Origin of the sequence: Paenibacillus sp. cl6col (genome assembly GCF_900102125.1) — a bacterium.
Classification (GTDB): Bacteria; Bacillota; Bacilli; order Paenibacillales; family Paenibacillaceae; genus Paenibacillus_B; species Paenibacillus_B suaedae.
Map to the genome: position 1 here is coordinate 1 of NZ_FNAZ01000007.1, position 57,671 is coordinate 57,671.

The window sequence follows — 57,671 nt, forward strand, 5'->3', positions numbered from 1 at the left end:
TCCATAAGTGGCAGATTGCTCCGCCTTTCTCATCTCCCTCATGCGAGGAAAATGCCTATCTGGTATTAGCTCACGTTTCCGTGGGTTATCCCAGTCTTATGGGCAGGTTACCTACGTGTTACTCACCCGTCCGCCGCTAACCATCAGGAGTGCAAGCACTCCATCAAGTCCGCTCGACTTGCATGTATTAGGCACGCCGCCAGCGTTCGTCCTGAGCCAGGATCAAACTCTCCGTTAAAGTTAAGTTTGAACTGCTCATATCTTTTGACGAGGTATTGCTACCTCATTCACAAACGTTGCTCGTTGTTCAGTTTTCAAAGAACAATCTCAGTCAGCAACCAATCTCTCAGTTACTTTCTTTTTCTCACCGCTTTGTCAGCGGCGACTTTTATAATATACCATGTTCACTCTTTAGAGTCAAGCACTTTTTTTAAATTCTTTTTTCGAGCTTTCGAATGATTGCTTATTCAGCTTTCGTTCGATGTGCTTCTCTCGAAGAGGCGAGTATTAATGTATCATATATTTCAAACCCAAGTCAACACTTTATTTAAAAAAAGTTAAAACGCTGCATGAGCTGTCATGCAGCGACTCAACTTTCTGTGATTGTGCAGCCGTCAACCAGCCCATTCATAGGCCCGAGTATACCCTAGCTTGCCATATGGACTAGCATGCTCAATCAAACGTTCCTTTACACAACCGCGATGTGTAAGCTTATTTAGTAGAGCTGGCATATAACCGGCCATCCACTTGAATTCTTGGTGCTGCATAATGTCCGATATCGGAACTGGCCCCTTCGCTTGCTTCAGCCAATTCAGCAATGGTGCGCAGCATTCTACACTCTTCGATGAGAGAGAGAACTCGCAAGCAAGCAACGCAAGTTCAATTCGCTGCGGCATCGTCTCAGAGCTTGCAGTGAATTCTTCGTACATCTTATAGACACCCAGATTTAACTTCTTCACTTGCTGCCATAACGCTTGTCTAGGCATCTCTCCTTGCTCCATTATGGCAAGCGACGCCCAATAATAGAATGCGAAATCCACACATCGATAAGCGTCTAGCATGTATTCCAGCTTCCGTAAATGCTTCGCTTGATTATATGCCTCCAAAAACAGCGCATATGTCTTCATGTATTGCATCTGGTTCGGAGTCTTCTCTTCTTGAATCAATCTTTCCTGCCAACTTGCAAGCAATCCATCGCGATCTACGCGAATATTGCCACGCCCGTAAAACGGAAGCAGTGACCTCGCCTCATCCGAAACGATCCATTCCTCCCACCTATCTGGGTGGATGCAAATCCAGCGTGCAACAGAGCTGTCATCGGCCGATACTTCCATCGACTCAAAAGGATGGGATGGACAAGCTTCATCAACAACCAGCACATAGCGATCCCAATCAATATATTGGTGCATATCAGCATCCAATTGACTGCGTTCCAATATATAAAGACCGCTGACTGTAGTCGCACCAATTAATTGATCTATGGAGTTATCCAATACATGTTTCATTCTCGACCCCACGCTTTTTTGGCTTTCTTTTACATCAAATGATAGTTTATAATTCTACATAGAAACTCTCTTTCCTTCTTCCTTCGAAAACATTTTCAATCTTGAAATGGAGAGGCTGCGATGAAACAACGTCTTTTTAGAACAAGTAAAATCAATGAGTTTCGATTGTGGGGACTTGTACTTACATTAGCCGGAATGGGAATGATGGTGCTCGGCACATCCGGCATTCTCATGTGGGGCATACAAGGACGCCCCTTCGCTGGAGTATTCATGGTACTGGGAATGATACTCCTCTTGGGAAGTGTCGCGATTTACTTCTGGGCTGGCATGTTGTCCACTAGTGCTGTAATTCTTGAATGTCCAGAGTGTGGTCGCCAGACCAAAATACTCGGCAGAACGGATCGCTGCATGTTCTGTAGAACGATTCTTACCCTTGATCCGGACAAGGCAACCGCAGAAAACATCGCCCCAGAAAGCAACTTAGATCAAGACAGTAAGAAGGAAGTTACCGTATCAAAGTGAGGGAAGAATGACTTACAAAGAGATTTCTCACGCATTGACTCGTTGATTCCCACAACACCATGACCTGACATCTATGTTTTCACGAGCCTCACTCGCAAGAGTGAACCGAATATAACAGACTTAACGAAGAAACCGCCTATCTGATTAGATAGACGGTTTTCTTATTTCTAACTTATAAAAAGTATCATTGCGTGATTAAGAGTTTCGATATCGAAGAACGTTCCATATGCCTTCATTGGCGAAGCTTCGGGCCCATACAGCGACTCCGCCGAGCTTTAGACGTTCTGCCATTTGAATGCGAGATTGAATCGATTGTTTATCCTCGATCCATATTTTCTGAGTTGCGCCTTCCTCCTCATATTCGACATAGTGCTGACCTGCACTCTCCGAATAAACAGGCTTCAACTTACGATCCTGAATCAAATCTTGAACTTTCTGCATACCAACAGCTTTAGAGGATACTTTCACTTCTCCGCCTTCAGTTGTCTCTGTCCATATCCGTGTGTATAGCGGCATTCCAAGCACGAGCTTATGCGGAGGCACATTATCCTCTTCCATAATTCGCTTCATAGCATTCTCTGTCCATGGCAAGGATGCAACAGAACCAGCAGTTGGACTCGTCGCCCAATGTTCATCGTAAGCCATAACCATCATAAAGTCGACGGAACGCGCCAGCTGTTCCCGATCCAAAAATTGCGACCATCTACCGCTCCCAGACTTCGCCGTCACATCAATCGATGCAACAAGACCCTTCGCATGTAGACGAGGAGCAAGCTCTCGTACAAACTGCGTTAAATTATCACGATCTTCAACATTTACGTTCTCATAGTCAATATTAATGCCGTCAACGTTGTATTTCTCTGCGAGCTTAACCAATTGTGCTATCGTTCGGTTACGTTTGTCGAAGGTTGCAAGCGAGGCTGTAGTTCGGTCTGGATCAAAGCTGTTGCTGTACAGCGCCCATACCTGCTTCCCATTCTGATGCGCCCATTGTACAAGACGCGGATCTGCCTTCTCATCTACATTTCCCTCGTTGTCAGCCAAGCTGAACCACGTTGGGCTAATAACATTCGTCCCTGGCATCGCGGGCAGCTTGGTCGGATCCGGATTACGGGAGTACACAGCTTCCCAAGCCAAGCTTACTGGTCGCTTCTCCTTTACAAACGCAGGAACAGGCGCTGGCGAGATTGAAGGAACTGCTACACTTCCCTTACGCTGAATCTCGTCTTTAGCAATATAACCGACATTGCCGCCTTCCGCCTCAATCCGGAGCCAGTCTCCCTCTTCACCCCAGACCGTGACTTGCGTTCCACTTACAAGCTTCTCTAAGGAGGGAGCTTGATTACTAGCATTTTCACGCAAGGCTATTTGGGCATCATCCTTTTGCTGAATGACGATCCCCTGTTGAAGAGTCTGCCCCGGTGTGCTTAGTTGAACCGCACCATTCGAAGTGTACTGCTTCGCACGCAAGCCGTATACTTCCTTCAACGCAGTCATTGGAACATAAATGTCGCCGCCAATTTGTTCAGCAGCAGCTGACCACTGTTTAGCTCGACCATTCAAGCTTCCCGTTGAGTGTCCAAGCGCAACTGAAGCAACATCCTTAGAACTTGTCATAATGACGGTTTCGGAACTATTCTCATACACAATAGAAAACTTATCAGACAATGCCTGAACAGGTATGAGCAAATTCTCACCTTTGCCTTTCGTCCCATATCCCGTCCAGGAACCATCCCAGATCAAGGGCTGTTCTACCTGAGAGATCTGGGAGTCAGCCTTATTCTGACCAGGTAACCAATCCCTGATACCATCCCATCCTTTCCACACGCTCGCTGCCAGGATGGCGAGTCCAATCAGAATAAAGAGACATCCTCCTCCCTTCCCTTTTTTACGGTTCTTTCCGCCGGTTCGATAATGCGGAGCACCTCTCCCCACTCCATTGCTTCTCATATAGTCAACTCCTACTTCTTCAGACTGCATCATTGGATTCGATAAAATAAAAAAGCGCGCAAGCATGAACTGCCGCGCGCATTTACATTTCTGCATTGTATTGATCGACCATCACCTATTGCTCCTTAGTCGATTCCACACAGGATTGACATACACCATACACTTCCATCCGATGTCCGCGTACGATAAAACCAGTAGCCTCTGCAGCCGATTTCTCCACCGATTCCATTAATTCAGGAATAGCGAAATCAACAATTTTGCCGCATCGCTCGCAAATGGCATGATAGTGATCTGTTACATTGGCATCAAATCGACTTGAACTGTCCCCATATGTCAACTCATGAACGAGCCCCGCTTCAATAAACAACTTCAAGTTGTTATATACGGTAGCAACGCTCATGCTCGGAAAATCCGGCTCGAGTGCTCGATATATTTCATCTGCTGTCGGATGATTCATCGCATCCATCAAGTAAGCCAATATCGCATGTCTCTGTGGCGTGATGCGTACTCCGGACATTTTCAGATGTCCCAATGCATGTTGAACCCGCGTTTTCATCTTGTCCACCGCCTTCTACGCTCACATTAGTTCTATACGGGTTATCCCAACAAATCGTAGATTGTAACGATTCTCAGAAAATAATCTCTATATGTCCATTGTACGTGGAAGTTTTTTGTTTTGTCAATCCTTAATACGTCGCGCTGTTACCGTTTTCGTATGCTAATGTCACCATTCGTGTCCAAATTGACTTGATACGTAGCATTTCCTATTGTACCCTCTACTTTATTCTTTACGACATGAAAGGGAAAATCCGAATCTATATCGATGTCTCCAAAACGATTCATCGCTTGCAATGTAACATCAGCCCCCTCGGGTATGCCAATGGCGGTATCGCCCGCCATATTCTGCAATTTCCAGTTGCCGCCGATGTTCTCTGACTCAACAAGCATGTCTCCACTCAAGGTCTCTGCTTGGACTGCACCAGCCGATTCATGAATGTCGATATCTCCTGATTTCGTATCCGCCATCGACTTCCCACTGATGTCGTACATCGTAATATCCCCACGCATGGTAGATACTTTGGCATCACCACGAATATTTTGCACAAAAAGATTACCATTCAGTGTCTCCCCCTGTACTGGGGCTTCAATATTAAGCAGCTTAATATCACCATTGTTGCTCTTCGCCACTGCTTCGGCTTTCATATCATGGATCGCGATATCCCCATTATTCGTCATCACATCCGTCTTCCACATAACATGAGCCGGAATGGTGATGATCATATCAATGCGGATTGGCCGATTCCCTACTGCAAATTTCGAGCCGTTCGCGGTAATCGTCAATGTATGTTCGGAAGGCTTATTATCGATGGATGCTCCTGATTGGTTAGCCAGCGATTGCGCCTGCTCTCTATCCACTCCGCTTACAATTGCACTTAGCTCAACATCCATATTCTCTACATTCCCAGTCTGAATCCGAATCTCCCCATTGTTATTGCGAACAACGAGCTTCGATATATCCCCTGATATCGAATGTTCCAGCTTCGGCAACCGGACATTTATCCCATTATCACCTGCCATCTCCTTCATCATGGAGAAGTCGAACTGAATGCCTCGCACCCAATCCCGGAACAGGGAAGGCTGAGAAATCATGAAGACGGAGACTGCAATAAAAACAGAAACGAACATGCCTAAAAAATCCAAGCACAGACGACGATTATCCCCCCGCTTGCTGTGGTACACGCCAGTCCAAATATATTCGATCCCCCATATAATAAATAACAAGGGCCACCATGTTAATAACAATCGCAATGTATGATATCCAAACAACTGATCGCTGAGCAGCATGATTCCAACAGCGACAAGCAGCAGCGAAGCAGTAATTCTCCCTACCTTAACCACTGAAGACCATCTCCTTCGGTTGTCCGTCAGCGTCTCTTATTCGATTCCTTCACAAGCAGAAAGATACCGCCACCAATAAGAAGAGCCGCTCCCGCGTAGGATCCCGCATACGTAAAGAACCAACGAAGCCACGCTGGATCTACGGTTAATAGCAGCATAACTATTCCCCCGAACAGAAGAAAAAGCCCTAAGAGCGGCCCTTGTCTGGTCGGCTCTATGCCACCAAACATCGCTTGATGATTGACACGTTCCGTACATTGCAAGGCATCAAACAAGTTAAAAAAGTAAATCACCGGCAGCATTAATCCTAACAATACGACAAGCGGTACATTCACTTTCGCATCTATTGCTGTAAAATACACGATAGCTACGATATCCAAGGCCAGCATCATCATAATAAGCAGCCCGCGCTGCATTAACCCTAAGTAGAAATGACCTGCTCCAGGGAAAATGAAGGACAAAAACAAAGAAAGAAACTTGCTCTTCTTCTGCGGCATTGCTCCATACATCGGAGGCGGTGGTATAGGTGCTCCTGGGCCTGGGCCATATCCTTGATGATCCTCATGAGCATGAGACATGCGTTCTCTCCGCGCTAATTGTTCCAGACGCTTGCGCAAAAACTGCTCATCCTGCTCCTTATTAGCAGACTGCTCACGGAATCCTTGATTGTGAGGTTCATGTAATTGATCGTCTTTTCTTTCAGCCAAGTCCTTCCCTCCTTACATAGCTCCTAATCCGGCATGTTCCTGCCACGCTCGCTTAAACAGCATCTTAGCGCGATATAATCTAGTTTCAACCGTTCTAACTGGCATTTTGAGCATCTGCGCAATTTCTGCGTATGTTCGCTGGCGCATGTGGTACAACTCCATGACCATACGATATTTCTCTGGCAATGCCCGAAGTGCTTGGTGAACCTCTTCACATTTTTCCTTCTTCATCACGCGTTCTTCCGGCATATCAGCAACATCATGAAGCTGAAAGGATGCAATATGGTGCGGATCAAGCCATTCTACCCGGCCTTCCTTCCGTTTTTTGCGCAATATATCAATCATCTGGTTCTTCGTTAGCCGATACAGCCATGTCGTAAATTTCGAGTCGCCCCGAAATGAATGAATATGGCGATACGCCTTCACGAATACCTCTTGGGCGATGTCTTCCGCCAAATAACGATCTTGTACCGTCTGACAAATACACGTTATCACAAATGGACGGTGTCTTTCCACTAAAATACGCATTGCTTCCTCGTTACCTTGCTGCACTTGACTGACGATAAGTTCATCCGAAAATTGAGTTGTCTTACGATACACCATAGTCTCTTCCCTTCTCTACCCAGCAAAATTCATTGTGCGAATTCGCTCTACCGTACGTATTAAGCTTATATTCATTGTACGTTGGATACAGAAATGAAAGAAACCTTCCTGAGTCTAGGAAGGTTTCACCGACTTTAGTCTAGGATCGCTTTGGACTCTTACTCTAAGGTAACAGTGCGAACCCCTTGCACTCGCTCGAGTTGCTCTACAAATACGAACATGTCGAACTGTTTGGGGACGCCAAGAACGAGCTGCAATTCTGCTCGCTTCTCCACCATCGGATCGCCAGGTTGATTCAATAAGCGTTGGAACATCATCTTCTTGACGGTAACATCATGGGTTTCCATGAAGACATGGAGCTCATGAAGAAATTCAGAAGTAGAATCCGCATCTAATGTTAAAACGCGAGTGCGCTTGCCACCGAAGTAACGCTGTTCTACCTTGTTGAATCCGAACAAAATCACGATAACTAGGATTGTCGTCACCACAGCTGCATATTGGAATCCAGCACCTACTGCCAGTCCAATCGCCGCAACTACCCATAAAGAGGCCGCTGTCGTAAGTCCTGCGATTGATTTGCCCGTAAAAATAATTGTACCTGCGCCAAGAAAACCAATGCCTGTAATTACTGCTGTAGCGAGACGAGCAGGATCCACACGAACATTCCCTTCGTATACGAAGCTGGAGAAGCCATAAATGGACAACAGCATGATAAGTGCCGAACCAACGCAAACTAATATATGTGTTCGCAGCCCCGCTGGATGATTCGCTTGTTCTCGCTCCAATCCAATCAAGCCGCCAAGCAGCATCGCAAGCAGCAATCTAAGCGTTAATGAAAAATCATCAATTACCCACGGACTATTTGCAGGTATCTCCGCGAGCAATTCCATATCCGACTACCTCCTTCTTTCCAGGTGACGTAGCGATATGCCCGGCGCAATCTCCTCGTCGCGCACATATCGGAAGCCTTCGCGTTCATACAGTGTCAGCGCAGGAAGATTGCGAGCTCCCGTTGCAATACGGTGCGTATGAACATCTGGCATATGCAGTACATGACCTAACAAACTTGCACCGATCCCTCTCCGAAAATAATCCGGCCGAACCATCAATCTGCAAATCTCCATAATTACAGGCCCTGTCATTTCGATGGATACCGCTCCAGCCAACTGATTCTCATCCCACCAGCCATAGAATGTTTCCGTGGTATTATGCAGGTCTTCTACCGTTTCCATCAGAGGGGGGATCTTGTCAAAGCCAATCATGTCCGCCTCAATCCGGTATGCGGCCTGTTGCAGGTTCCAGAGTTGATCCAATGTTGCAACATCATTCATATCCAACTGACGTATCATGTCTTTCACTACCCTTTCGGAATAACAGAGTATACGACTACATGAAAATAACTTGAATCTACACGAAAAGCGGAGATTCACTCCGCTTCCATGCCTGGCTCCAACGTTCAGATATGTTACCCATCCGTCCTACGGAGCCCTAATCGATTCTTCATTTTTTATCTATAGCTTACATTTACAGCTCGCTCAAGCACTGAACAAGCAATTCGTTCACAAGACCCGGGTTGGCCTTACCCTTCGTCTCCTTCATTACTTGTCCCACGAGGAATCCAATCGCCTTCTGTTTGCCGGCACGGTAATCTTCAACCGATTGTGGGTTGTTTGCGATTACTTGCTCGACGACAGATTTAATGGCGCCTTCATCACTAATTTGGACAAGTCCCTTCTCTTCAACAATAGCCTGAGGAGCTTTGCCCGTCTCCAGCATCTCTTTGAAGACCGTCTTGGCGATTTTGGAACTGATCGTGCCTTTCTCAATCAAGCCGATCATTTCGCCCAAGCCTTGGCCAGTAACTTTTGAAGCATCCGCTTCAAGGCCATTCGCGTTCAAGTATCCGAGTAAGTCACCCATAATCCAGTTGGCCACTGCCTTGGCATCCTTCGTATATTGAAGACTCTCCTCGAACAGGTCAGCCAGCTTCTTCGATGCCGTAATGACTTCTGCATCGTAGCTCGTCAAGCCATATTCGCTCGTGTAGCGAGCTTTACGTGCATCCGGCAATTCCGGAATCGATGCCCGCACACTCTCTCTCCACTCGTCATCAATAACGAGTGTAACGAGATCTGGATCCGGGAAGTAGCGATAGTCATGCGCCTCTTCCTTGCTGCGCATCGTGAGCGTACGCCCTTGCGCTTCATCCCAGCGGCGAGTTTCCTGAACAACCTTACCGCCTTCATCCAGGATGTCAGCTTGGCGCTCCTCTTCATATTCAAGACCACGTTGAACGCCGCGGAAGGAGTTCATATTTTTCAATTCTGCCCTCGTACCCAGTTCTTTCTGGCCAATCGGGCGTATGCTGATGTTCGCATCACAGCGAAGGGAGCCTTCCTCCATCTTCACATCGGATACGTCGCAATATTGCATAATTGCCTTCAGCTTTTCCAAATAAGCCTTCGCTTCTTCTGGTGAATGAAGCTCGGGTTCAGATACAATCTCTACGAGCGGTGTGCCGACACGGTTGAAATCGACGAGAGAAGCATAACCGCCATCTACGTGGGTCAGCTTGCCTGCATCTTCTTCCAAGTGTAGTCGGTTAATGCCGATCCGCTTCGTTTCTCCGTTCACTTCAATATCAATCCAGCCGTTCTGCCCGATTGGCTGATCGTTCTGAGAGATTTGATATGCTTTCGGAGAGTCTGGGTAGAAATAGTTTTTCCGGTCAAACTTGCTTACCGGAGCAATTTCACAGTTCAACGCCATAGCAGCCTTCATTGCATATTCTACCGCTTGGTGGTTTAATACCGGCAGTACGCCGGGATGCCCTAAGCAAATCGGGCAAGTATGCGTATTAGGCGGTGCTCCGAATTCGGTAGAGCAACCGCAAAAGATTTTCGAGTTGGTGTGCAGCTCAACGTGCACTTCCAAGCCAATGACCGTTTCATATTTCGTACTTGGCATGTCGTAAGCCTCCTCAATTACAACTGCGGACGCAGCTTATGGAACTCCGTGCGTTGTTCGAACGCATGGGCTGCACGAAGCACAGTCGCTTCGTCGAACGCCTTGCCAATCAATTGCAAGCCAACCGGCAATCCATCCGCCAACCCGCATGGTACGCTAATTGCTGGAACGCCAGCCAAGCTAACCGGAATCGTCAATATATCATTCAAGTACATCGCTAATGGATCATTAATTTGCTCGCCGATACGGAACGCCGTTGTCGGTGCTGTCGGCCCGAGCAAAATATCGAACTTGTTAAATGCTTCGTCAAAGTCACGCTTAATCAAGGTGCGGACTTTCTGCGCCTTCAAGTAATAGGCATCATAGTAGCCTGAGCTTAGTGCATACGTACCCAGCATAATGCGGCGCTTCACTTCTTGTCCAAAGCCTTCACTGCGAGAACGATGATACAGATCCAGCAGATTGTCAGGGTTGTCCGCACGCACTCCGTAGCGAACTCCATCGAAGCGCGCTAAGTTGGAGGAAGCTTCCGAGGAAGCAAGCAGGTAGTAGGTCGCTACTGCATATTCGGTATGCGGCATCGATACTTCTTCCCATGTCGCACCCATATCCTCGAATACTTTCAAGGCAGCGAGCACAGCTTCCTTCACCTTCGGATCGACACCTTGTCCAATATATTCAGAAGGCACGCCAATGCGCAGACCAGCCACATCGCCTGTCAGCTGTGCTGCATAATCCGGAATTTCTACCTTCGCCGAAGTGGAATCCATCTTATCGTGGCCTGCAATCGCTTGGAGCACGAGGGCTGCATCTTCCACATTTCTCGTAATTGGACCGATTTGATCCAATGAAGATGCGAATGCAACCAAGCCGAAGCGAGAAACGAGACCGTATGTCGGCTTCAAGCCAACGACTCCACAATAGGAAGCTGGCTGACGGATTGATCCGCCTGTATCAGAGCCTAGCGCGAATGCAACTTGTCCAGCTGCTACGGAAGCCGCGGAACCACCGCTAGATCCGCCCGGAACACGTTCCAAATCCCACGGGTTGCGAGTCGTGCGATAAGCAGAGTTCTCATTGGATCCGCCCATTGCGAATTCGTCCATGTTCAGCTTACCAATTGTAATGGCACCCGCTTCCTTCAACTTGCGGGATACCGTACCGTCATATACAGGTACGAAATTATCAAGGAATTTACTTGCACATGTTGTGCGCATTCCTTCCGTTACGATGTTGTCCTTAACCCCTGCAGGGATACCAGCCAATAAGCCGATCTGTTCTCCTGCCGAGATGCGCTTGTCGATTGCGGCTGCCTCGTTACGGGCACCCTCTTCATTCATAGTAAGAAATGCTTGCACTTGCTCATCCGTGCTGGCAATGCGTCGGAATGACGCGTCCACCAATTCAGAGACGGAGAGCTTGCGCTCTTGTATTGCTTGTCTTGCTTCCGTTAATGACATCTCAAGTGGTGTCAATGCGGGCATCCTCCCTTATTCGCTTTATTCCAGAACGGCCGGTACTTTGAACTGACCATCTTCTTCTTCCGGTGCGTTAGCCATTACCTTCTCTATCGGCAGTGAAGGACGCGCTTCATCCTCACGCATCACGTTCCGTATAGGTAGAACATGAGTCGTTGGCGTGACGTCATCGGTATTCAATTCATTTAATTTTTCTGCATATTTTAGAATCGCGTTCAGCTGTTCCGTGTAACGCTCTTTCTCTTCATTGCTCAAGTCGAGTCTTGCCAACTTAGCAACGTGCTCGACGTCTTGTACGTGAATGCTCATCGGCAGCCTGTTCCTCCTTGCGCCATCAAGGCCAAATTCATCCCCTTATTATAGCTTAGAAGCGGAATCAACTCAACGCGTCATTCTGATAAAGTAATGGATGCAAAAAAACACCGAAGCACCGGAATGACCGGTGATCGGCGTCTTCTTTAAATCCAAGCTCTTAAATTCACTTGGCGAATGAACTCTTCTTGTGACATTGCTCCGTCCTGTTCGCTCTCTTCGCTATCAGGCTCTGCGTCTGCGTTCATAATTCGACGGAATAATGATTCATTATGGGTCGCCAGTGCATAATCGATAAGTGCTTCCCGTTCGATGCGGTCCGCTTCCTGCTGCAGCAACCGTTCCTCTTGATCGACATCGGATGCTGGCACAAAAAAGTTGCGGTTTGCTCTCGGAACTCGGATGACATAGTCGAATGCGTTGTCTGCATTGCGGTCATAGGCAATAATATAGCCGTATTCCCCGATAGGCAAATGTTGTTCGAAACGGTCGGCAACAATGACTACTTTCTCTCCCAAAGGCAGCATTGTCCATGCCTCCCATCCGTTAGATGTATTCTATATGGTACTAGAATTTATGGTTCCTGTAAATGTATACGTGCGAGTATCGCAATTGGTCACAAAAAGCAGCCTCTCTATCCTGCATACGATAAAAGCTGTACATCCGACTCTAGCTATTGTCTATGTTCACAAAGAAATGATTCGCAATCCTTCCTCCGCAGTCGTTAGCTTCTCATATCCATCAGCAGTAATCAGGTATGTATTCTCTATACCTACGACACCGCGTCCCGGGAAAGTGAATTTAGGTTCGATAGCAATTACCATCCCCTCCTGAAGCGGCTGCTTGAACCCGCGGGCCAATACAGGCCATTCATCAATTTCCATACCAATTCCATGTCCAAGAAACTTGACTTGATCCTCACCATACCCCATAAAATGCTCTTGCAATCCATACGATTTCGCCATATCAACCGCGTCTTCGTACAATGTCTCGCATACCGTTCCCGGCTTCAAGTGTTCCTCAGTTGCACGCAATATCGCTTCCGAAGCATCATAAGCACGCTGGAGTTCATCGTCCAGTTCCCCAATGACAAGGGTTCGGGTCTGATCAATTACATATCCATCGATGCAGCAGCCGAAATCGATCAGAATAGGTTCATTCACTTCAATCGCCTTACGGCTAGATCCTTGTGGACTTGCAGGTGTCAGTCCAAGCCCTCCAGCGGGACCGTCGAAATAAGTCGGTTCTGCGCCTGCACTTCCTGATGCAACCATGCCAGTTATTAGTTCTTGATTGAAGCCGCGCATTCGGATCATTCCAACATGACCCTGCAGTCGGAATTCTCGTTCAATGTACGCAATGAGTTCTAGTTCTGTCATTCCCGGCTGGATGTAATCTGCAGCATCAGCAAGCACCTTATGTGCAGCAGCTGCGGCAACCCGAATGCGATCCAGTTCATCAGAGGACTTAATCATTCTCAGTTCACGGAATAGGATCGATCCGTCTGTCCAATTCGCATCTGGAATGACCGTCTTCAATCTCTCATACTGCTGAACAGGTAGAACATCGAACTCTGTAGCAATGACGACAGCTTCCTTAACTTGGAACAGCTCCGCATAGTATGAGCGGATCGTCTCACCAAGCTGACGGAACGAACCGAGCGGAGCAACGCGAATGATCGACTCCTGCTGCGCACGCAGATAGCTGCGTTTCACCAAATAAACAGGTTCGCCGCATCTCGGTACGAGCACATAGCCGGTCTGCATGGAGCCGGTTAAGTAATATATATCCACGTTGTGTGTAACTAAGTACAAATCGATACCAGCAAGCTCCATCTTCTGCTGCAGGCGAGCGATTCGATTGCGATGCTCTTCGATAATTGCTGCATCTATTCGCTGTTCGGAATGCATCAATTGACTCCTCCTCGTATTAGGAATTTGTATCTGCCGTTTTATTTGCACTTGTATCTGTTATGTAAAAAAAGGACTGCGATACATAGTAGTAGGCAGTCCCATCGTTGCTGTATGCTTCCCTGATCATATCACGAGCGAGGATTGGCTAGCAAAATGGATCTATGGGTTTGTCTGTTCATGGCTAGGAGAATGTTAAGAGGCAACAGTTTTCATTCATACAAATGCGCTCATCTCTATTTTAAAAAGTGCGGTATCTGTACTTTATCAATGAGGATGAGTCCATCATAATTGTTCTTCGGAACAAGGAGATGTTCTGCACGTCCTTCTTCGTACGATTTGGTCGGCCGCGACATCCATTCGTTTCCGACTACAGGAGGCGAATACCGAATGTCCATAAACGTGTATGGTTTACCCGAAGAAGACAAAATATCTTCAATCGAACCCGGCAACAATGGTAGAACTTTATGAATCCCATTATTGAACCAATCAAATATTTCGCCGCTCGCCATGTATAAGCCAATTACATAGCTTTGTGCTTGTAGTTCCTTGGGCATCAGTTCCCCTACATATTTCAACTGACCCACTTCACCCTCATATAATTCATGTGTGGCTTTCCCGATATGAGTATTATGAGCCCATACTATCAATTTCTCATTCGGATAAACCTCTGTGGCAAGCCATACAAGATTGTCTGCCATTTGTTTATCCCGCCATTGAAGGAATGCTGTATCTATTCCAATGGAGCCGCTTAATACCTTCTGTAAGTAATCAATATACTGCTCATAGTATTCATTCAAAGCCTTCAAACGAACCTCAATGGCTCGTTTGATTAGCTGATAGATTTGAGGTTCGTTTGGATAATCTTTTTGCATGAAGTCTTTATATTTAGGCAGTTCCTCATTCAAACGCTGGTATAAAGCGATAAGTTCAGGCTTTGCTTTTTGAAAAGATGCTAAATCTCGCTTACCGATCATCCATTCTTTAATATCTTGTTCAGCCTTGATCAATTTCTCCCTCAACGCTTGACCTTGTATCCAAGTTGCATTAGGCTCCAATATAACATCCATTTTCATATCAAATCCGGTAAGACGGAGCGGCGTACTGCTTCCCTGGGTGCTCTTTATGTATTCAAATAATTGTAGGACTTCCTCCGTTATATAGACACCATTAAGCGCTTGGCTTAGTGTATCCTGCGGTGTCCGGCTATTCATTCGCCCTTGGGCCATAGCTGCATCACTAAGAGCACTTTCAAAAGCAACCCTACTATATCCCAGTTCTTGATGAAGATACTGAATAAGTCTTGTTTTTGCTAGGCTGAACTCTGCAGTTGAGTGAGTACTTTCTCCAAGATACACGATCCGCTTATCCCGCAATAAAGTCTTGAGTTTATCCAGATCATCAAAATTCTGCTTTGGAATGCTGCCGTTCACAAGCTTCTCGGGCTGTATGGACGTAATCTCTTGAGCATGTTGCTTGATCCAGGCTTTCCATACTGCAATCTGATCCGTATTAGATTGGACTTCTCCCCTTATCGATACAGTTCCTTCGGCTCCATAAGCAGTCCCCGACTGAATGAAGGAAGAAGCCAAAGTCCCCAGCGCAAGCGTCATAGTCAGTAGCGTAAGCATGACTTTTTTGCGCGATGAAGTTGGCCTAATCTGACAAACTTTTTTCATCAAATATCCAGCTCCTTTTTCTTGTACACTCCATATCCACTTCTTTTGCCTGCTCTGAATGACGTTGTATTTTTGACGTTTTTTGTAGCGTCATGTTCCTTCACAATTCCTTTACCTTCTGATAAAAAGTAATTACATCACCTCTGTACATAGCGGTTGCGGTAGTCGAAACCTGCCAGCTAATAAAAAAAGCGCCGGGCCTCCTTGATTGGGAATCAGGAGTGCCCAGCGCTTATGTACTGCAAAATCGTATTAGACAAATGGGTTGTGCTTCTTCTCATATCCAATTGTTGTAGTCGGACCATGTCCAGGGTATACCGTCACTTCGTCGCTTAGTGTGAACAGCTTCTTATGAATAGAGTTCACCAGTGTCTTCATGCTGCCGTCTCTCAAGTCTGTTCTCCCCACACTTTCCCGGAAAAGAACGTCACCTGCGAACAAGTGCTTATCATACAGGAAGCTCACACTGCCCGGCGAATGACCAGGTGTATGCATGACGTAGAAGGAATGACCGATCAGCTCTAGTGTATCCCCATCTTGCAGCAAATGTTCCGCTGGCTTCATGGACATTGCCGGAGACATTTGCGGCCACATGGTCGAGCCATTAAGTTCCGGTGTTGTCAGCCACTCTGCCTCAAGCTCATGAATGTACACCGGGCACGGATGTGCCTTACGCACAAGATCCACACCGCCAATGTGATCGAAATGCGCATGTGTCAACAATATTGCCTTAACGTTTAGTCCATCGAGCGCTTGCAGCAACCGATCTGGATTCATGCCTGGATCAATGACAACCGCTTCTTTCGTATCTTCATTTGTCAATAGATAGGCGTTTGTTTGGACAGGACCTAAATTGAAACTTTGAATCGTAAACAATGTCTTGTCAGCTCCTTGCTATATTAAAAGCCCGACAGCAGGTCTCTCAATTCAGACGTAATTCGAGCATGATAGCCCGTTCCCTCGCCGTATTGTTCGAGAATACGCTGTCTGACTACTTTCAAATTATTTTGGTATTCCGGAGCTTCACGATCCGGGTTCTCTTCCTTGAATCGGACCATATGTGCCTGCACGTCACTCGGACGAGGTCCCCATTGACCGAGAACATAGCCGCCCGTATCAGCGAAGATGACGATAGGAACGGAGCGTCCGCCCATCGTCAGGAATTGATCCATAACCTCAGGGAACTGTTCCATAATTAAGACTTCTGTGTCAATGCTTGCTGCTTCCATAGCGCGGAACACAACAGGCACATTACGTACCGCATCTCCACACCAATCTGCCGCCAAGATTAAGCAGCGGATATCGTCCCGATATTGAAGCGATTCGAAAAACTCCTTCTCTTCTTCGCTGAACCAAGCAAATTGATCATACCAGGAAATGAAGGCTTCCTTGTTCTTCTGCATGGAGTCGATAAATGCTTGTGGTGAAATTCCTCGGCCTATCACATTCGCTACATGTTTGCTCATTTCGGGTTCCCCTCTCTTCGCTTGGATTTCATATATTTGATAACAAAATATAGGGTAAGGCCAGCAAGTGCAACCAAAATAAATGGCTGAACATAAGGTGCCGCCTTCTCATTAATATGTTCCCACTGATCTCCAAGCGCGTACCCCAAATAAACAAATAGGATGGTCCATGGGATTACAGCCAGCGTTGTCAGAAGCGTAAATTTCCCTACCGGCATCTTGGATATTCCTGCTGGTATGGAAATCGCGTGACGGACAACCGGAACGAATCGTGCAGAAAAGATTACGCCTGTTCCATACTTCTGGAACCACTCTTCCGACTTCTCAATATGGTGCTTGCGTATCAGGATGTACTTCCCGAACTTCTCCAAGAAGGGCCGCCCGCCATATCTGCCGATTGCATATACGATGAGTTGCGCAAAGACACCACCAATTGTGCCGAAAATAATCGCAGCGATAAAACTGACTTTGCCAATCGATACTAAATATCCGCCGTAGGCTAACACGATTTCACTCGGAATGACTTCAATCATGAGCCCCAGCATTATTCCCCATTCCCCAAGCTGCTGCACCCAATGAAGCAGCATATTGATCATATCATGTATCCATGCCATAGCTTGTCTCTCTCCCTTTTTAATTCCCAGCTTATTCTAACATATGGATCGCCATGACTCCAATCATGACTTTGGCTTGTTCGATCTTGATGCCTCCTTGCCCCTTGGGATAACACAAGTCATGCGCTACCCTGGCCATGCATACACTTGGACTAAGCACAAGCTTGTACCTTATATCTTCTCTAGTAATGGCTGCCTGCAAATGAAATGTTATGAACAAGCACTAATAAGTGATACTCAATTGGGCAAAGGAGGTTTCACAATTTGACACGTTTTTGGATTGTCTCTCGCAAACAATTGCGAATTGGTGCAATCGTCTTCTCCGCCATATTAGTAGCTGCAGCGTTCTGGCGCTATGAAACCGTGCGGTCGGAACGGGCAGTTGAGGCAGCACCTCAATCGACTCGAATTCTCCACATGGTTACAGGAGAGATTAAGTCCAAGTTGGACAATGGGAAAGAAATCGAAGTGTATCAATTTATTCCGGGTACCGTTCACGCCAAGGCCGGTGAGCGTGTTGAGCTTCGTATTCGCGGAATCAACGGAAAAAAGCATGATTTCGAAATCGAGAGCATGAATGTAAAAGGCAGCATCGAGAAAGACAAAGAAACCGTCATCACCTTTACTGCCAAAGAAGGCATTCATCGCATCGTCTGCTTAACCCATCCGGATATGCAGCATGAAGGCCCTATGGTAGGGTATATCGTAATCGATTCGAAATAGCGCGTGGCCACAAGGAACCTGGGTAGGATGCCTGCATATGATGAACATATATGCAGGAAAGGAGTCGTCATCCATTGAAAGCCCCGAAGGAGCCTCATACAAGGCCTCTCCCCACAGCCAGAAGAATTCGCCGTGCTTGCAACAATGAGTTGTATCGAACCATTAAGCGGATGAACGTCTGGATTCCCGAAGATCTCGTCAAACAAGGAGAAGAACTATACTATCGCAAAGTGATTGAGAACTTGATCTGGATTCACGAGAACGGTGCCAACCGCAAGAAGCTGTCCGATTGGTGGGACGAGACCGTCTGCGAAGAGCTTGCCGCACTGTGGAATATAGATCAAGCGAAATTATCCTCCAGCTTCCGGCAAGCATTCGGAGGCTAACTGCTATAATCGCTCATGCAGGCTGTCGGGTTACCATCCGTTCAGCCTATTTCTAATGTCCAGCAACCTACGGAGCACTCATAGACGCACCAATCGGATTCGAGTTATGATGTTAGAAAATGGACGCTAAGGAGGACATCATCTTGAAAAATATCGTATGTGCACTAGCTTTGCCGCCAGAATTTCTAGAGGTCATTCGCCTCGCTGCTCCCGAATACAATGTCATTGCTGGACGAGCTAAGGAGCTCGATCGAGACGTATTCCGACAAGCTGAAGTTATTTTCGGTTGGTCGCCTGCTATCATCGAGGAATGCCTCCATGATGAATCCCCGCTTCGCTGGATACAGCTGTGGACGGCTGGTGCCGATTATATTCCGATGGATACACTCCGCAAGCACGATGTAATGTTGACTACGGCGGGGGGTGTGCATCCCGTCCCGATGATGGAGACGGTATTCGCGATGCTGCTCGGCTTCACTCGCAATCTGCCACAAGCGATTCGCAACCAAGATCGACACGTATGGGACAGTAAAGGGAATTATACGGAACTGCTGGGCAAGACCATGGGGATTATCGGCATCGGGCAAATCGGGGCTGAGGTTGCACGAATTGCCAAGGCGTTCGGGATGCGTGTTCTAGGCGTACGCCGCTCCGTTCAACCGACTGATTATGTCGACGGCTTGTACACGTTCGAGCAGCTGAATGAAGTTCTATCTGAATGCGACGTAGTCGTCAACATACTGCCAAAGACATCTCAGACGATAAACTTATATGATGAAAATAGGTTCGCTACCATGAAGCAAGGGGCACTGTTTATCAACGTTGGACGCGGTGCATCGGTGAAGACGGATGCTCTTATCGGCGCCTTGAACAGCGGTCACCTCGCAGGCGCTGGCCTCGATGTGTTCGACATTGAGCCATTGCCTGAGGATCATCCGTTATGGTCCATGGACAATGTCATCATGACTCCTCATATTGGAGGCAATACCGATCAATTGAAGGAACGAGCTACGAAGCTGTTTATCGAGAATCTCAAGGCCTTTATCGCACAGGGACGTCCTGCTCACAGCATTGTCGATTACGACAAGGAATACTGAGAATGCTGATTATGGTGGCCGGGCTTGCGTTTGAACCTCGTGATTATTCTGTCAGCTTTCAGGCTGAGACAATCAACTTGCTTGCGAAAGAATACGCGCTGCTCGAATTTCTTTACCGAAATCGCGGCAAGGTCTTTAGCCGGGAGCAGCTGCTGGATCAGGTATGGCCAATGGAATATCCGGGCGAACGAACGGTAGATGATCATGTGTATCGGCTCCGAAAAAGAATGAAACCATGGAGCGGAAAAGTTCAACTGATCACCGTGCGGGGGCTTGGCTACAGCCTCACAATAAAAGAAACGCTGGGACTTGCGGTTCCGTCGCTGACGGACAGTGGATTGCAGAAGCAAATCGGGCAGTTGTTGGACACCTATCTCATGTTAGGGCAAAGCCAATCGATGTTAGCCCTTGTCAATCAGCAAGAGCTTCTTGGCGTGAATATCAGTCCCTCCCATCAAATGTTTCTGAGGTTTGTGCGGGCAGATCTGGACTGGTTTCTGGAAAGCGATGCGGAGAACCCAGATAAATTATATTGGCTGCTGATATTTTACTACTCTTTTTACATGGAACCGGCAAAAAGTCTGAATTACTTTGAACGGACGATTGAATCGGGGATTTTACCGTTTGAGATGCATCGCGAGCTGAAAGTGTTAAATATTCTTGGTCTTTATGCAGATAACGGTCGTGTTGAAGAGGATCTGCAGCGTGTGCAAGAAGCTTATCAGATCATCGAAAAGGAGCAAGGTAAGCTGGATACCTTCAAGGTTCATATTTCCATGTCGGAAATGCATATTCATTTGGTCGCAGGCAGTATCCAGGAGGCAGAGCGGTGCTCCAGGCAGATCGAAGACATGCTGGCTGAAGCTCCTTATTTGCGGGAAATCAGCGCCTACCATGGTTTAAGAGGGAAATTGCTGCTGCTTCAAGGCCGCCCCCGGGAAGCAGCTGCCGCATTCGAATATGGCCTTGAGGCCGGCAAAACGGCGCATAATGTACCGCTGCTCGCTCGGTTGATCATTGGTACGCTCCATTTTTTGAAAACATCATATCACGATTCCAAACTGCTGCAGACCTTCCAGACTCGGTATGATGAGTTTGAACAGGGGTATAAGCTGGAGGCATATAAACTGCCCATAGAACAGATGATTGAGCGGATTATAGGTTCTGTCTGATAATCCCCTGATATTTCTTCGTTAAAGTGAGAGAAATTCTATTCTGATTTTGCGGAGGAAATATTCATGTCTACCACATCTGTATCAAACAGGCACCAGACATCTATTTGGAAAAACCCAGTTTTTACTAAAATGTACTCGGCTTATGCCGTCTCATCTTTCGGCGAATGGTTCGACGTCTTTGCGATTGAGATTCTGGTGGCATACCGCTGGCATGCGGATCCGTTTATGATCGCCTTGATTCCGGTGATGATCGCTCTCCCCGGCATTCTGTTCGGATCTTTCGCCGGTGTAATCGCCGACCGCTGGAAGAAGGTCAATCTCATGCTGTTGGCCGATGCAGCCGAGACGCTGCTCACCATATTGCTGCTGTTTGTTCCCGGCATGTACTGGATGCTGCCTTTGCTTGCGTTTCGCGCCACAATGGGAGTATTCCGCGTTCCAGCGCATCAAGCGTTAACGCGCCAGGTGGTTCAGGAGAATCAACTGCTCAAAGCAACCTCGTATAACGGGCTCGTCAATCAATTTTCCAAAATCGCGGGGCCCCTGCTTGGCGCAGTGGCATTAACGGTAATCTCCCCACAATTATGTATTTTGGTGAATGCCATCACGCGCTTTTTCTCCTGCATCTTGCTATATACAATGCGGCATATCGATGAAAATGCAAAAGCAGAGAATCAGGAGAATTCTGATGACTCGGAAAACGGCGCGGAGACTAAGATGAGCTTCGCCCAATTATGGAAGCAAGGGTGGGCATTGCTGCTGCAGCGCCGGATTCTTTTTAGTAGTTTTATCGTGAATATGATCATTATGCTGATTATTTTGATGATCGATTTCCAGTTTCCGACGTTGTATCGGGAAATTGCCCCTCATAACGAGTCTTTGCTTGGCTGGATGGTGGCTGCCACAGGAGTCGGAGCGTTTATCACCATCCTGTTGCTGAACCGTCTTGGCAAAGTGAGGTATGGACTTGGGATCGGGGGAGGAGCCGCGTTGATTGGAGCTGCTTTTGGAAGCATGGGACTCTTAAGGGCGGATTCACATGAAATATGGAGCATCGTCTTGGGACTTGTGATCGGTATTGGAAACGGGCTGTCTATCGTGACTTATAACTATGTCCTACAGAAAGAAACTCCTGAGGGTATGACAGGCCGGATCTTTGGCATTCAAAATATGTCCGCCAGCACGATGATGGTAGGTGCGCCTTTAATCGGAGGCTTACTGATTCGTGGAATGGGTGTGAGCAAGGTGTTTTTTTTGCTGGGAACAGTTGTCTTCATCATTGGCGTCTTATGCCTGAGTTTTCAGCACGTATTATGGCCGACCAGGTTCCAATCAACGCAGCCGCAAGAAATGCAGGAGGTTTCCGGGTAGCGGTTTATGCAGATCAAAAGACTCCAGTAAGGAGCCTGAAAATAAGCCAACTTTCCGTCTTATGGATGTCATTTTCATATTGTTTATCGTGCTGGCAACATTGACGTACTCGCTCCAGCGAAGGTACGTACCGCTGATTTCAACCGGATGCTGCGGGACGATGCTATTTATTAATCTGATCGTACCGCCTTGGAGTGGCGAATATTAATTCAGCGGAAAGTTCAAATCGGCCTCGGTTCGCATTATCTGCGACGAGGCCGGTTTTTTCTTGAGTTGTTCGAGATTCCGCCCCTATCGGCGTGCCGGCAGGCACAGCATGTTCAAAGTTCACCTTCAACTTCATGAGAAAAGCCCGGTATCCTGGTGTCGTCAAATGAAGGCGACCAGCGCTCCGAATTCTGGTTAACGTCCATGAACTACTGTCCCCTCGTGATCATCGAAACGATCGAGCTGTAAGCCCGCTTCGCTTCCTCCGTCATTGCGAAACGCTTGCCGTTCGCAGGATTGCGCATGAGAAGGACATGATGTGCCTCCGCTTCATATCGCCGGAACATCTTGCCTGCTGCGTTCGCATATGCGGTCGCTTGAAGGCGATCTGCACTGTAGTGCGCCGCAAGCGACAGCTTCTCAATGGCTTCGGTCTGCAGCACGCGATCGAAGCGGTCGCTGCTAACCGCCGCCTCCCACCAAGCGGCGGCGTCATCGGCGCGGCCAAGGCGTGCACTTGCCAAGGCGAGCGCACGGTAGAGCCCCTTGCCATCGCGTTCGTAGCGCAGCCCTTCCTGCAGAAGGGCAAGCGCCTCCTGCGGAGGCAGGGTACGGCTCACGGCGATGCGAAGCGCCGTGTTCGCGGGCGCCCAGCGCAGCGCAGCCACTTGCTGCGCATGCGCGCGGGCCATGCCAACAGGGCCTGTGGCCTTGTCGGCAGCAGCGCTGGCAGCCGCGGCGAGCTGTTGTGCCACGAGGTGGCACGACGCGAGCACGATTGCGGCTGCCAGCGGAGCGGCAAGCAGCAGTGCCGCGAGACGCTTCCTGCGCTTCGTGCCCACCTGCCACAGCGCGAAGCGCATCCTTGGAGAGCCATGATTGAGGCTCTCATCGTACAAGCCCAGCGTTAGCAGCAATGCGAACAGCAGCGTCACTAGCCCATACGACATGTCGAAATCAATCAGACTGTGTGCAAGCAGCATCGCTGCGGCCAATCCGAATCCGGCATGCCGACGCCATGCTAGCAGCAATGCTGCTAATACTAACCCTATTGCAGGCATTGTAAATACCAGCCCTACATCAAGCAGCATATCCAGCACGCTGCTGTGCACTTCCTTGCCAACATACGGCTCGCTCTGTATGCGTGCAAACTGCTGCCGCCATGAATCTCCGCCTGCGCCGAACCAAGGATGTTCCTTCCACAGCGTAATTGCATCCTTATAGAACAATGTTCGCGCTCCTGCAGTAGCATAATGATCCGTAATCCGACTGCTTGCCCCTGTAGGCAGCAAGTGAATGCCTGCTATCATAAGCATTGGAAGTATGATGAGAATCAACCCATTTCGTAGCCGACGGTTCTGAGACAGACTCAGCATTAAGCCGCCGAACAGTACAATTGAACCGATCCAAGCGAACCAAACAGGCATCGGCAGCCACCCATCCCCACTCTGCCACATCGAGGCACTCCATGCGGCCGCTAGGAAAGACCATGCTCCGAACCACAAAAACGTCGTCACGTACTCCGCACGATAGCCGCGAGCGCTCCAGATTCCAACCAGCAATACGATACCGAACACGATCCAGGATCCCCTTGATTCGGTAAGACCAAGGACGACCAAATGGGGAACAATCGGCACAGCCGCAAGCAGCCATTTGGTAGAGACAACCCGTACACGAACACTTCCACTCCGTTGGCTTCGAGCTTTAGCCGCCGAACAGGCTGCGCCGTTCAAGTGCAGTAACGCGAACGCCCCGGCAAGTACACCAAGCGTATTCGGGTATTGGACAACCCCACCTAATCGAAATCCAAACGCCGACAATTCTGAATTCTGACTCACCATCACACCTGATTCATTCGGTATCCATCCATAGAGCATGCCAAGAGCGCTGCCACTGATTAAGAATCCGACTAACAGGATTGAACCTGTAATGAGCCGCTTAGTCTGATCCCCCCCTCTGTGCAGCATAATGGCGAGCAGTATAATCCAAGCTTGCAGCATCGCGGTTCTTAGGATTTGCATCTCTGTGCCATATACGGTTGCAGGCCCTAACACCCAGCTAATGAGATATCCGATGAGCAGGGGAAGCGGATATATGAGTGGCAATGGAAGGACTGCATCCCACCTCCATGCGGCAAGCATACATACAGAAGCTGCGCAGAGCAGGAGGGATAGCATTCCCACATCGCGATCATAGAACAGCCCCTGCTTCCATAACCCAACAAGAAGCACAGCGAAGATTGTCCCGATTCCAACATACAAAACAACAAAATTGCCATGGCCATCTTGTTGTAAATCCACCTTCATCTGCACTCCCCCTTCTTTCCCGATTCTACCAATTCTATATCTATTATGATGGACAATCAAAAAGAAGGCCAACCCTTAGGTTGACCTTCTGACGATACTGCTTGTTATTCTGCGAGAATCGCCATCACGATCTTAGCGCGAACAAAATTATTGTCACCCTTCGTGAACAGCCATTGCTGGGCGTCCACAATCTGATAGGATGATTCGCCTCTTGCGGCAGCCAGCTCCTTCAATTCACGAATGACTTTCTCTTTGCCGGACAATTCAATCGCTCTCTCCAGCGTGACCGTCGTTCCATCGAACAGATAGAGACCATACTGTCCTTCATCAAATCCTTTAGATTGGCCCTTTTGTTGATCAATGATGAATGTAAGGCTGCCCCCACTTGTAAGTTCTCCCTTACGAGCATTACCTGATGCAACCTTCTGTTCGAGCTCTGCATAGGAAGGCAGATACTGTTCAAATGGAGCCATGTAATACTCACCGGAGCCTGCTGGAATCACTTCAAAGCCGTTATCTACTTCTGGATAGGTACCGGCAATGCCAACTTCGCGCGGTTTGCTGATGTACATGCTTAATGTTCCATGCGTAGGAATACCTTGTCGTTGATCATCCGCAGTAATCGTGATTTTCTCGATGCCCTCTGCGGAATCGGCTCTCGCACGCAACAGCAGGTTATCCCCATTAATCTCGCATGAGACCTGGCCGTTTGCCGAGACTGCAGTAAAGAATAATTCATCATTGTCTAAATCCTCAAAATACCGTGACAGCACGATACTAGCTTCCCCGCCAGGCATCAAATGCACAGTACGATCAAAATTATTTTTCAGGCTGGGTGACTGATTGATTTTGTAGTCCTTAAAGTATGTAGCGGACATAATTGCTCCGTTATTATCTCTCGTTGTTACTTTGAATACCCATCTTGTATCCACTGCGTACTGAGCCTCAGCGCTGAAAAGATATCGTTTCTGATTAACAGGTGTTATGTTCTTGAAGCCATTTCCGGATCGAAGCTCGTTATAAGGTACCGGCTGGTTGGATCTCCAATCTACATTCTCAAATATATCTTGGAAATCATTGATTTCAGAAGATCCTAGCTGCACATAACTTTCCTGTTCAGGTTCTCTAATCCGAGGAATAATATTACCCTGTGAGGGGTCGACTACCGCAACGACAAACTTATGATGAAGTACCGTTCCATCCCCTCGGATCCATTTGAACTCGACCGTAGTCGATCCTGGACTATGCGGTGTCACCACGTATTCTTCATTTGGTAAATCTACCTTTACTTCGGCAATTGCAGGATCAATGTTCACCACTTCTTGATACGTAACATTCGTAACAGATGGCTGAATTAACTCGTCCTTAATCTTCTGACGCCCTTCTTGATTCATTGCAACGTCTGTGAATACCTCAAACACCTTAGTCGGGTATCGATTATTTAGCCCAGCTGCTGACGTCGATGTTGGTAAGGCGCTTAATAGGAGCACGATGCCAAGACATCCGATTAATAAGTTCCTTACATGACGAGAAGCGCGCTTCAAGCTGCTCCCTCCCTCCCTTTCTCTCCTACCATTTCTATTCTATGTAATGGTGAAGTACATTGCTATTTTAGCATGTTATGGGCGAGCTGTTATTGAATTTTTTGATTTGCGATCAATATGTGATTTAATCTGTTCCCGCATAATAAATGCACGCAGGGACCGTTGTGCAGGATCACTGGTTACCTGAAGCTTGGCTCCATAGAAGATATCGTCTTCCCGACTCGCCATACGAGCAATCGTTAAGCGGCAAGGAACAGCAAATCCAAGCTGCAGTTCAGCCTCTAATTCGCTTCCTTCCACGAATGAAGAGTTCCCCTTAATGTTGAAACCGATCCCATTCAAACTAATATCTTCGATATGAATCGGTATTGGCGTCGGCGTAATTGCCATTCCTTCCGCCGGTCGTGGAGGCAGTACGTATCCATGCTTGCGTACCTCTATTCGCGGAAATAAGCGTTGATCTGTAAATTTGCGCTGTTGATGCGGCGGATGAATAAGCATCAACGACCCTTCATGCCGTGCCACAGCCTGAGTATGGAAATTAAATATGCCTACCGGCGAATATATGGTCACCTTCAGCGCCTCTCCAAGTTCAAACCGCTCGAATTCTGGCAGTTCTACCTCCATGACATCTCCTTCTAAATAAGACAATACTCCCGTTGCAATGCAGTTGTCGCCCTCAAGCACTGTACGACTGTGCAAAAGCGACATTAACAAATGCTCTGGAGCATCCGTTACATAAGCTCCCGTCATTGACCGTTCAACCTCCTAGGTTCTTCGTTCGCAGTTTATCCCCTTGCTTCGCTTCGTTTCACTATTCACGTTAATCTTGCTCTTGCTGTATGAAGATCGAGCCAGACATAGGCGTCCTGCTTGTTCTATTGCAACAACTCACTTTGCCCTGTTCTATAACCATGCAGCTATAGATTCTTTTAATGGGCATTGATTTGTTACTGTTCCTGTTCCATACTACCTTCCTTTATATATCGTCCAAAACGGAGGGAATTTGAAGAGAAGCATACTGCTGGATAGAGTCGCTCGACCAAGAAGTTCATGTATGTAGCTCACTAGAGAAGGAGTAGGCCCTACAATATGCGATGTAACGAGAGCCGCCCATATTCGTTGGATCATAACTAAGAACCAAGCCAGTTAATGAGCCTGCCTATCTTCCCCCACATCAAAAAGAACCCTCTACACAACGGAGAGGGCTCTAGCCTTAGATACTTATACTGTGCGCTTGCAGCCACGAGCTTCCAACAGCTCCTGCAGGGCATGCTCCAAGTACGGATCTGCGTTCAAAAACTGTCTGAACGTCTCATACTCGTTCCACATTTGCGGGTCAGTCTTCTCTACCTGCCCAGCAGGTTCTTCACCGCGAACCGCACGAATCAAAATATTCTTGGGTGTGTGCTCTATATCAATAAATTCGAGCAATTGTGTACGATATCCTACGCAATCAAGCAACTTCGCCCGCAGTCCATCCGTCGCCAAGGCACTGAAACGTTCCTTCAATATGCCGTGTCTCAACAAGGGCTCCAGCACGCTCTGCTCCACCTGACGGTTCAATTCATGCTGGCAGCATGGAACCGACAAGATAACTTGAGCTCCCCACCGTACAGCCTTGTTTAGCGCTGCATCTGTCGCGGTATCACAAGCGTGCAGCGTCACCACCATATCGACCTCATCGGCACCTTCATATTGGGCGATATCCCCCATTTGGAAGGAGAGTCCGTCATAGTCAAGGCGCCTAGCAAGCGCCTCGCACCGTTCGATGACGTCCCGCTTCAAGTCCAACCCTACAATGTGAACCGGGAGCTTGGATTCTACATGCAGAAAATGATACAGCGCGAACGTTAGATACGATTTGCCGCAGCCAAAATCGATAATGCGGACCGTACGATTGCTCGGCAGATGCGGCAGCACATCCGCCACCATTTCGAGGAAGCGATTGATTTGGCGGAACTTATCATATTTCGCTGCAATCACATTGCCTTCCTTGCCCATGATGCCTAGTTCGACCAAGAATGGAACCGGAATTCCCTCGTTCAACACATATTGCTTCTTGCGGTTATGTGACACTTCAACCTTGCGCACGACTGCCGCTTGCTTGCGAATCGTTACCTTGAATTTCTTGCTGATTAACACTTGATAATCGCCCTCTGTTGTCCGCAACAATCCCTGCTTGAATGTACTTTCGAATAAAGACATTACCTTCGCGGCCGCTTCTGTTAACGGGACATTATCATGCGTCACCTTATTATCATAATGATACTCGAACTGGATCTGAATCTGCCCGCGCAACTGCACCGGCTTGAGCAGCACCTTGGTGTAGCCCTCCTCAGGCTTGCGCCGCAGTTGGCTAAGCACTGCACTGCTTAAGATTTGTTCTGTAATCACTCGTTCAACTAACTCTGTTAATTGTTCCATCTGCTTATAACTCCTACCGTTCCATTTGCCATGCTGTATTCTTACTTACGTCTTCCCTGCCCGAGATGACCTCTTCTCGGCTTAGACCCCCTTCTAGAAGCGTCTCATCCGACATTGCATTAAGTCGTTCATAGAACTTCAACGCTTGCGTATATCGACTTGCTGCCTGTTCAAGATGATGCCTCTCTCCACTGTCCAACCACTCAAACAAAGAGTCCTCCGCTTCAGCCAGACGACCCTCCTTCTCAAACCAGCGCCACATCTTCTCCCTTAAGCGATTATCAATATGATAGCCTTTGATTACCTGATATATCGCTTCCATCGAGTCTTGAACCGGAAGCAGCCTCCGATCACTACCTTGCGAGGTCGCTTCCAGCAAAAGCTCGTACGACTTCATCAATCGCAGAATATATATTGTCTCGTCATTGTCAGTTCCCATCATGCTCTCACCATTTCGCGGCACTTCGGCAGCACCAAACGGCGACGACTCATTATCATGCCTGCTTCGTTCCCATTCCAACTTAGCCCGCTCATACAGTACAATCGCCAATGCTTGGATCTCATCTGCATGCAGCCGCTCTCCCGTCCGGAACAGTCGTATGATGTCCTCTGCCGGAAGCTTGTCAGCCAGTTCCCCGCTAATCCGAAAACGGCGCTGCAACAATTCATCCCACTCGACAATCAGTTGCTCACGCTTCTTCTTTTCCTTTAGTCCAAGCGCTTGACCAAACATACGAGTCATCTCTTCAATTAACCGGAGTAAATAATCACGTTGGTGCATCACCATCACCTCGGCCGTATTTTAGATTGAAAGACAAGGTAGGAATAAATCATGGGGACAAAGACTGATACCGCTATTACAAGTAAACCGATGTATCCACCCCAGTGAAGGGGCAGCAGCCATGCTCCAGCACATGATAGTAAACCCGATATAAGCCACACCTTGCCTGCCAGACGATGCGTTTTGCGCCATACCTGTTCGTCTGCAAGCGTCCACGGCGTACGGATACCGAAAAAATAGTTGAACCGCACACGTCCAAACATGTTGCCAAGGAACATCCACAACAATCCGAGCGCAGTTAAAATCAGAGATTGCACCGGAAACCCGTTAATTAGATGATAGCCGATCACGACGCCGAATATAGCTTGCAGGAACACAGACAATGCCCAGCCGAACCATATGTATGTGGATTCGAATTTCTTGTAATTGTGCTGCTGCGGATCTGCACGTCGAATGAACGGCAAAAGTACGGGGATCAGTATTAAGATAGCAGAGAATATGATAAAAACTATCGTCTTCTCCATTGTCCCGTCAGGAGCGCCATAGTAGTTGAAATGGGATACAATCCTCTCTGGAAGCTTCGGATATGCCAGCCACATCAGTCCAGCTACAATCACATTGTACACAAACAATACCAGAAATGCCCTTCTCTCCAGATTGTGATCCAGTAGTTTCATTAATCATCCCTCCCTCGCTTCCCCTGGTATGAAATGATATCAAGAAACCAGCCGAGAGCCTCCTGCAATACGGTTGTATTGAGTGAGTACCATATATGCTGGCCTCGCCGCTCATCAAGAATGAGCTTCGCTTGCTTCAACCCATTCAGATGATGAGAGATGCTTGGCTTCGTCATATTAAAGTGATCGGCGATGTCTCCTGCCGTCATATCCTTATCCTTCAACAAGGTTATAATCTGTCGCCTGGTCGGATCTGCAAGTGCTTTAAACGCCTCATTCATGTCAAAGCCTCGCTTCATGTACATAATATTCGGATTCAGACATCCAAAAAGTAAGTCAAGTATAGCGAAAAAGGGGAGCTTCCTCAAGTGAAGCTCCCCTAAACGTGGTCATCCATATCATCGTTCCCCTAATACATCAGAACACTTCTGCTGCCTCTTACTGAAATACATTAGCTAAATAGGTGTGTAGCGCATCCGCAAGTGTCGCTGGCGTCTCCATCATACTCATATGACCCGCCTTCTCTATCGTAACCTGCGAAATATTGTCCCCGCTCGCCGTAAAGGCTTTATCTGCTGTCACAATCTGATCGTGCTCTCCCGCTACTAACAGCACGGGTAACTCAGATGCTTGCAATACCGAAGTCCGATCAGTTCGCTCTCTCATCGCAAGCGCTGCTCCAGCAGCTCCTTGCGGCGGTGTGCAATATCCAATCTCCTTCGCCCTGCTCACCTGCAAGGCATGCTCTTCAAGATGCTGTGGCGCGAACAGCTTCGGGATTAATCCGTCCACAACAGGAACGATACCTTGCGATTGCAGCTTCTCGACAACGGCCAAGCGATTCTGCTTGCCCTCTTCGGTATCCGGCAAGCTCGTGGAATGGATCAGCCCGAACCCATGCAAGCGGCTGCTATAGCGCTGAGCGAACGACAGCGTAATATATCCACCAAGAGAGTGACCAAGCAGCACAAATTGCGATAGCTCGAGCTTATCGGCAAGCGCAAGCACATCGTCAGCCATTTGTTCAATGGTATATGCGCCTACAGGTGAATCTGACTTGGCATGACCTCGCAAATCTGGAGCAATGACGCGATAGTTCTGCGCCAGCATCGGCATTATCGCTTCCCAATATTTCGAACTTCCACAATAGCCATGAAGCAATATGACAGCAGGGCCTTGTCCTTGCTGTTCTACATTCATCGTAAAGTTAGCATCCACCTGTATTCTTGTCATCGCTTATCCCTCTCTCCTTTTGGTACGTTCTCAAATTCGCAAGCCTTCATTTTATGCAGAACCTGCCGAAATATGCACCTTTAATTACCATTACACAAAATTTTCAAAAAAGCTTGTCCAAAGCATTCTTTCATTCCAAAAACATCCATACATATATAGTATATTACACTACCCATAAATGCCTGAATCAGCAGCCAACTCCAAGCATTGCCCGCACCAGTAATCTGCGATCTCGAATAGAGGGGGGGTGAACAATATGCAAGGGTTCGAACTTTTCTTTGCCACGAGTGCATTTATTCTCGGGTTAGTTCAGCTCATTATCAAGCTGACGGACCGGGAAAGTAAAAAATGATCCGTTCCCCCAGAACGGATCGGTACAGCTTAACACGCACATCTGTATGAACCCGAATGATGGAGGCGGAGGGCGATCCGGCTCCATCTTTTTTTGGCCCACGACATCATTTGTATGGAGGTTATTCGGTATTTATGCTTGGCTCGGGAAGAAATGATTCGATGATAGCATCCGCTATTTCGTCCGCCATCTTCATGACGTGATGCAAGGAAGTCGTCTGCAATGTCCAATACGGCTTCGGGCCAATCACATTCACGACACAAGCAATGCTGTACTGACCCACCGCTGGCATAGCTAAGCCAACCGATTCTGCTGGCTGCAAGGAGGAGTGGCTGACCAGATATTGTCCTACGGAGCTTGGATGTCCGAGGCAAGCATCGATTGCAACCGTCACAACATGATCCCGCAGCGCAGATAACCGGGATTGCAAATTCGTGGCATCACATGGCTCTTCCATGGTCCCTACCACCTGCAATCCACGCTGCGCAAGTCGGGTGCCAACCAAGGGTCCAAGCGCATCTCCTGTGGATCGGTCGGTACCGATGCAGACGAACATAACGTTCTGACCTTGATGCTTGTCTGCGACTTGCCGCAGCCAATCTTGGAGACGATCTATCGTACAGCGCGTTCTCTGGCCGCTCTGTTCGTATACCTTATTCATATTGCCGTTGACTTGCATGGGCGGAGGGCTCCTTCTGTTCTTTGTACTTCTTGATCAATCCTACTTCATAATTCAATCTGATGCATGATTCAATCTGCTACATGATTCATTCTGCTACATGATTCACATTCTACTGTACAATTCCACCGATGCCAAGCAAGGCACAATAAGGAAGGAAGCATAAGAAATGCCTCGGGGACGAACATTGAATTACGCGAGGATATCGTTTTGTTTCCACTGCTTTCGTGATACAATACGGACATGTTGAATAGGACGTTATCGCAATAGCGTCTAAGGAGGAGAACCATGGTTTCCAATGAAAGAACGCAAGCCAATGTAGAAATGATGATTGATGTGATCAAGGATAAATTGAAGATGGCTACGGCAGCAGCGATGCAGTCCTCTGCGTTCTCCGTAGAGCAATATGACGACATTAAGGATATTTACGATATCATTATGAGCAAGCCTGCTTTCAGCATCAGTGAAGTAGAGGCGATTGTCTCTGAGCTCGGCAAATTACGCCGTTCCTAATACTTTGTCGTATCGCATCACCAGTTGCAACCAAACGAAAAATAGCTCCTAGCGCACAGTGCATAAGCAAAGCGGCTCGGGAGCTATTTTTATTATTCCGTAATTGTATTGAGCGACGACCGCAAAGCCCGCAGACGTTCAGGGTCAATTGGTGCTAGGGCATGACCGCCTATGCGTACATTCGATCCAAAATGAACCTGCTTCACTCCTGCTTCCCTTGTGAAATCAACCACCGTCTCCGCGGTCAGGCCACTGCCAGCCAAAATCCCCAGATTCGAGCCAGCAGCCTGCCGCACCATGGACTGGATACACGCAAGGCCTTGCAGAGCGCTTGGCTTACCGCCCGATGTCAGTACAGTAGTCACCTGTGGGTAAACAAGCAGAACATCCAAGGCTTGAAGCAGGTCGGCAGACTTATCGATCGCGCGATGGAAGGTCAGCGGCAAATCGCCGGCTGCCTCCAACACTCTCTCAAGCAAATCGACGTCTACCTTCCCTTCCGGTGTAAGCGCGCCAAAAACAATAGCATTCGCTCCAGTTTCACGTAACAAGCGAATATCCCGAACAATTGTTGCTCGATCGTCCGCATCATACACGAATGAACGGCTATGCGGCCGTACCATCACATTAACCGGAATACTTACGGAAGCTATAGCCTCTTCAACGAGCCCGAGACTAGGGGTTAGTCCCCCTTCTGAAAATGCAGTAATCAGTTCAATGCGATCTGCTCCATGCAGCGCCGCTTCCTTCACCTCTTGCACTGTCGTACCGATAACCTCTAAGAGTATGGGATTCATTAGCTCACCTCTTCTATGATGTCATACTACAACGAAATTGCGCATCATACCGCTCACTTCAATGCTTGAAGCTGAAATACCGTCTTCTGTTCACCGACCACACGACCGTTGTCGTTCCGAATTGTGCCTGGGAACACGCGACGAATACGCTCAATTGTCGACTTCTCCTCATAACCAATCTGTTCGAGAATCGATGCAACAATATGCGCCCATTCCTCATCTGAACCATCCGCTACCTTGAAGGCGAAGCCCAGACCTTCACGACGAAGTCCGAAGGCAAATATTCCTTTGAAGCCGCCCTTGGCTATGATGTTCTTATCCTCCATCAACAGCGAGTCAATCCGATTCGTACCGCCAACTAATAATGGATGCTCCTGCATTGCATTGCGGATGCGCTCTGCAGCCTGGCGAGTCGGTTCATCCTTAATAAGCTCTGGGCAGGCGATCTTCACATACGCCGTTGCGAGTCCTTGAAGCGGAAGTGCATACACCGGGAAACCGCAGCCATCCGTACCTGCATGCATCTGTTCTGGATCAACACCTGCCATCTCGCCGATTGTACGTGTAATCTCTTGCTGCGCGGGATGTTCAGGTTCCGTATAAGTCGCCAGATCCCAGCCCATCATATGGCTCCATGCAAGGACGCCGAAATGCTTGCCAGCACAATTATGATACGCTCTCCGGCGTTCTCCTCCATCTCGCAAATACTGCTCTTTCACTTCTTCGTTCAATGGAAAAGAGGGCGAGCAAATCAAATGATTCTCTTCAAGTCCCGCACACTGCATAATGTGTTCCATCGTATCAATATGAATGGATTCTCCTCGGTGAGACGCTGTCATCAACGCTAAATCTCGAGTTTGCAGCCCATAATGCTCAAGTGTCCCACTGCGAACAACAGGGATCGCCTGCAATGGCTTGCCTGCCGAACGCAGGAACATCGGTGTATATATATCTCCAAGCGCATATTGAGGCTGCAGATGGCGATCGACACCACAGATTGCACCGCGATGCTCGCACTCCAGCCAGCCGTTACGTGTTTCCTCTACTAGACGTTCATTCATGTTCGTCTTCCTTTCATTTCTTCCAGTTGCAACAAAGCATGGAAATATGTTATTGATATTACATATTTACCTTTTGTCCATAAATCGTGATTTAAGAATCATCAGCGGACATCTTGTAATGTAAACATACACCTAAAGGAGAAGTGTTGACAACTGTGAAACAACAATATCGGGGCGTTTCGCCAGAAGCAAAACGCAAGTTCGCACTAAATCTTCTGGGGGGAGCTGCCGCGACACTTATCTTGGCTATCGTTTTCTTTTTTATCACTAGAAGTGTTCTTCTGAATCAAACGACTGACTTCGATCGCTACGTAACGGATACGGTACGCCAAGCAGCCTCCCCTACCTTAACAACTGTCGTCACATGGATCACCCATATCGGATCTAGCCGTGTCGTTGTACCGTTGGCTGGCATACTTATTGTACTCCTTGCCTTCGTGTACAAGCGCAGATGGGACGCCATAAGCCTTCTGACTGTCTCGCTGGGAGGCGCCTTGGTCAATGAAGGCCTGAAGATCTGCTTCCAGCGGGCAAGACCAGACTGGGAACACTGGGTCGTTGAACATGGCTACAGCTTTCCAAGCGGTCACTCCATGGTTAGTACTGCCTTCTTCGGCATGATTGGATATTTAATATGGGTTCACTTAAAAGAACAGGGCAAGCCTGCCGGATATGTGCTTGTGCTTACGGTATTACTTATTGTATGCATCGGGCTTAGCCGCATTTATTTGGGTGTTCATTACGTAACCGATGTGCTGGGCGGATACACAGCAGGTGCAATCTGGCTTCTGTTTACCATTATGGCGATGCAGTGGCTAAGAGACCGCAAGAGAAGCGCTCGATAGGTACAGATAATGGGTGCCTCTGTTTCAAACCTCCTAAAATTGTGTAATCCTCTAGTAAGACATTCGACTACCACAAAAGGAGAGGTTAGTATGAGTCAAAACACAGAATGCAATAACGCAAAAATGGATTGCAACACATTTGTAAAGGGACTTCTCATCGGGGGCGCGATAGGAGCGGCGGCAGCTCTGCTGCTTGCGCCGAAATCCGGACGCGAGCTGCGCTCAGATATAAGCGATAAGGCACAGCAAGTAGGCGGCAAAACAAAAGAAATGGCGACAGATCTTGGATCCCGCACAGCTGAAACCGTAAAAACGGTTGGATCAAAAGCGGGTGCAGTCGTTAGCAGCGTGAAGGAAGCGTCCAAGGAGTTCGCTGCAACCGTAAAGGAAGCAACAGCCAACACTGCAAATCAGTTGAAGGAAGCATCTGCAGACGTAGCAGAGGAAATTGCGGACGAGTTGAAGAAGGAATAGTAAATGGTATCTAATCTTTCATGAGAATTGCATCTAGACCATCATAGCAGGCACAAAATGAAGATGCTGTCTATATAGACAAGCATCTTCATTTTTTCTACGAAGAATTATTCGATGTCAATATATTCTTAAGTTTCTCCGTTGCACGCCGCTGGATGCGTGATACGCTCATTTGGGAAATGCCGAGACGATCCGCAGCCGAACGCTGTGATAATCCTTCATTAAATATAAGTGCCAATACATTTTGTTCTTCCGGCTTGAGTTCCTTCATAGCCTCCATCAGATCCATCTTACGTTCCACCGATTCATAATCGTCGGCTTCAGAGCGAATCAGCTCTCCCAATGTCGCAGCACTCTCATCCTGCGATAATGGGGTATCTAAGGAGACGTAATGATAGCACTCTCGACCGGCTAGAACTTCGACAGTTTCTTCGACGGACAATTCCAACTTCTCCGCAATCTCATTTACATTAGGCGACCGCTCAAGCTTCATTGTCAGCTCATCAATGGTCTGCTGTACGAGCGCACCTTTTTCCTTAATCCGGCGTGGAACTTGTATATACCATGACTTGTCCCGCAAGAAGTTCTTCATATGCCCAATCATACTTTTCATCGCATAAGCTTCGAACGGAACACCTAACGAACTATCGAATTGCTTTAATAAGCGGATCAATGCCATATTGCCGACCTGCATCAAATCTTCATACAAGTCCGGACGGTTGCGTGAAATCTTGCCTGCGGCCATCTTGACCATGGGATCGTATCTCTGAATGAGGATCGTTGCAATCTCATTATCATTTGTAGCTTGATATTCATGTATGAGCCGTGTTGCTTCCTCGGATGAATGTTGTTGAGGGACAGCACTCATAGAAGTTCCCCGCTTCGCTGCAGGCGCTTCTTCATCTTCACAACGGTGCCGTGACCATCGACGCTCATCACTTCAACCTCATCCATCAACGCCTGCATTAAATAAAATCCAAGACCACCGGCCTGAATATCTTCAAGCTGCTTGTCATGCAAGCCTTCCACCCCACTGGTCTTGCTTGCTGCATCAAAGCTCGCTCCCTCATCCTGTACGATGATCTCAATCTCATCCTCAGCAACCTCAAACAGTACTTCAACGACTCCACCCTGCGAACCATACGCATATAGCACTGCATTATTGCAAGCTTCCGAAATCGCTACCTTCATATCTTCTATATCCTCATAGGAGAATCCGATACGGCTTGCGATACCATACAAAGTCAACCGTGCTAACTCCACATATTCGGCTTGTGCTGGCAATGATAACTTAACGCGCTTCCATTCTCTTGCGTGTTCCATAATTCTGATTCAGTCCCTTTCATCGTTCATTTGTTAGGCTTGTGGGGTCAGAAATTTCGAAATACCTGTCATATCAAATAGTTTTTGGACATGTGTCGGTACATTTACAATACGGAAAGCTGACTTCTGCTCATGACGCATCTTCAATATCGAGATCAAGATTCCAATCCCTGTGCTATCAATATACGTCAGCTCTTTCAGATCTAAGGTAAGCTCTGTGTTCGCATCGTTCACAATCGGTTCCATCGTGGAACGAAACTCTTTCGCTGCTGCCAAATCCAAATCTCCACAAGTCTGGACAATTACTTGTCCCTCTTGCTGTACCGTCTTAACTGCAAACTTTTTTCCGTTCATCATGTTCCTCTCCTATACATAGGTAAACTTGTTAAATGTACTTTATTGGTAAATAACCTTCTTCATCTAAATCGAAACAATGGGAAAAGAATGCGGCGGCTACTCGCCACATTCCTTCAACCATACGTCAAATGTAAATAGGGCCCCTTCTGGTACCGGTATGGCACGAATATCCCCGTCCATCAATTGGACAAGCGACTTGCAAATGGCAAGCCCTAATCCACTTCCCCCATACTTGCGGTTCATAGAAGAGTCAAGCTGTGCGAATGGCTGGAACAGCCCTTCCATCTTATCGACTGGAATACCGATTCCTGTATCCCGTACATCGAACCGGACATGGAACTTATTGCCTTCCCCCGTGCGCTTCGTTTCGATGATGGACACATAAATGCTGACATTCCCACGATTCGTAAATTTGACTGCATTTCCTACGAGATTAATAAGGATCTGCCTGACGCGCAGCATATCTCCATACAATAACGATGGCACATCCTCATCCATTGAATACGACAAGGTCAGATCCCGCTTATTCGCCTCTACCATGAACAGCTCATAAACCTCTGTAATGAGCGAGTTCGTATCGAACGGAAATTCTTCTAATTCCAGCTTGCCTGATTCCATCTTGGTGAAATCAAGAATATTATTAATCGTCCTGATCAGTGTATCGGCGCTCTTGCGGATCAACTCCGCATAGTTCGATTGCTCACTTGTCAGCTCAGTGTCGAGCAGCAGATCAACCATTCCGAGCACCCCGTTCATCGGCGTTCGAATCTCATGGCTCATCATTGCTAAAAACTGTGTTCTAGCAAGTGCCGCGCACTCCGCTGCTTCCTTAGCAGCTGCCAGCTCACTGTTCATCCGCTCAAGTTCCTTCGTCTTCTGATGGAGAAGCATCTTCTGCGCCTGCAGCCGCTTCTGTGCCAAGAATATACCAACGAAGCTATGAATCTTCGACTTCAAAATATGAGGGACGAATGGCTTGACCATATAGTCAACCCCACCCGCTGAGTACCCAGCAAATAAATGCTCGGTTTCCTTATAGTTCGCAGATACGAATATTATCGGAATATTTTTCGTCTTCTCGCGAGCCTTAATCCATTTGGCCGTCTCGATCCCATCCATGCCTGGCATTTGAACATCCAGCACAATAACGGCGAATTCCTCTTTCATCAAGTGGCGCAAAGCTTCCTCGCCTGAAGTAGCCTTGACCAAGCGATAGCTTTCCTCGGACAACACGGCCTCGAGTGCAAGTAAATTCTCGCGCCTATCGTCAACGAGCAAAATATTGATTGGTTCCAAGGTGTTCACAATTGTGCCTCCTATCGTATTTTACGATAAATCTTCTCGTTACGATCGATCTCCTCGTATTGAGATTCTCTCCCTGTAAAATGCAAGGATTCCTTGCCTCCGACAATAAGCACACCTAGTGGCGCCAAGCTCTCATAGAAAAGATCATGAACCCGGTTGCGCAGCGGCTCATTAAAATAAATCATTACATTGCGGCATAGGATGACGTTAAATTCATTAAAGGATCGATCTGTTGCCAGGTTATGCTCTGCAAAAATTACATTTTTACGCAAGTAAGGATGAATGACAACGCCCTCTCCAGAAGCCGTATAATATTCGGAGAAAGAGCTTGTCCCGCCCGCCTCCAAATAATTTTTGGTGTATGTGCGCATTTTGTCCATCGGGCATACGCCTTCTTTGGCTTTCTGCAGCGATAGCGGATTCATATCGGTTGCATACAGCCTGGTCTTCTCATACAGCCCTTCCTCATGAAGCAGTATCGCCATGGAGTATACTTCCTCTCCTGTCGAGCAACCCGCATGCCATATCCGAATATACGGATACGTACGCAGCATAGGGACGACCTGTTGACGAAATGCCAAGAACATGGAGGGATCCCGGAACATTTCGGTAACGGGGATCGACAGGCTGCGGACAAAACGCTGCAAGCAATCCCGATTATAGAGTACTCGGCCCTGCAGCTCCGAAATCGTGTCTACCTTTTCCTCATGCACTTGATGCCAAATGCGCCGTTTGAGCGAAGGATACGCATAGTCCCGGAAATCATAACCATAAACTCGATAAACCCCTTCTAACAGCAATTCAATCTCAATGCGTTCTCGGTCAGAATCCTGGGGCCTTCTTCTCTCATCATGTAAACCGAGCCCGTTTCCGTTCATATCTTATCCTTGCTCCTTCATTCATCATGTCAACATATTGCTTACCTGTTATTTATATAACCATACTCGCATCAATGAAAGCAGCTGTTCCGTCTGAAATGGCTTGCTGACATAGTCTGACGCTCCTGCCTCAATGCACTTATTGCGATCTTCTTTCATCGCCTTCGCCGTCAATGCTATGATCGGCAGCTTCTCGAATTGAGGCTGTTCGCGAATGCGGCGCATCGCTTCATAGCCATCCATCTCCGGCATCATCATATCCATGAGAACGAGGTCGAAATTCTCTTCCCCATCCAATGCTTCAAGTGCTTCGCGTCCATTTTCAGCATACACGATATTCATATCGTACTGCTCTAGCACGCTTGATAGCGCAAATACATTGCGCACATCATCATCGACGAGCAGTACCCGCTTGCCTGACAGCAGCATATCGCTTGGTCCCTGGTTTTCTTTTTCATCGCTTGGCTGAACTTCCTCTGAACGCTTCAAGAGAATCATCGTTTCTTGCAGCAGACGTTCAGGAGACTTCACATCCTTAATAATGATGCTCTGTGCGCGCTTCTTCAGTTCCGTCTCTTCCTTCGCATCCAACAGTTTGCCAGTGTATACAATGATTGGGATACGACGGATTCGGGAATGGTGACTAATTTCATCCATTAATTCAAATCCTGTCATATCAGGAAGCAGCAAATCCAGCACCATACCGTCGAACTTCTCTTCCCCGAGTACCTTGAGTGCTTCCGTCCCGGTAGAGACCGCGGTAACGGCTACGTCCGCTCCTTCAATTAAGGCAATTAGAGACTGTCGCTGCGGACCATCATCTTCAACGATCAGCAGCTTCTTCTCTCCAAATGGCCACTTATGTCCGTCCACTTCTTCAGAGACAGCGACTTCCTTGAGCAACGCTTCTTCCCAAGCAGTAAGAGGCATACCCTCATGGTTCGCAGATACCTGCGGCATATGAGGCTTGACGAGCTTACTTCGTTCCTCTGATGTATGCCCCTCTTCACCCTCTACGGTTAGTGCCGCTTGGGCTTCTGCGATCGCCTTTTCATACAAAGCAACGGTGGAGTTAACTGGAATCGATGAAGGCTCTACCGCCTTCATCGGAAGGAAGAAGGTAAACGTACTGCCTTCCTTCTCTCGACTAACCAGCTGCAGCTTGCCGCCAAGCAGTCTTGCCAACTCTCGGCTGATGGACAGACCGAGCCCTGCGCCGCCGTAATTTCGGCTAGTTGTACCATCCAACTGCTGGAACGCTTCGAAGATCAAATCTTGTTTATCTTTCGGAATGCCGATCCCGGTATCTACAACATGTATCGCCAAATAAGGCTCAACCGCTTCCTGAAGCGGGGAAGGCAATTGCTCCGGCTTCGCCTTCGCAATGTGAAGGGTTACTGAGCCCTTCGTTGTGAATTTAAATGCATTGCCAATCAAATTGCGTACAACCTGCTTCACTCGATGCCCATCAGTTACTAGAGAGCTGGGCAGATCTGGATCTATCTCTACCTTGAACTCAAGCCCTTTCTGCTCTGCAATTGTCTCAAAGCTGTCGCTCATAAAGGAGGCCAATTCGCTCAAATAGACAGTTTCAAAATTCAACTTCATCTTACCTGCGTCGATCTTGGACAAATCCAAGATTTCATCAATCATTTTAAGCAGATCCGAACCGGACATGTTAATCGTACGCGCATACTCGACCTGCTTCTGTCCCAAGTTCCCTTCCTTATTCTCCGCCAGCAATTGGGACAGCACCAGTAAGCTGTTAAGCGGAGTACGCAGTTCATGAGACATATTAGCGAGGAATTCAGACTTGTACTTCGAAGCCAAGGCCAACTGCAATGTCTGGCGTTCCAATATCGTTCGCGCTCCTTCGAGCTCTTCGTTCTTCTCTTGGGTTGCCAGCATCTGTTCTTCCAGCGCACGTGTCTTCGCGATCAGTTCCGTATTGTAGTGTTCCAGTTCTTCCTGTTGACGCTGGAGCATCTCCTCAGAACGCTTCAATGCTTCTGTGTGCGATTCCAGATGCTCGTTCGAGCGCTTCAATTCTTCCTGTTGTGTCATCAGTTCCTCAGACTGGCATTGCAGTTCTTCGGCAAGCGCCTGTGACTCACGCAGCAATTCCTCTACACGCAAGCGTCCGGAGATCGTATGTACGATGACCCCGAGCTTCTGTGCGAGCTTTTCGAGCAGTCGGTGCTGTACAGGTGACATCTTCGTCAATGATGCCATCTCTAGCACCGCAATCACTCTGCGTTCGAACATTATCGGGAATAAGATAAGCTCAATCGGTTGAGATTGACATACGCCCGATTCAATTCGAATGGAGCAATCCTTCATGTCGCTTATAATGATTGGCTTCTCATCCACGACACATTGACCGAGCAGGCCTTTCCCAACAACCATTGTTCGCTCAGCCTTCAAATCGTCAGCAGCTGCATAAGTACCGAACAGTTCGAATACATCTGGTTGATCCGTCTCATTCCGAATATACAGGGCGCCATATTGTCCTCCAAGTGTCGGCACGAACTCGCTAATGAACATCTGCCCCACCTGATTCAATGTAGCGGCTCCATTCAGAAGCTCTGTAACACGTGCTGCATTTCCATCGATCCATGCTTGCTCTTCTTGAGCCTTCCGATACAATTCCTCATTCTTCTTGCGTGCTTCCAAGTCTTCTGCCATCCGCTTGAACACTTGAATGACTTCTCCAATCTCATCATTCGTATGCGGCTCAAGCTTACGTACAATACGAAGCCTTCCACGGGCAAGACTGCGCATCATGATGGACATCGTATTCAAATTCCGTGTCACACTTGGGATGACCCACAACATAATCGCGCAGGAAACGACAAGCCCCAGCACCATTATACCGGCCGTCAAAGTAATCGACTGCTCATAATGCTTCTTCGCTTCCAGCACCTGATTGTCGATCGACATCTCATGATGATTGGCCAAATCGGCCACACTGTTTTTCAAGTTGCGTTGATATTCCAATCCCTCTTTATTTCGCAATGCGTTGGCTTCTTCATATTTATTGTTGGTGGTGAGCTCTACTGACTTGTTGACGAATTCGTCGTACTTGTCCCAATCGCGTATCGCCAGCTCGATGAGCTTCTTCTCTTGCGCCGTTGAATATTGTGCCGTCAACTCCCTGAACGATTTAACAATATCATCACGGTAAACCTTCCCTTTTTGCAACAGTTCTTCGCCGTTAACATTCGGGTTTAGCATATCGGTCACCAGCACGCTGGCGATATTGTCCATGTCGTCCCGAATCAAAAAGGCAAGTTCCACTTTGCGGAAGCTGTCCGTATAAATCTGATCCAGATCCTGCTGCAAGCTGCTCATGCGATCATAAGACACCCAGCCAAGTCCGGATATGATAAGCATGAACAGAACGAAGCCAGCAATTAATTTCGTGCGTAACTTCACTGTCTGCTCCTCCTTCTAAATCAATGAACATCCACCCAAATCAGACACTTGTCATCCTCACTGTCCTCATCAGAACCAGGTGCAAACAGCTCGTCCCATGAACTGCTCTGCAGCGTCTTCTCGTGTCGAAGAATATTGGCAATGCGCTCCATAGCCTCTTCCACGCTGTTGCCTGCCGTTTCCATTAACCCATCCGTATACATTGCAATTCGAGCACGTGAGTCGCATTTCACTTCTTTGGTCTCTACTTCAAGCTCTGGGAACATGCCTACTGGATATCCGGTAGATTCCAAGGTTATGAGCTCACCATCCTCCATCATGACAACGCCAGGAGGGTGTCCTGCGTTCGCATACTGGATGCATCCCTTGTTCGTATCAACAACCACATATAATGCCGTCATATAATAGAGCATTAAATTCCCGTTCATATGAAGCTGATGGAATTTCGTATTCAATCGCTTAAGCACAAGATCCGGCTGTTCGATCTGCATGACGGCGTCCCGAAGAACGGAAGCAATGAACATACACAGCAGCGCAGAGGATACGCCGTGCCCCATAACATCGATTATAATAATTCCATATCTGCCTTGGCCCAGCGGGAACCAAGCATACAGATCTCCCGCCAGCTCCTCAGAAGGCTGATATAGTGCGTTGATCGTAATATGTTCATCTTGATAAGGCTCTGTCAACACAGAGCTCTGCACCTTCGCGGCCAAGCTTAATTCATCGCGAATATGGCGATCACGTTCCTTATGCCAATCCTTCTCTCGCTTCAAGCGCAGCGCTAGCCGAATTCGAGCCAGCAGCTCCACCCTGTTAATCGGCTTCGTGACGTAATCAACCGCACCCGCATCCAATGCCTCTGCGAGCATATTGGAATCCCCAATCGCCGTTACGATAATAATCGGAATGTCCCGAAGCTCAGAGTATTGTTGGATCGTGCTGCAAGCTTCCAGTCCATCAATCTCCGGCATCATCATATCCAATAAAATAAGATCAATATCCGGTACATACATAGGCCCAAGAGGCCCATCCATCCCAAGAACTTGATACATCTCATGGGCTGATGAAGCAGTCTGCACTCCGTCATAGCCAGCTTTACGAAGGATTTCCCGAATGAGCATGACATTCGTCGGATTGTCATCAACGACGAGAACGTTCATCATACTCTCCTCCCCTCATCGATTATGATATAGTTCGTGCCTTTTCGACATAGCCCCCCATAATTCCCAACTACCACTATACCGGAAAAGGCCAAAGAAGATCATCTCTTTTTGTTACTTGCCTGTGAAAAAAAACGAGAGCCGGTTAACCAAACTGTTAACCGGCTCTCCCGCACTATTCGCGCTGTCTCCACAATTGCCACAGCTTCGTCCCAATATCGACCCATTCCTTCCAATCCTGCTGTTGGCTAGCTGTGGAATGGGAATGGCCTTGTCCCTGCGGTGATTGTTCACGCTCTTGCTTATGCTCGGCTTCACCCAGTGGCTCCTGTGTTATCACAGCAGTATCCGCCTGCAGCGGTGCTGGTACAGGCGCAGACGCTGCTGTCTGATGCTCCTTAGACACTCGTCTATCAGGGGCGGGCTTACGTTCAAATCGCCCTGCGGCTCGACGTACCCCCTTAACCAGTCCTACTGATACCTGCTTCGCAGCGATTGAGATCTCGTTCAAGGCTTCACCGGCATGTTGAACAGAGTCCATCACTGGCTCCATTTTCTTTAATTGCTCAGACAGCTCTAGAGAGAGTTCATTTGCATTTTTGGCGACACCTTGCAAGTCGCCACTCAATAAATTCACGGTCTGCTGTACTTGCTCAAGGGTATCGGCAGCCCGCTCCAGAGAGCGTTTGGCTGACAGCAGTGTTTGAATCAGATAGAACACCAGCACCGCAAACGCTGCTGCTGCGAGTAATGCACTAATTTCCAATAACATAGATGAATACCGCCTTTCTCCGCATTCCCAAGCATAACACAATTTTCCGTATACCAATTATGAATAAATACCCTGAAAGCAGAACTGTGAAACAAAAATACCCAATTGTTTAGCTGTCCTCCAGCTGTGGTAATCATCATGCAAGCCACGACAATCGAGCAGCATAGACAATCTACTCGGCCCAATCCTATCTTCGTAAAATTATAACAAGGAGGAACTGCTTATGCTTACATGGTCAGCTATATTTTTAGTAATCGCTGTAATTGCAGGTGTGTTTGGTTTTTTTGGGGTCGTCGCAGCAGCAGCATCCATCGCCAAAGTACTGTTCTTTATCTTCCTCGTTCTGTTCATCATCTCCCTTGTGACGGGAAGACGAGTGTCATAATCGCCATATCACTCTATGCAGTATACTAGAATGACAAAAAGGCTCGTCCATATGACGAGCCTTTTGTAATGCTTAACTTTTCATATCGATATTCAACTACGATTCTTCCCCGGAAGGTGAACGGCTCTCACCACGGAGAAATGCTTCCTTGTCCCACTGTCTTAGCCAACGAGAGGATAATACGCCCGCCAGCATGGATCCATTTACATTTAGCGCGGTGCGCCCCATATCAATTAGGGGCTCTACAGAAATTAACAGTCCCGCCAAGCCAACCGGCAAATTCATCGAGGACAGCACAATTAGTGCGGCAAATGTAGCTCCTCCTCCAACACCCGCAACACCGAAGGAACTGATCGCAACAACTGCTATGAGCTGCAGAATAAACCATGGATCGAGCGGATTCATTCCCACAGTAGGTGCAATCATAACGGCCAGCATGGCAGGATATATGCCTGCACATCCATTCTGCCCCATTGAAGCGCCGAACGACGCACTAAAATTCGCAAAACTCTCCGGTACTCCAAGTTTATCCCGCTGTGTCTCCACATTGATCGGAATAGAACCTGCACTTGTACGTGACGTAAAGGCAAATACCAAGGCAGGAGTTGCGAGCTTCACGTATCGTGCAGGCGATATCCCCGATAACCCAAGAAGCAGCAGGTGAATGATAAACATGACAATCAGTGCAACGTAAGAAGCAATTACGAATCGGCCCAACTTCCATATCTCCGCTGGTGCTGTCGTAGACACAACGCGAATCATCAACGCAAGAACACCATACGGCGTTAATCGAAGCACCAATGTCACCATCCGCATAACAACCGCGTGTAGCGAATCAATGATAGAGGTGAACGTTCGCCCATGCTCAGGCTTCTTCCTAGCCACACCTAATGCTGCAATTCCAACAAAGGCAGAGAAAATAACAACTGCAATGGTAGAAGTTCTTCTTCCCTCTGTCATATCGAGAAATGGATTCGTAGGTATGAACTCCAGTACCTGCTGCGGGATCGTCATATCACGCACTTCTCCGACCTGTTCACTCAAGTGCTGCCCACGTTCTGTCTCTTGTTGTCCCGCCTCCATATTTACAGCGGACAAATTGAAGGCCAGCGCAGATGCGATGCCGACAGCAGCTGCAACGGCAGTCGTCGCGATCAGGATGCTTATAATCACTGCACTCATCCTGCCAACACCCGTTCTCGTCGTCACATGCAAGATCGCGGAAATGATAGATACGATAATCAGCGGAATGACGACCATATGCAGCAGACGTACATAGCCACCACCCACGATATACACCCAATCGTTGAGCACACGTACAATATCATGCCCAGCTCCATATAGCTGCTGGAGAAGCGCTCCATATACAATCCCTAAGCCGAGCCCAGCAAATACCCGCTTCGTAAAGGACACATGCCTCTTCTGCATGACATACAGCATATAGAGAAGTCCAAGCACAACAACAGCATGAACGATCAACCACCAACCGTTGCTCACGGTCATTTCACTCCTTGGTCGCAGGAGGCGCGGACATTCTCATGTCCATAATTCCATCCAGCATCATGTGATGCTATTATTACTCCCCAACTTGTGATATTTCATCCAGATTGAGGTTGACTTGCTGACAGATGTGAATGAAATGAAGCAACTCTTCATCCGGAATTCCTTCGAAGAAGCGTGAGAACACAATCTCACGCTGGATTTCCACCGCCTTGACCTTCTCATGCCCGGCTTCTGTAAGCTCCAAATAATTAATGCGACGATCAAGTGCATCTCGATTGCGTGTAACATATTGCAGCAAGGTGAGCTTATCGGTTATGCCCGTCACGGCTCCCGGTGTCAAGCGAAGCTCCTTTGCTACATCTGTTACTTTCATTGCCCCATTGCGAAATAGAAGATTCAGTACTGCAAATTGAGTCATATTCACATTGAGGTTATGCAGTTCCAAATGCCGATCCCATTGGGTGCGCATCCCACGCAACATAGAGCGGAAATTCATCTGCAATTGGAGCAGTTGTTCACGATTAGGCAAACTGTCACGTCCTTTTCTATCGTCCTATCTAACACACCAATCCTAACATGAACCTAGCAATCGGCAACAAATAGGCTATCTTACTCCGTACTAAAGTTTCAGCCCAAAGCGGAACTTCCAGCCATCTTCTAAGAACTTCACTTCTTTTACTTTAACCAAATGCGGCAGCTCTGACGATAGGGAAAATTCCTTCGTCTGCAATGACAGCCATGAGAGAGGGATTGAAATGTCCTTCACGCGGGCATCAGTCGGCACTACACGTACTGATTGACTGCTATCATCCCACTCTAATTGGAATGTAATCTTGAGCTCTGCTTGAACATAAGAGATAGGCTCCAATTGAATCGTTGCTTCCAATTCATTGTTCGCAAGCTCTGTCTTCATCCCACTAATATTCCACTTTTCCTTCAACGAGCGATAAGGTTCTGTCTCCTGCATATGCTTGGATACCAGTCCATTAATCTCTTCTTCGCTAAATTGTATCGTAAGAGAACGATTGTGTACGATTTGCTCCAAACGTTCTGACAAGGACACATCCACTTGAGGAGGCCAGCCTAATACCGTAGTCGGTTGAATGTAAAAATACGCCGCTCCAGCAAGCAGAATAAACAATACGATGACCGTCAACAATCCACGGCGCAGCCATTTCCACAATGTCTTCACTCTTATCATTCCTTCCAAAATATTGTTTCACTACCATGTAAACCGGTTACATACTAAACAAGGCGGGGGAACATTCCTTATGTCACCTATAAATGATACCTTCATGTCCTCATCGTAAACTTTAATATCCTAGAGAAAGCCTCACATAAAGTTGGTATCTGACAACAAGTCCAGTAACCAGTAATCGGAATGTTCACCTTAGCAGTAAACCATACCATTGTATAACCATGAGAGAGGAGAATTCAATAATGAAGAAATTAGTGGCAGTGATGGCTATGACTTTAACGTTCAGTACGATAGCTGCAACAGGAGCATTTGCAGCACAAGCAGCAGATACAACTGGAGTTGTTACGACAGAAATCGTGTCGATAGACCTGAAACAAAACACGACTCTCTATGATTCGATCAGCGGTAAAAAAGTAGGCCTCTTGGAGCCCCAGGTGATTTCAATTGAAGCAGCATCGAAGGATGAGCACGATACGACTTGGTATCGGGTGTTTACATGGATGGGAACAGCGTGGATGAAAGACCCGAATGCCTACTCCAAACTCGTTGCAATCGGCCCCAATACAACCATATATAACATGCCCAACGGCAAGCAGACGGGCAATCTTGCAGCGCAGACACTTCCTATTATCAATGAGCAAATTGATGAGTCCGGATTTACCTGGTATCAGATCAATAGTTATCAAGGCAAAGCATGGATACTAAATCCAGAACAAAGCCAGCGTGTCAAGTTAACAGCAACAACTCCACTCTACCAAGCCATTGATGGCAAGAAGGTTGGAGAATTGAAGCCGCAGACGGTAACCGTGCGTACAGTGAAATATGATGCAAAAGGAAAGCGCTGGGCGAATATCCCGACTTGGAAGGGAAACCTGTGGATCAGATGGTAATCTGCAGCTCCTGCTAAGTGAATACTCAAATTTACAGGTATTGACATAAATAATTGTTGTGAATATAATAGTCGTAGCAACTATCTAGGACGACGAAGAGACATAACCATTGTATTGTATCCATACATAACGGTTATGTCTCTTTTTACCCAATTAGTTGCTATGACTACTATTGTCAAGGCAATTATAACTTTTGAACGGAGGTGTGTTGGAATTCGTTCTGCAGACACCGGAATTTTTCAAGTTCCGTATCGGGCGTTGACAATCGGCATCATACTCATTTTATCTACTGTCGCCTTCGAGGGTCTCGCCATTACTACCATAGCTCCCACACTCGCACACAGTCTGCAAGGCATCCATTTGTACGGCTGGATCTTTAGTACCTTCTTATTATTTCAACTTATCGGTTCCATGGTTATCGGCAAACAAATTGATCGGCATGGCGTAATTACATCCGTTCTCGTCTCTTTCTCTATCTTTGTCATTGGCATCATCATAGCTGCTCTCTCCTTCCATATGTATATGCTCATTGCAGGAAGAGCATTGCAGGGTTTTGGTGCTGGCTCCCTCGTCACCTGTGTCTATTACATTGTAACGGTTCGATACCCGGATTCGCTGCGCACCTCTATATTGGCAGCTTTCTCAGCCGCTTATGTTCTTCCTGCATTAATCGGACCTTATGTCGCAGGCCTCATCTCGATCTATTTATCGTGGCGATTCGTGTTTTGGCTCGTGCTCCCTCTTATCGTGCTCGCTCTCTGTATGACACTGCCTTCTTTCCGGAGCATACAGAAATCAAACAGTTCCGAGATCAGGGGCGGGCGCAAAGAGTTATACGCAATACTGCTCGCTATCGGAACAGGATTGCTGCTGACCGGGTTAGGCCGAATTACGGATTGGTTAGGCGTAGTGCTCACCGGAATTGGGATTGCCATTATGGTACATCCGCTCCGTCGTCTGCTGCCTCAGGGAACATTCACGGTAACGCGTGGTCTCCCTGCCATAATCGTAACCCGAGCACTCTACATCGCCTGCTATTTCGCAACGGAGAGCTATGTCGTGCTCGGATTAACGAAGGTGAGAGGAATAACTGAGGATCTCGCGGGTCTAATCGTAGCAGCTGGGGCATTAAGTTGGTCTGGCGCCGCATGGGTGCAAGCTCGCCTTGACCGACGGGACCTAGGCGAAGGCCGACAGAGGAGAATTCGGGTTGGCTTATGCATCATGATTGTGGGTGTCTCGCTTGTGCTCACTTCCATTGGACTGTCAGGCGGCGGCGTTGCTCTCGCCTTGATCTCGCAGGTCATTACCGGATTTGGAGTCGGGCTAGCCACCCCAACAATTGGGGCAGTTGCTCTGCAGCTGGCTGAGGAAGGCAAGGAGGGCGAGGTATCCGCCACACTCCAATTCATCGATTCATTCAGCATAGCTGTAAGCATAGGGATAAGTGGGGCCCTTGTAGCTCTAAGTGAAAGCCTGCAATTGGGAATCTTCACGGGTGTCATGATGGCATTGGTTCTACAACTCTGCTTCGTTGTTCTCAGTTTCGTTACGTCTTTCCGCATTACGATGAAAGCCCACAGCATTGTACAGTCACATTCATCAATGTAGTATCCATTATTGGAGGTGGACGATTTGGCACGTGCATTGGTTGTCATTACTCCTGCTGAAGGACATGTGAATCCATCGTTAGGTTTGGTTCAGCAGCTCGTAAAGTGTGGTGAGGAAGTCACTTATGTGTGCACCGAGGAATATCGCAAACGGATTGAAGCAACAGGTGCAAAGGTCATTACTTACACGTACGCCCGGGGATCATTTGCGGATGATCCGATATTGAAGCCGAAAGTTTACAAGCATCCTTACCAATTTATTCATTTCATCCTGCGCGGCATGATTGAACCTATCATTCCAGAGGTTCTTGCTCTCACTGAGCAGGGCTCTTACGACTATTTGATTTATGATTACTTATTAGGCGGCTGGGGCGGACAAATGATAGCAGAGCGTCTTGGTATCCCTGCTGTATGCTCCATCACTTCGTTCGTATTCGTGAAACCGCTCGGAGCAGAACAACTGATGACCGAGCAGGAGGAGCAGGAAATTCAGGCAATCTATGATTCCTCGATGGAGATCGCAAGGCAATTAGCGGATCGCTATCAACTATCCGCCCCTGACATGTCTGATATTTTCAACGCATATGGAGAGCTGAAGGTCGTGCATCTCAGCCGTGATTTACAGCCAAATGCAGAATTGCTGGACGACAGCTATGTGTTCACTGGCTCATCCATCGTACCGCGCATGGATGCCCCAACCTTTACATTGGATCGAAGTCAGCTTCCTCATGCACATACCGTCTATATCTCGCTAGGCAGCATTTTGAACAACAACATTGAATTTTACAAGCTATGCTTTGAGGCTTTTCGCAATGAATCCATTACATTCATTTTAGCCTGTGGCAAAGAGACAAATATGGAGCCGCTTGCTGACTTGATTCCAGACAATTTCATTATTGAACCCTACTTGCCGCAATTGGAAGTGCTGCAGCAAGTGGATGTCTTCATTACACATGCCGGCATGAACAGCACAAGTGAAGCCTTATACTACGATGTGCCGCTCGTCATGATTCCATTAACGTCCGATCAGCCTATGGTTGCAATGCAAGTGAAGAACCGGGGAGCTGGAGTTATCGTGGATCATCAAGGTCTCACGCCAGAAGTGCTGCGGAGCGCATTACTCGAAGTGCTGCATACCCCTTCCTATAAGCAGCAAGCCCATGCCATCGGCAAGTCTCTTCGCGAAGCAGGAGGATATGAACGGGCTGCCGAGATCGTCATGAGCGTTGTTGGGAAGGCAGCAGCACAGCCTTGAGGACACGGAAGTAACCCGGATTCGTCGCTCAATCGACAACTGTCCCGCTTCATTGACACGTTATTTGTCCTTACCTATAATGGTCATAACAACGATAGGGGTTGTTCAAAGCATGCGTATTTGAACAGCTATAATAACGATGTGAATGAATCTGGGGGTCCGCATTTGGAATTAGAAAAGTATATCGGAGTCATTGTTCATCGGGCAGATTTGAAGCTTACGAATTATTATCAGAAGGTTGTAAATCCTTTCGACATCACTGTCGACCAATGGGAGATCTTGGTGGTGTTGTGGGAGCAGGAAGGAATCACACAGAAGGAACTCGCTGAGCGGCTGCATAAAGACCAGACGAATGTAGCTCGCATGCTGTTCAAGCTCGAGAAAAAAGGCTTTATCTATCGAGTAACGCATGAGTCGGATCGCAGATCACTTCGTGTATACTTGACTGTCAAAGGCCGAGAAATCAAAGAAGACATTCTTGCCCCATCCATTGAAGCTTACCAGAAAACAATTGAGGGATTAACAGAGGAAGAAGTGGAAACGTTCCGCAGAATCTTGTCCATTATGCATAACAATGTTAAGGATCTATAACAGATTAGGCAGTATAAAAATCCCCTCGGAGTTCCGTAGCTGAATCATCGATATCTCACGATGTGCAGCTGCGGCCCGAGGGGATTTTCCCTATGCGTAGCTATATCAATGACTGTATTTCGTCCACTATTACAACTCCGGCGAACGGTCGAATATTCGGCGCACCTGTGAAACGAGCCAAATGACCGTAAATACGATCATAATATCGAAGCTCACATTGAACAGGAATAAATGCTTGCCCAGATCTGCTTCCCCATCGCCGACAAGCGGCACCGCAACCGAGATAATCGCTATCAAGGCTACGATGAGTGTGACATCCAGCATCTGGCGCTTATATTTATTCCGAATGTACTCCTTCAGCACGATGCCAATGTATAGTACAAAGAAGATGAAGAAGAAGGTAAAGTTCTTAGGAATTAGTTTCTTCTTGCCCTCACTCCAAGTACTGTAGGTATACGATAGTGCACCGCGTGGCTCACCCAATTCCTTCTCATAGCTCCCTAGGTAATAAGGACGAATGAATGTCGCCTGCGCAGCGGCAGCCTCAAGCTTGTCAATGATCCGACCTGGATGACGCAAGTAGTAGCCAACAATGTCCATATGTCCAAGTCTGGAGTAAACATGCTCCGTAAGCTCAGGCGCATCCTGCTTAATCGGGACATCGGATTGAAAATAGTTCGTTCCAGCGAGAACCGCATATTTCTGAGGGATGCCTAGTGCATCCAAGTCCTCTGACACGTGAGGAGAATCTTTTAAAATTCCGAAAAAGATCGTCTGATATAAATTGATTTGTTTTAACTCTTTAGGCGCGAATACATAGATGAGCGCAGTTGTCGCGATCATGAAGGCTGCTCCCCCAGCTATTACCCGCTTCCAAGCTCGATCCGGCCGCTTTTTGTACAATCGAAGCCCATATAAAGCAAACACCAAGCCAACCGGCGCATTTTGAATCTTGGAGGCTGCCAATATAAACGCGCAGACAAACAATAGGACTAGCCAAGTGAGTGAAGGATGCTGCTGCCTTGCCAAAATAACCGCAATCGCCGTGGACAACAATAGAAACAGCAGGGAAACCGACTCACCGAAAAAGGAATGAAAATAACCGACATATCCAATATCGAAAAACATGAACAGCACACAGAGCGCTGCTGTGATTTGCAGCCACCGCTTGCCTGCACAAGCGTAGCGGACAATAACAAACAGTGTGCTTAATAGCAGCAATGAATATACAATGCCCATTGCCTGCATCGGGAAATAGGATGGATTGAGCACCCGTCCAAGCAGCCCTGCAATGAAGACAAACAACACCTGCGAAGACGCATAATTGACAGCAAATGGGCCGTAATCATATTTGGAATGACTAAATCCGAAATATTTGTCCTCATATGTAAACGTATCATTAAGCGGCGATATCCCCCCGCTCCGCACGATACGATCAAAGTCTCCGTTATCTGCTACTCCGATATAAGGCGAAGTAAACAAAATGCATGTTAAAATGATAGCACCGATTAGAACGGAACCCCAAGATACCCAATCTTTTCGTTTCATGCCAAGAATCACTCTCCTAACTAAAAAGAATAGCACTTCCCCGAGATGGGGAAGCGCCTCATTTCATTTATTGGCGTTCAGCACTGCGGTAGTTGTCATAGTCCTCTCCGTGTTGTCCGTCGCTCGCTCGCGCCGCACGGGAAGAAGGCTCAGATGCTGACGATGGTGCGGCGAAGGTAATCAGTCGATGGAGCACAAACGAAGTTACGGTGTAAGCACCCGCTTCGCATAACACAATCAGCGATTGCTGCCATGATTGCGGCAGCGAGCCTAACAGCCCCGTAACCAGCGCCGAGAATGCAGGATGAAGCAGCACGTAGGCTGCTGCATAACAGAGCAAGGAAATAACAAGGAACCGAATGAAGCTGCTGAGCTGCGCCCCCTCGTATTGGAACGTAAAGCGGCGATTGAGCGCATAACTGCACAGCACCCCTATTGTGTTCCCGACAAATGTCGATGCGAAGTGATCCCATCCAGCAAGGTGCATCAGTGCATAAATAAGCCCAAGTCCAATGCATGTGTTAATCACGCCGACAACCGCATAGCGGCTGAACAATCCCAGCCAGCCCTTCCTAGCCGCTTGCTCACGGCTCATCGGTTCACCTCTGCACGCTGGGCGCCCGGCCAGGAAGGCTGCGCCTCATTCTGTGCCACATATGCGTCAGACAGCACCGTCTCCACTATATAGGGTGGTCTGCGTTTTACTTCATTATATATCTTCCCGATGTACTCTCCGATCACACCTAACGCCAGCAGCTGAATGCTGCCGATGAACCATAGCGAGAACATCAATGAAGCCCAGCCGGACACGGTATGTCCTGTCAGCTTGGAAATAAGCGTGTAGCCACCGGCAATAATACTCGCTCCCAGGCTGATGAAGCCAAGCATTGTAACAAAGCGCATAGGTTTGATGCTGAACGACGTAATGCCATCCCATGCAAAAGACAGCATCTTGCGAAGCGGATACTTCGATTCACCTGCAACACGCTCCATACGGTCATAGGCAACTGTTGTAGAACGGAATCCTATCAGCGGTACGATTCCTCGCAAGAACAAGTTCACTTCATGGAATTCGCTCAAGTGTTCTACAGCCCTCCGGCTCATAAGGCGATAATCTGCATGGTTGTATACCAATGGGATACCCATCTTGCGCATCACTTTATAGAAGGATTCAGCACTCCAGCGCTTGAACCATGTATCTGTTGCTCTGCTGTTGCGAACACCGTATACAACCTCGTATCCCTCATGAAACTTGCGCACGAATTCTCGAATGGCTCCGGTATCGTCTTGAAGATCGGCGTCTAGCGACACGATGCAGTCCGCATGCTCCTTCGCGTACATAAGTCCGGCTAACAGCGCCTTCTGATGGCCGGCATTGCGAGCAAGCTTCAATCCGCAAATAACAGGGTGAGCGGCGCGGGCCTTCTCGATCTGCTGCCACGTTCCATCTCGGCTCCCATCATCTACAAGCACGATACGGCTGTCGGCTGATACGAGCTGATCCCGTTCGAGTCCCTTCAGCAATTCGATGAGTACGGGTGTCGTAATTGGCAAGGCCTCCTCCTCGTTATAACAAGGAATGACCATATAAAGAATCGGTAATGTCATCGTAGTACCCCTTTTACATTGAAAATACGACATATTTCCACATACAGCTGATTTCCATTATATCCTATATCATGAAATATGCATAACCAAAATGATAACTTGGCTCATCTATTATAGCGAAAGACAAAACCGCCTGCCGAACGCTCAAAGCGAACAGCAGGCGGTTTTAGACGAAAATCGTGATAAAGGGACGTGAATTCTCCGTTTCATGCCGACAAATCAACTTTATTCTGTGATTGCTGCTAGGACGGCTTCATGAAATTGGCGTCGCAGTTCTGATATACTCTTATCCCGTCCATAATGCACGCGATTGGTAAGCAGCACCACTACGATACCCCTTTCAGGATCGATCCATATGCTTGTACCCGTAAAGCCTGTATGACCGAAGCTGGAGGCTGACCATCCTGTTCCAGCAAAATCAGCGGTATCTCCTTGCAGCACCCAACCGAGTCCTCGCTTTGCATTGGGTATATTGGAAGTCTGACAACGGAGCGCCTCTTGAATGACACGGTTAGACAGCAAATTGCCCTCCGCTCCATCCTGCTCAGCCTTGTTTACCCACAAGCGGGCATAGTGCGCCAGATCGCGTGCCGAAGCGAACAGCCCTGCGTTTCCGGCGACGCCGCCCATCGCAGCTGCATTCTCATCATGAACCCGTCCCCAGCAATGCTCCTCTAGCCGCGAATCATATTCCGTAGCCGCTATTCGTGAACGAGCCTCCTGTGGGGGATTGAAGCCGCTGTCCACCATGCCGAGCGGCTTCAACAGCATTCGTTCCACCGCTGAAGCCAGTGACTCTCCGCATACGCGCTCTATAAGTCTACCGAGCACAATATAGCCGAGACAACTATACTGACAGCCTGCTCCCGGTGGATACTCTACTTCCATTTGATCCAGATGGCGAGCAATCTCATCAGGTGACCACCCATGTGAATACAAATCCCGATGAGGAGGCAGGCCTGAAGTATGTGCGAGCAACTGGCGAATCGTAATCGAATCTTTTCCATTGCCGCTGAACTCGGGCATGTGCATGGCCACAGGATCATCCAAGTTAAGCTTATCTGACTCAACCAGCATCAATAGTAACGGGAGTGTCACGACAATCTTCGTCAAGGAAGCACAATCGTATATGGTATCAATCGTGACTGGTATCCTATGCTTATCTGTATCCACTGCATGGCCCCTAGCATACTCGAACGCATGACCACCGTACCAAATAAGCGAGACGGCCCCTGGAATATCTCCACTCGTTATTGCATCATCAATCAGCGCGCAAGCATCCTGAAACTGTGCGTTGTTCGCAGCAAGACGACCTTCCGGCATCGCCCAATCCCCCCCACAGCATTGTGATGAATCTTAGAACGCAATCGTAAGTCCTATTGCCGAGAAATTCTCATCTACTTCATAGCAATCATAGCTATGGATTGGATTATGGCATGGCCAGCTTGCCCATAATGGTTGGACGCACAGCTCCGGTAACACGAGGCAAATTATTCGGAATCCCGTGTATAAAATCATTTGCAAGCAGGGCGAATGCGATCGCTTCCTTCGCATCTCCCGGCAATCCCATCACATCAGAGGCTGTCACCT

59 protein-coding genes and 1 rRNA gene (1 of these 60 running past the window's edge) are annotated in these 57,671 nt (G+C 47.8%); 14 read left to right on the forward strand and 46 right to left on the reverse strand.

All coding sequences use genetic code 11. The features are described from left to right. Both BLS15_RS18165 and BLS15_RS18170 read right to left on the reverse strand, forming a co-directional pair. Positions 1-238 (reverse strand): 16S ribosomal RNA (locus BLS15_RS18165); the annotation flags it as partial. 376 nt (positions 239-614) lie between these two features. Then, the gene (locus tag BLS15_RS18170; RefSeq protein ID WP_021255262.1) at positions 615-1,505 is read right to left on the reverse strand and encodes a hypothetical protein; all 891 of its coding nucleotides are present in this window, start codon (positions 1,503-1,505) and stop codon (positions 615-617) included. 120 nt (positions 1,506-1,625) lie between these two features. On the opposite strand from BLS15_RS18170, the gene BLS15_RS18175 reads away from it, so the two are divergent. Continuing rightward, positions 1,626-2,027, forward strand: coding sequence for a DUF2614 family zinc ribbon-containing protein (locus BLS15_RS18175; RefSeq protein ID WP_028532025.1), 402 nt, complete (start codon positions 1,626-1,628; stop codon positions 2,025-2,027). A gap of 195 nt (positions 2,028-2,222) precedes the next feature. On the opposite strand, the gene BLS15_RS18180 is transcribed toward BLS15_RS18175, so the two are convergent. The 16 genes from BLS15_RS18180 to BLS15_RS18255 all read right to left on the reverse strand — a co-directional run bounded on the left by BLS15_RS18180 (position 2,223) and on the right by BLS15_RS18255 (position 17,612). After that, on the reverse strand, positions 2,223-3,977 hold the full coding sequence (locus BLS15_RS18180) for a glycosyl hydrolase family 18 protein (RefSeq protein WP_090513160.1): 1,755 nt from the start codon (positions 3,975-3,977) through the stop codon (positions 2,223-2,225). 115 nt (positions 3,978-4,092) lie between these two features. Next, positions 4,093-4,533, reverse strand: coding sequence for a peroxide-responsive transcriptional repressor PerR (gene perR, locus BLS15_RS18185; RefSeq protein WP_021255265.1), 441 nt, complete (start codon positions 4,531-4,533; stop codon positions 4,093-4,095). Positions 4,534-4,679: 146 nt separating this feature from the next. Then, positions 4,680-5,876, reverse strand: a complete 1,197-nt coding sequence (locus tag BLS15_RS18190) for a DUF4097 family beta strand repeat-containing protein (protein ID WP_028532023.1) — start codon at positions 5,874-5,876, stop codon at positions 4,680-4,682. A 26-nt stretch (positions 5,877-5,902) separates the two neighbouring features. Then, complete coding sequence (locus BLS15_RS18195; protein WP_021255267.1) at positions 5,903-6,583, reverse strand: DUF6677 family protein; 681 nt, start codon at positions 6,581-6,583, stop codon at positions 5,903-5,905. A gap of 12 nt (positions 6,584-6,595) precedes the next feature. Continuing rightward, a complete protein-coding gene (locus tag BLS15_RS18200; protein WP_028532022.1) occupies positions 6,596-7,186 on the reverse strand; it encodes an RNA polymerase sigma factor in 591 nt (196 codons plus the stop codon). A gap of 158 nt (positions 7,187-7,344) precedes the next feature. Next, positions 7,345-8,076 carry an MgtC/SapB family protein gene (locus tag BLS15_RS18205; protein ID WP_021255269.1) on the reverse strand — a complete coding sequence of 244 codons (732 nt, stop codon included), beginning with the start codon at positions 8,074-8,076 and terminating at the stop codon, positions 7,345-7,347. A gap of 6 nt (positions 8,077-8,082) precedes the next feature. Beyond that, on the reverse strand, positions 8,083-8,535 hold the full coding sequence (locus BLS15_RS18210; protein WP_021255270.1) for a GNAT family N-acetyltransferase: 453 nt from the start codon (positions 8,533-8,535) through the stop codon (positions 8,083-8,085). A gap of 175 nt (positions 8,536-8,710) precedes the next feature. After that, complete coding sequence (gene gatB, locus BLS15_RS18215) at positions 8,711-10,153, reverse strand: Asp-tRNA(Asn)/Glu-tRNA(Gln) amidotransferase subunit GatB (RefSeq protein ID WP_021255271.1); 1,443 nt, start codon at positions 10,151-10,153, stop codon at positions 8,711-8,713. A 17-nt stretch (positions 10,154-10,170) separates the two neighbouring features. Further along, positions 10,171-11,637: an Asp-tRNA(Asn)/Glu-tRNA(Gln) amidotransferase subunit GatA gene (gene gatA, locus BLS15_RS18220; RefSeq protein ID WP_227774826.1), complete on the reverse strand. Its 1,467-nt coding sequence runs from the start codon at positions 11,635-11,637 to the stop codon at positions 10,171-10,173. A 15-nt stretch (positions 11,638-11,652) separates the two neighbouring features. After that, positions 11,653-11,940, reverse strand: a complete 288-nt coding sequence (gene gatC, locus BLS15_RS18225) for an Asp-tRNA(Asn)/Glu-tRNA(Gln) amidotransferase subunit GatC (protein ID WP_021255273.1) — start codon at positions 11,938-11,940, stop codon at positions 11,653-11,655. Between the two features lie 149 nt (positions 11,941-12,089). Continuing rightward, positions 12,090-12,470 (reverse strand): hypothetical protein, encoded by a 381-nt coding sequence (locus tag BLS15_RS18230; RefSeq protein ID WP_021255274.1) that lies wholly within the window; start codon positions 12,468-12,470, stop codon positions 12,090-12,092. Positions 12,471-12,629: 159 nt separating this feature from the next. Then, a complete protein-coding gene (locus tag BLS15_RS18235; protein ID WP_021255275.1) occupies positions 12,630-13,853 on the reverse strand; it encodes a M24 family metallopeptidase in 1,224 nt (407 codons plus the stop codon). Positions 13,854-14,089: 236 nt separating this feature from the next. Next, positions 14,090-15,532, reverse strand: coding sequence for an erythromycin esterase family protein (locus BLS15_RS18240; protein WP_051614039.1), 1,443 nt, complete (start codon positions 15,530-15,532; stop codon positions 14,090-14,092). 252 nt (positions 15,533-15,784) lie between these two features. Next, a complete protein-coding gene (locus BLS15_RS18245; RefSeq protein WP_021255277.1) occupies positions 15,785-16,408 on the reverse strand; it encodes an MBL fold metallo-hydrolase in 624 nt (207 codons plus the stop codon). Between the two features lie 23 nt (positions 16,409-16,431). After that, on the reverse strand, positions 16,432-16,998 hold the full coding sequence (locus BLS15_RS18250) for a thioredoxin family protein (protein WP_028532018.1): 567 nt from the start codon (positions 16,996-16,998) through the stop codon (positions 16,432-16,434). Continuing rightward, a complete protein-coding gene (locus BLS15_RS18255) occupies positions 16,995-17,612 on the reverse strand; it encodes an undecaprenyl phosphate transporter UptA (protein ID WP_021255279.1) in 618 nt (205 codons plus the stop codon). Before BLS15_RS18255 ends, BLS15_RS18250 begins: the two co-directional genes overlap by 4 nt. Before the next feature lie 264 nt (positions 17,613-17,876). Here BLS15_RS18255 and BLS15_RS18260 point away from each other — a divergent pair, with 264 nt between their 5' ends. From BLS15_RS18260 to BLS15_RS18280, 5 genes are all read left to right on the forward strand, one after another. Continuing rightward, positions 17,877-18,335, forward strand: coding sequence for a cupredoxin domain-containing protein (locus BLS15_RS18260; RefSeq protein WP_021255280.1), 459 nt, complete (start codon positions 17,877-17,879; stop codon positions 18,333-18,335). A gap of 74 nt (positions 18,336-18,409) precedes the next feature. Beyond that, a complete protein-coding gene (locus BLS15_RS18265; protein WP_028532017.1) occupies positions 18,410-18,721 on the forward strand; it encodes a hypothetical protein in 312 nt (103 codons plus the stop codon). 143 nt (positions 18,722-18,864) lie between these two features. After that, entirely contained in the window at positions 18,865-19,818 is a 954-nt protein-coding gene (locus tag BLS15_RS18270) for a D-2-hydroxyacid dehydrogenase (RefSeq protein WP_028532016.1), read from the forward strand. A 2-nt stretch (positions 19,819-19,820) separates the two neighbouring features. Further along, positions 19,821-20,990 (forward strand): winged helix-turn-helix domain-containing protein, encoded by a 1,170-nt coding sequence (locus BLS15_RS18275; RefSeq protein ID WP_051614038.1) that lies wholly within the window; start codon positions 19,821-19,823, stop codon positions 20,988-20,990. Between the two features lie 66 nt (positions 20,991-21,056). After that, the gene (locus tag BLS15_RS18280; RefSeq protein ID WP_051614037.1) at positions 21,057-22,364 is read left to right on the forward strand and encodes an MFS transporter; all 1,308 of its coding nucleotides are present in this window, start codon (positions 21,057-21,059) and stop codon (positions 22,362-22,364) included. 163 nt (positions 22,365-22,527) lie between these two features. On the opposite strand, the gene BLS15_RS18285 is transcribed toward BLS15_RS18280, so the two are convergent. The 10 genes from BLS15_RS18285 to yyaC all read right to left on the reverse strand — a co-directional run bounded on the left by BLS15_RS18285 (position 22,528) and on the right by yyaC (position 32,570). Further along, positions 22,528-22,707 carry a hypothetical protein gene (locus BLS15_RS18285; protein WP_028532014.1) on the reverse strand — a complete coding sequence of 60 codons (180 nt, stop codon included), beginning with the start codon at positions 22,705-22,707 and terminating at the stop codon, positions 22,528-22,530. A gap of 73 nt (positions 22,708-22,780) precedes the next feature. Further along, the gene (locus BLS15_RS18290) at positions 22,781-24,877 is read right to left on the reverse strand and encodes an O-antigen ligase family protein (RefSeq protein ID WP_090513164.1); all 2,097 of its coding nucleotides are present in this window, start codon (positions 24,875-24,877) and stop codon (positions 22,781-22,783) included. A gap of 104 nt (positions 24,878-24,981) precedes the next feature. After that, positions 24,982-26,421 (reverse strand): hypothetical protein, encoded by a 1,440-nt coding sequence (locus BLS15_RS18295; protein ID WP_021255286.1) that lies wholly within the window; start codon positions 26,419-26,421, stop codon positions 24,982-24,984. 75 nt (positions 26,422-26,496) lie between these two features. Continuing rightward, positions 26,497-27,174, reverse strand: a complete 678-nt coding sequence (locus BLS15_RS18300) for a PilZ domain-containing protein (protein ID WP_021255287.1) — start codon at positions 27,172-27,174, stop codon at positions 26,497-26,499. Between the two features lie 471 nt (positions 27,175-27,645). Continuing rightward, positions 27,646-28,848, reverse strand: coding sequence for a class I SAM-dependent methyltransferase (locus BLS15_RS18305; RefSeq protein WP_021255288.1), 1,203 nt, complete (start codon positions 28,846-28,848; stop codon positions 27,646-27,648). Between the two features lie 13 nt (positions 28,849-28,861). Beyond that, positions 28,862-29,629 carry a DUF6483 family protein gene (locus tag BLS15_RS18310; protein ID WP_090513168.1) on the reverse strand — a complete coding sequence of 256 codons (768 nt, stop codon included), beginning with the start codon at positions 29,627-29,629 and terminating at the stop codon, positions 28,862-28,864. A 5-nt stretch (positions 29,630-29,634) separates the two neighbouring features. Then, positions 29,635-30,306, reverse strand: a complete 672-nt coding sequence (locus BLS15_RS18315; protein ID WP_021255290.1) for an SdpI family protein — start codon at positions 30,304-30,306, stop codon at positions 29,635-29,637. After that, a complete protein-coding gene (locus BLS15_RS18320) occupies positions 30,306-30,587 on the reverse strand; it encodes an autorepressor SdpR family transcription factor (protein ID WP_021255291.1) in 282 nt (93 codons plus the stop codon). The genes BLS15_RS18315 and BLS15_RS18320 overlap by 1 nt, the downstream gene beginning before the upstream one ends. 157 nt (positions 30,588-30,744) lie before the next feature. Next, positions 30,745-31,539, reverse strand: coding sequence for an alpha/beta fold hydrolase (locus BLS15_RS18325; protein ID WP_021255292.1), 795 nt, complete (start codon positions 31,537-31,539; stop codon positions 30,745-30,747). Between the two features lie 473 nt (positions 31,540-32,012). Next, positions 32,013-32,570, reverse strand: coding sequence for a spore protease YyaC (gene yyaC, locus BLS15_RS18330; RefSeq protein WP_090513171.1), 558 nt, complete (start codon positions 32,568-32,570; stop codon positions 32,013-32,015). Between the two features lie 288 nt (positions 32,571-32,858). Between yyaC and BLS15_RS18335 the strand changes: the two genes are divergently transcribed. Beyond that, the gene (locus tag BLS15_RS18335; RefSeq protein WP_021255294.1) at positions 32,859-33,083 is read left to right on the forward strand and encodes a DUF1128 family protein; all 225 of its coding nucleotides are present in this window, start codon (positions 32,859-32,861) and stop codon (positions 33,081-33,083) included. 92 nt (positions 33,084-33,175) lie between these two features. Here BLS15_RS18335 and BLS15_RS18340 read toward each other — a convergent pair whose 3' ends face one another. Both BLS15_RS18340 and BLS15_RS18345 read right to left on the reverse strand, forming a co-directional pair. Continuing rightward, positions 33,176-33,880, reverse strand: a complete 705-nt coding sequence (locus BLS15_RS18340) for a copper homeostasis protein CutC (RefSeq protein ID WP_090513174.1) — start codon at positions 33,878-33,880, stop codon at positions 33,176-33,178. Positions 33,881-33,933: 53 nt separating this feature from the next. Next, positions 33,934-34,941 (reverse strand): asparaginase, encoded by a 1,008-nt coding sequence (locus BLS15_RS18345; RefSeq protein ID WP_021255296.1) that lies wholly within the window; start codon positions 34,939-34,941, stop codon positions 33,934-33,936. 155 nt (positions 34,942-35,096) lie between these two features. Here BLS15_RS18345 and BLS15_RS18350 point away from each other — a divergent pair, with 155 nt between their 5' ends. Next, positions 35,097-35,786 carry a phosphatase PAP2 family protein gene (locus BLS15_RS18350; RefSeq protein ID WP_021255297.1) on the forward strand — a complete coding sequence of 230 codons (690 nt, stop codon included), beginning with the start codon at positions 35,097-35,099 and terminating at the stop codon, positions 35,784-35,786. Between the two features lie 90 nt (positions 35,787-35,876). Next, entirely contained in the window at positions 35,877-36,260 is a 384-nt protein-coding gene (locus BLS15_RS18355; RefSeq protein ID WP_021255298.1) for a YtxH domain-containing protein, read from the forward strand. Between the two features lie 97 nt (positions 36,261-36,357). Here BLS15_RS18355 and BLS15_RS18360 read toward each other — a convergent pair whose 3' ends face one another. The 8 genes from BLS15_RS18360 to BLS15_RS18395 form a co-directional block, all read right to left on the reverse strand. After that, positions 36,358-37,128, reverse strand: coding sequence for a sigma-70 family RNA polymerase sigma factor (locus tag BLS15_RS18360; protein WP_028532007.1), 771 nt, complete (start codon positions 37,126-37,128; stop codon positions 36,358-36,360). Then, entirely contained in the window at positions 37,125-37,583 is a 459-nt protein-coding gene (gene rsbW, locus BLS15_RS18365; protein WP_090513179.1) for an anti-sigma B factor RsbW, read from the reverse strand. The genes BLS15_RS18360 and rsbW overlap by 4 nt, the downstream gene beginning before the upstream one ends. Positions 37,584-37,616: 33 nt before the next feature. Then, complete coding sequence (locus tag BLS15_RS18370) at positions 37,617-37,940, reverse strand: STAS domain-containing protein (protein WP_227774823.1); 324 nt, start codon at positions 37,938-37,940, stop codon at positions 37,617-37,619. 96 nt (positions 37,941-38,036) lie between these two features. Beyond that, positions 38,037-39,245: an ATP-binding protein gene (locus BLS15_RS18375; RefSeq protein WP_090513183.1), complete on the reverse strand. Its 1,209-nt coding sequence runs from the start codon at positions 39,243-39,245 to the stop codon at positions 38,037-38,039. Between the two features lie 11 nt (positions 39,246-39,256). Further along, a complete protein-coding gene (locus tag BLS15_RS18380; protein WP_065291846.1) occupies positions 39,257-40,123 on the reverse strand; it encodes a CheR family methyltransferase in 867 nt (288 codons plus the stop codon). 48 nt (positions 40,124-40,171) lie between these two features. Beyond that, positions 40,172-43,558 (reverse strand): response regulator, encoded by a 3,387-nt coding sequence (locus BLS15_RS18385; RefSeq protein ID WP_090513186.1) that lies wholly within the window; start codon positions 43,556-43,558, stop codon positions 40,172-40,174. Positions 43,559-43,578: 20 nt separating this feature from the next. Then, a complete protein-coding gene (locus tag BLS15_RS18390; RefSeq protein WP_028532004.1) occupies positions 43,579-44,721 on the reverse strand; it encodes a SpoIIE family protein phosphatase in 1,143 nt (380 codons plus the stop codon). Positions 44,722-44,896: 175 nt separating this feature from the next. After that, entirely contained in the window at positions 44,897-45,493 is a 597-nt protein-coding gene (locus BLS15_RS18395) for a DUF948 domain-containing protein (protein WP_090513190.1), read from the reverse strand. Between the two features lie 223 nt (positions 45,494-45,716). Between BLS15_RS18395 and BLS15_RS18400 the strand changes: the two genes are divergently transcribed. Then, positions 45,717-45,878: a DUF1328 domain-containing protein gene (locus BLS15_RS18400; protein WP_021255307.1), complete on the forward strand. Its 162-nt coding sequence runs from the start codon at positions 45,717-45,719 to the stop codon at positions 45,876-45,878. A gap of 96 nt (positions 45,879-45,974) precedes the next feature. Here the strand turns inward: BLS15_RS18400 and BLS15_RS18405 are convergent, their stop codons facing one another. The 3 genes from BLS15_RS18405 to BLS15_RS18415 all read right to left on the reverse strand — a co-directional run bounded on the left by BLS15_RS18405 (position 45,975) and on the right by BLS15_RS18415 (position 48,573). Then, positions 45,975-47,381, reverse strand: a complete 1,407-nt coding sequence (locus BLS15_RS18405) for an L-cystine transporter (protein WP_051614035.1) — start codon at positions 47,379-47,381, stop codon at positions 45,975-45,977. Between the two features lie 73 nt (positions 47,382-47,454). Further along, positions 47,455-47,910, reverse strand: coding sequence for a MarR family winged helix-turn-helix transcriptional regulator (locus BLS15_RS18410; RefSeq protein WP_051614034.1), 456 nt, complete (start codon positions 47,908-47,910; stop codon positions 47,455-47,457). A 90-nt stretch (positions 47,911-48,000) separates the two neighbouring features. Beyond that, positions 48,001-48,573, reverse strand: coding sequence for a hypothetical protein (locus tag BLS15_RS18415; protein WP_021255310.1), 573 nt, complete (start codon positions 48,571-48,573; stop codon positions 48,001-48,003). Positions 48,574-48,821: 248 nt separating this feature from the next. Here BLS15_RS18415 and BLS15_RS18420 point away from each other — a divergent pair, with 248 nt between their 5' ends. The 4 genes from BLS15_RS18420 (at position 48,822) to BLS15_RS18435 (ending at position 52,925) form a co-directional block, all read left to right on the forward strand. Next, positions 48,822-49,469 (forward strand): hypothetical protein, encoded by a 648-nt coding sequence (locus BLS15_RS18420; protein ID WP_021255311.1) that lies wholly within the window; start codon positions 48,822-48,824, stop codon positions 49,467-49,469. 114 nt (positions 49,470-49,583) lie between these two features. Continuing rightward, positions 49,584-51,080: an MFS transporter gene (locus tag BLS15_RS18425; RefSeq protein ID WP_231515078.1), complete on the forward strand. Its 1,497-nt coding sequence runs from the start codon at positions 49,584-49,586 to the stop codon at positions 51,078-51,080. Between the two features lie 24 nt (positions 51,081-51,104). Beyond that, positions 51,105-52,334, forward strand: a complete 1,230-nt coding sequence (locus BLS15_RS18430; RefSeq protein WP_028532003.1) for a macrolide family glycosyltransferase — start codon at positions 51,105-51,107, stop codon at positions 52,332-52,334. Positions 52,335-52,499: 165 nt separating this feature from the next. Then, positions 52,500-52,925: a MarR family winged helix-turn-helix transcriptional regulator gene (locus BLS15_RS18435; RefSeq protein ID WP_028532002.1), complete on the forward strand. Its 426-nt coding sequence runs from the start codon at positions 52,500-52,502 to the stop codon at positions 52,923-52,925. Positions 52,926-53,054: 129 nt separating this feature from the next. Here the strand turns inward: BLS15_RS18435 and BLS15_RS18440 are convergent, their stop codons facing one another. The 5 genes from BLS15_RS18440 to BLS15_RS18460 form a co-directional block, all read right to left on the reverse strand. Continuing rightward, on the reverse strand, positions 53,055-54,473 hold the full coding sequence (locus tag BLS15_RS18440; protein WP_028532001.1) for a glycan biosynthesis hexose transferase WsfD: 1,419 nt from the start codon (positions 54,471-54,473) through the stop codon (positions 53,055-53,057). A gap of 67 nt (positions 54,474-54,540) precedes the next feature. Next, entirely contained in the window at positions 54,541-55,068 is a 528-nt protein-coding gene (locus BLS15_RS18445; protein WP_090513194.1) for a GtrA family protein, read from the reverse strand. Then, positions 55,065-56,081, reverse strand: a complete 1,017-nt coding sequence (locus BLS15_RS18450; RefSeq protein WP_021255317.1) for a glycosyltransferase family 2 protein — start codon at positions 56,079-56,081, stop codon at positions 55,065-55,067. Before BLS15_RS18450 ends, BLS15_RS18445 begins: the two co-directional genes overlap by 4 nt. Before the next feature lie 225 nt (positions 56,082-56,306). Beyond that, entirely contained in the window at positions 56,307-57,404 is a 1,098-nt protein-coding gene (locus BLS15_RS18455; protein ID WP_021255318.1) for a serine hydrolase domain-containing protein, read from the reverse strand. 106 nt (positions 57,405-57,510) lie between these two features. Beyond that, positions 57,511-57,671, reverse strand: partial view of an anhydro-N-acetylmuramic acid kinase gene (locus BLS15_RS18460; protein ID WP_021255319.1) — the final stretch only. 1,030 nt of this gene lie beyond the right edge of the window; 161 of the gene's 1,191 nt are visible here — the last part of the coding sequence; its start codon lies beyond the right edge, outside the window — the gene reads right to left on this strand; its stop codon occupies positions 57,511-57,513.

Excerpts from the sequence above, each read along its gene's own strand:
- BLS15_RS18170 (WP_021255262.1), bottom strand. The coding sequence starts at position 1,505 with ATGAAACATGTATTGGATAACTCCATAGATCAATTAATTGGTGCGACT.
- BLS15_RS18175 (WP_028532025.1), top strand. The coding sequence starts at position 1,626 with ATGAAACAACGTCTTTTTAGAACAAGTAAAATCAATGAGTTTCGATTG.
- BLS15_RS18180 (WP_090513160.1), bottom strand. The coding sequence starts at position 3,977 with ATGAGAAGCAATGGAGTGGGGAGAGGTGCTCCGCATTATCGAACCGGC.
- perR (WP_021255265.1), bottom strand. The coding sequence starts at position 4,533 with ATGAAAACGCGGGTTCAACATGCATTGGGACATCTGAAAATGTCCGGA.
- BLS15_RS18200 (WP_028532022.1), bottom strand. The coding sequence starts at position 7,186 with ATGGTGTATCGTAAGACAACTCAATTTTCGGATGAACTTATCGTCAGT.
- BLS15_RS18205 (WP_021255269.1), bottom strand. The coding sequence starts at position 8,076 with ATGGAATTGCTCGCGGAGATACCTGCAAATAGTCCGTGGGTAATTGAT.
- BLS15_RS18210 (WP_021255270.1), bottom strand. The coding sequence starts at position 8,535 with ATGATACGTCAGTTGGATATGAATGATGTTGCAACATTGGATCAACTC.
- gatB (WP_021255271.1), bottom strand. The coding sequence starts at position 10,153 with ATGCCAAGTACGAAATATGAAACGGTCATTGGCTTGGAAGTGCACGTT.
- gatA (WP_227774826.1), bottom strand. The coding sequence starts at position 11,637 with ATGCCCGCATTGACACCACTTGAGATGTCATTAACGGAAGCAAGACAA.
- gatC (WP_021255273.1), bottom strand. The coding sequence starts at position 11,940 with ATGAGCATTCACGTACAAGACGTCGAGCACGTTGCTAAGTTGGCAAGA.
- BLS15_RS18230 (WP_021255274.1), bottom strand. The coding sequence starts at position 12,470 with ATGCTGCCTTTGGGAGAGAAAGTAGTCATTGTTGCCGACCGTTTCGAA.
- BLS15_RS18235 (WP_021255275.1), bottom strand. The coding sequence starts at position 13,853 with ATGCATTCCGAACAGCGAATAGATGCAGCAATTATCGAAGAGCATCGC.
- BLS15_RS18240 (WP_051614039.1), bottom strand. The coding sequence starts at position 15,532 with ATGAAAAAAGTTTGTCAGATTAGGCCAACTTCATCGCGCAAAAAAGTC.
- BLS15_RS18250 (WP_028532018.1), bottom strand. The coding sequence starts at position 16,998 with ATGAGCAAACATGTAGCGAATGTGATAGGCCGAGGAATTTCACCACAA.
- BLS15_RS18255 (WP_021255279.1), bottom strand. The coding sequence starts at position 17,612 with ATGGCATGGATACATGATATGATCAATATGCTGCTTCATTGGGTGCAG.
- BLS15_RS18275 (WP_051614038.1), top strand. The coding sequence starts at position 19,821 with ATGCTGATTATGGTGGCCGGGCTTGCGTTTGAACCTCGTGATTATTCT.
- BLS15_RS18280 (WP_051614037.1), top strand. The coding sequence starts at position 21,057 with ATGTCTACCACATCTGTATCAAACAGGCACCAGACATCTATTTGGAAA.
- BLS15_RS18285 (WP_028532014.1), bottom strand. The coding sequence starts at position 22,707 with ATGAAGTTGAAGGTGAACTTTGAACATGCTGTGCCTGCCGGCACGCCG.
- BLS15_RS18290 (WP_090513164.1), bottom strand. The coding sequence starts at position 24,877 with ATGAAGGTGGATTTACAACAAGATGGCCATGGCAATTTTGTTGTTTTG.
- BLS15_RS18300 (WP_021255287.1), bottom strand. The coding sequence starts at position 27,174 with ATGACGGGAGCTTATGTAACGGATGCTCCAGAGCATTTGTTAATGTCG.
- BLS15_RS18305 (WP_021255288.1), bottom strand. The coding sequence starts at position 28,848 with ATGGAACAATTAACAGAGTTAGTTGAACGAGTGATTACAGAACAAATC.
- BLS15_RS18310 (WP_090513168.1), bottom strand. The coding sequence starts at position 29,629 with ATGCACCAACGTGATTATTTACTCCGGTTAATTGAAGAGATGACTCGT.
- BLS15_RS18315 (WP_021255290.1), bottom strand. The coding sequence starts at position 30,306 with ATGAAACTACTGGATCACAATCTGGAGAGAAGGGCATTTCTGGTATTG.
- BLS15_RS18320 (WP_021255291.1), bottom strand. The coding sequence starts at position 30,587 with ATGAATGAGGCGTTTAAAGCACTTGCAGATCCGACCAGGCGACAGATT.
- BLS15_RS18325 (WP_021255292.1), bottom strand. The coding sequence starts at position 31,539 with ATGACAAGAATACAGGTGGATGCTAACTTTACGATGAATGTAGAACAG.
- yyaC (WP_090513171.1), bottom strand. The coding sequence starts at position 32,570 with ATGCAAGTCAACGGCAATATGAATAAGGTATACGAACAGAGCGGCCAG.
- BLS15_RS18335 (WP_021255294.1), top strand. The coding sequence starts at position 32,859 with ATGGTTTCCAATGAAAGAACGCAAGCCAATGTAGAAATGATGATTGAT.
- BLS15_RS18340 (WP_090513174.1), bottom strand. The coding sequence starts at position 33,880 with ATGAATCCCATACTCTTAGAGGTTATCGGTACGACAGTGCAAGAGGTG.
- BLS15_RS18345 (WP_021255296.1), bottom strand. The coding sequence starts at position 34,941 with ATGAATGAACGTCTAGTAGAGGAAACACGTAACGGCTGGCTGGAGTGC.
- BLS15_RS18355 (WP_021255298.1), top strand. The coding sequence starts at position 35,877 with ATGAGTCAAAACACAGAATGCAATAACGCAAAAATGGATTGCAACACA.
- BLS15_RS18360 (WP_028532007.1), bottom strand. The coding sequence starts at position 37,128 with ATGAGTGCTGTCCCTCAACAACATTCATCCGAGGAAGCAACACGGCTC.
- rsbW (WP_090513179.1), bottom strand. The coding sequence starts at position 37,583 with ATGGAACACGCAAGAGAATGGAAGCGCGTTAAGTTATCATTGCCAGCA.
- BLS15_RS18370 (WP_227774823.1), bottom strand. The coding sequence starts at position 37,940 with ATGATGAACGGAAAAAAGTTTGCAGTTAAGACGGTACAGCAAGAGGGA.
- BLS15_RS18380 (WP_065291846.1), bottom strand. The coding sequence starts at position 40,123 with ATGAACGGAAACGGGCTCGGTTTACATGATGAGAGAAGAAGGCCCCAG.
- BLS15_RS18390 (WP_028532004.1), bottom strand. The coding sequence starts at position 44,721 with ATGAACGTTCTCGTCGTTGATGACAATCCGACGAATGTCATGCTCATT.
- BLS15_RS18395 (WP_090513190.1), bottom strand. The coding sequence starts at position 45,493 with ATGTTATTGGAAATTAGTGCATTACTCGCAGCAGCAGCGTTTGCGGTG.
- BLS15_RS18400 (WP_021255307.1), top strand. The coding sequence starts at position 45,717 with ATGCTTACATGGTCAGCTATATTTTTAGTAATCGCTGTAATTGCAGGT.
- BLS15_RS18405 (WP_051614035.1), bottom strand. The coding sequence starts at position 47,381 with ATGACCGTGAGCAACGGTTGGTGGTTGATCGTTCATGCTGTTGTTGTG.
- BLS15_RS18420 (WP_021255311.1), top strand. The coding sequence starts at position 48,822 with ATGAAGAAATTAGTGGCAGTGATGGCTATGACTTTAACGTTCAGTACG.
- BLS15_RS18440 (WP_028532001.1), bottom strand. The coding sequence starts at position 54,473 with ATGAAACGAAAAGATTGGGTATCTTGGGGTTCCGTTCTAATCGGTGCT.
- BLS15_RS18445 (WP_090513194.1), bottom strand. The coding sequence starts at position 55,068 with ATGAGCCGTGAGCAAGCGGCTAGGAAGGGCTGGCTGGGATTGTTCAGC.
- BLS15_RS18450 (WP_021255317.1), bottom strand. The coding sequence starts at position 56,081 with ATGACATTACCGATTCTTTATATGGTCATTCCTTGTTATAACGAGGAG.
- BLS15_RS18455 (WP_021255318.1), bottom strand. The coding sequence starts at position 57,404 with ATGCCGGAAGGTCGTCTTGCTGCGAACAACGCACAGTTTCAGGATGCT.